At 73.9% G+C, this 56,471-nt stretch carries 54 protein-coding genes and 3 pseudogenes (1 of these 57 running past the window's edge); 43 read left to right on the forward strand and 14 right to left on the reverse strand.

Annotated elements, in window-relative coordinates; translation table 11 throughout:
* Positions 1-1,008: pseudogene (locus EFE23_RS09170) on the reverse strand (hypothetical protein); the annotation flags it as partial.
* Positions 1,009-1,226: 218 nt separating this feature from the next.
* Here EFE23_RS09170 and EFE23_RS09175 point away from each other — a divergent pair.
* The 11 genes from EFE23_RS09175 (at position 1,227) to EFE23_RS09225 (ending at position 14,267) form a co-directional block, all read left to right on the forward strand.
* Positions 1,227-3,266 (forward strand): TIGR03960 family B12-binding radical SAM protein, encoded by a 2,040-nt coding sequence (locus tag EFE23_RS09175; protein WP_123240486.1) that lies wholly within the window; start codon positions 1,227-1,229, stop codon positions 3,264-3,266.
* 181 nt (positions 3,267-3,447) lie between these two features.
* Positions 3,448-3,891, forward strand: a complete 444-nt coding sequence (locus EFE23_RS09180) for a hypothetical protein (protein ID WP_123240487.1) — start codon at positions 3,448-3,450, stop codon at positions 3,889-3,891.
* A gap of 13 nt (positions 3,892-3,904) precedes the next feature.
* Complete coding sequence (locus tag EFE23_RS29270) at positions 3,905-5,230, forward strand: hypothetical protein (RefSeq protein ID WP_123240488.1); 1,326 nt, start codon at positions 3,905-3,907, stop codon at positions 5,228-5,230.
* A gap of 10 nt (positions 5,231-5,240) precedes the next feature.
* On the forward strand, positions 5,241-6,695 hold the full coding sequence (gene mycP, locus EFE23_RS09190; protein WP_123240489.1) for a type VII secretion-associated serine protease mycosin: 1,455 nt from the start codon (positions 5,241-5,243) through the stop codon (positions 6,693-6,695).
* Between the two features lie 244 nt (positions 6,696-6,939).
* On the forward strand, positions 6,940-7,659 hold the full coding sequence (locus EFE23_RS09195) for a TIGR03936 family radical SAM-associated protein (RefSeq protein ID WP_123240549.1): 720 nt from the start codon (positions 6,940-6,942) through the stop codon (positions 7,657-7,659).
* A 131-nt stretch (positions 7,660-7,790) separates the two neighbouring features.
* Positions 7,791-10,847 (forward strand): Rne/Rng family ribonuclease, encoded by a 3,057-nt coding sequence (locus tag EFE23_RS09200; protein ID WP_123240490.1) that lies wholly within the window; start codon positions 7,791-7,793, stop codon positions 10,845-10,847.
* A 119-nt stretch (positions 10,848-10,966) separates the two neighbouring features.
* Positions 10,967-11,431 carry a hypothetical protein gene (locus tag EFE23_RS09205; protein WP_123240491.1) on the forward strand — a complete coding sequence of 155 codons (465 nt, stop codon included), beginning with the start codon at positions 10,967-10,969 and terminating at the stop codon, positions 11,429-11,431.
* 188 nt (positions 11,432-11,619) lie between these two features.
* Entirely contained in the window at positions 11,620-11,934 is a 315-nt protein-coding gene (gene rplU / locus EFE23_RS09210; RefSeq protein ID WP_123240492.1) for a 50S ribosomal protein L21, read from the forward strand.
* Between the two features lie 11 nt (positions 11,935-11,945).
* The gene (gene rpmA, locus EFE23_RS09215) at positions 11,946-12,200 is read left to right on the forward strand and encodes a 50S ribosomal protein L27 (RefSeq protein ID WP_073838295.1); all 255 of its coding nucleotides are present in this window, start codon (positions 11,946-11,948) and stop codon (positions 12,198-12,200) included.
* A gap of 90 nt (positions 12,201-12,290) precedes the next feature.
* Entirely contained in the window at positions 12,291-13,754 is a 1,464-nt protein-coding gene (gene obgE, locus EFE23_RS09220) for a GTPase ObgE (RefSeq protein ID WP_123240493.1), read from the forward strand.
* 63 nt (positions 13,755-13,817) lie between these two features.
* Positions 13,818-14,267, forward strand: a complete 450-nt coding sequence (locus EFE23_RS09225) for a GNAT family N-acetyltransferase (protein WP_123240494.1) — start codon at positions 13,818-13,820, stop codon at positions 14,265-14,267.
* A 27-nt stretch (positions 14,268-14,294) separates the two neighbouring features.
* Here the strand turns inward: EFE23_RS09225 and EFE23_RS09230 are convergent, their stop codons facing one another.
* Positions 14,295-14,954: a DUF6766 family protein gene (locus EFE23_RS09230; protein ID WP_123240495.1), complete on the reverse strand. Its 660-nt coding sequence runs from the start codon at positions 14,952-14,954 to the stop codon at positions 14,295-14,297.
* A 118-nt stretch (positions 14,955-15,072) separates the two neighbouring features.
* Complete coding sequence (locus EFE23_RS09235; protein ID WP_123240496.1) at positions 15,073-15,555, reverse strand: DUF4383 domain-containing protein; 483 nt, start codon at positions 15,553-15,555, stop codon at positions 15,073-15,075.
* A gap of 199 nt (positions 15,556-15,754) precedes the next feature.
* On the opposite strand from EFE23_RS09235, the gene EFE23_RS09240 reads away from it, so the two are divergent.
* Genes EFE23_RS09240 through EFE23_RS09250 form a run of 3 tightly spaced genes read left to right on the forward strand, consistent with a single transcriptional unit; the run spans position 15,755 to position 17,680 of the window.
* On the forward strand, positions 15,755-16,537 hold the full coding sequence (locus EFE23_RS09240; protein WP_123240497.1) for a hypothetical protein: 783 nt from the start codon (positions 15,755-15,757) through the stop codon (positions 16,535-16,537).
* Positions 16,538-16,568: 31 nt separating this feature from the next.
* Positions 16,569-17,033 (forward strand): phage holin family protein, encoded by a 465-nt coding sequence (locus EFE23_RS09245; RefSeq protein WP_123240498.1) that lies wholly within the window; start codon positions 16,569-16,571, stop codon positions 17,031-17,033.
* On the forward strand, positions 17,030-17,680 hold the full coding sequence (locus EFE23_RS09250; RefSeq protein ID WP_123240499.1) for a DUF3618 domain-containing protein: 651 nt from the start codon (positions 17,030-17,032) through the stop codon (positions 17,678-17,680). Before EFE23_RS09245 ends, EFE23_RS09250 begins: the two co-directional genes overlap by 4 nt.
* An 84-nt stretch (positions 17,681-17,764) precedes the next feature.
* Here EFE23_RS09250 and EFE23_RS09255 read toward each other — a convergent pair whose 3' ends face one another.
* Positions 17,765-18,073, reverse strand: a complete 309-nt coding sequence (locus EFE23_RS09255; RefSeq protein WP_123240500.1) for a hypothetical protein — start codon at positions 18,071-18,073, stop codon at positions 17,765-17,767.
* Positions 18,074-18,224: 151 nt separating this feature from the next.
* Here EFE23_RS09255 and EFE23_RS09260 point away from each other — a divergent pair, with 151 nt between their 5' ends.
* Positions 18,225-18,863 (forward strand): SRPBCC family protein, encoded by a 639-nt coding sequence (locus EFE23_RS09260; RefSeq protein WP_123240501.1) that lies wholly within the window; start codon positions 18,225-18,227, stop codon positions 18,861-18,863.
* Positions 18,860-20,038, forward strand: a complete 1,179-nt coding sequence (locus tag EFE23_RS09265; protein WP_123240502.1) for a zinc-dependent alcohol dehydrogenase — start codon at positions 18,860-18,862, stop codon at positions 20,036-20,038. The genes EFE23_RS09260 and EFE23_RS09265 overlap by 4 nt, the downstream gene beginning before the upstream one ends.
* A gap of 38 nt (positions 20,039-20,076) precedes the next feature.
* On the opposite strand, the gene EFE23_RS09270 is transcribed toward EFE23_RS09265, so the two are convergent.
* Positions 20,077-21,324, reverse strand: a complete 1,248-nt coding sequence (locus tag EFE23_RS09270; protein ID WP_123240503.1) for a cytochrome P450 — start codon at positions 21,322-21,324, stop codon at positions 20,077-20,079.
* Positions 21,325-21,582: 258 nt separating this feature from the next.
* Here EFE23_RS09270 and EFE23_RS09275 point away from each other — a divergent pair, with 258 nt between their 5' ends.
* Complete coding sequence (locus tag EFE23_RS09275) at positions 21,583-21,978, forward strand: hypothetical protein (protein WP_123240504.1); 396 nt, start codon at positions 21,583-21,585, stop codon at positions 21,976-21,978.
* Positions 21,979-21,988: 10 nt separating this feature from the next.
* Here the strand turns inward: EFE23_RS09275 and EFE23_RS09280 are convergent, their stop codons facing one another.
* The gene (locus EFE23_RS09280; RefSeq protein WP_091442482.1) at positions 21,989-22,207 is read right to left on the reverse strand and encodes a DUF397 domain-containing protein; all 219 of its coding nucleotides are present in this window, start codon (positions 22,205-22,207) and stop codon (positions 21,989-21,991) included.
* Positions 22,208-22,274: 67 nt separating this feature from the next.
* On the opposite strand from EFE23_RS09280, the gene pepN reads away from it, so the two are divergent.
* On the forward strand, positions 22,275-24,791 hold the full coding sequence (pepN, locus tag EFE23_RS09285; protein WP_123240505.1) for an aminopeptidase N: 2,517 nt from the start codon (positions 22,275-22,277) through the stop codon (positions 24,789-24,791).
* 50 nt (positions 24,792-24,841) lie between these two features.
* On the opposite strand, the gene EFE23_RS09290 is transcribed toward pepN, so the two are convergent.
* On the reverse strand, positions 24,842-26,026 hold the full coding sequence (locus tag EFE23_RS09290; RefSeq protein ID WP_233600931.1) for an FAD-dependent monooxygenase: 1,185 nt from the start codon (positions 26,024-26,026) through the stop codon (positions 24,842-24,844).
* Positions 26,027-26,191: 165 nt separating this feature from the next.
* The gene (locus tag EFE23_RS09295) at positions 26,192-26,830 is read right to left on the reverse strand and encodes a PadR family transcriptional regulator (RefSeq protein ID WP_123240507.1); all 639 of its coding nucleotides are present in this window, start codon (positions 26,828-26,830) and stop codon (positions 26,192-26,194) included.
* 140 nt (positions 26,831-26,970) lie between these two features.
* Between EFE23_RS09295 and nadD the strand changes: the two genes are divergently transcribed.
* The 10 genes and pseudogenes from nadD (at position 26,971) to EFE23_RS28805 (ending at position 36,560) form a co-directional block, all read left to right on the forward strand.
* Positions 26,971-27,567, forward strand: a complete 597-nt coding sequence (nadD, locus tag EFE23_RS09300) for a nicotinate-nucleotide adenylyltransferase (RefSeq protein ID WP_123240550.1) — start codon at positions 26,971-26,973, stop codon at positions 27,565-27,567.
* Between the two features lie 110 nt (positions 27,568-27,677).
* A complete protein-coding gene (rsfS, locus tag EFE23_RS09305) occupies positions 27,678-28,082 on the forward strand; it encodes a ribosome silencing factor (protein WP_123240508.1) in 405 nt (134 codons plus the stop codon).
* Positions 28,079-28,708: a histidine phosphatase family protein gene (locus EFE23_RS09310; protein ID WP_123240509.1), complete on the forward strand. Its 630-nt coding sequence runs from the start codon at positions 28,079-28,081 to the stop codon at positions 28,706-28,708. Before rsfS ends, EFE23_RS09310 begins: the two co-directional genes overlap by 4 nt.
* A gap of 34 nt (positions 28,709-28,742) precedes the next feature.
* Entirely contained in the window at positions 28,743-29,591 is an 849-nt protein-coding gene (locus tag EFE23_RS09315; protein WP_123240510.1) for a DegV family protein, read from the forward strand.
* Between the two features lie 91 nt (positions 29,592-29,682).
* Positions 29,683-30,450: an SDR family NAD(P)-dependent oxidoreductase gene (locus tag EFE23_RS09320; RefSeq protein ID WP_309226200.1), complete on the forward strand. Its 768-nt coding sequence runs from the start codon at positions 29,683-29,685 to the stop codon at positions 30,448-30,450.
* Positions 30,451-30,455: 5 nt separating this feature from the next.
* Entirely contained in the window at positions 30,456-31,178 is a 723-nt protein-coding gene (locus EFE23_RS09325; RefSeq protein WP_199736989.1) for an alpha/beta fold hydrolase, read from the forward strand.
* 304 nt (positions 31,179-31,482) lie between these two features.
* The gene (locus EFE23_RS29735; protein ID WP_373683982.1) at positions 31,483-32,469 is read left to right on the forward strand and encodes a ComEA family DNA-binding protein; all 987 of its coding nucleotides are present in this window, start codon (positions 31,483-31,485) and stop codon (positions 32,467-32,469) included.
* Positions 32,469-34,847, forward strand: a pseudogene (locus EFE23_RS09335) (ComEC/Rec2 family competence protein); the annotation flags it as partial. The gene EFE23_RS29735 and the pseudogene EFE23_RS09335, both read left to right, overlap by 1 nt.
* A 151-nt stretch (positions 34,848-34,998) precedes the next feature.
* Entirely contained in the window at positions 34,999-35,979 is a 981-nt protein-coding gene (holA, locus tag EFE23_RS09340) for a DNA polymerase III subunit delta (RefSeq protein WP_123240512.1), read from the forward strand.
* Complete coding sequence (locus tag EFE23_RS28805) at positions 35,976-36,560, forward strand: hypothetical protein (RefSeq protein ID WP_233600932.1); 585 nt, start codon at positions 35,976-35,978, stop codon at positions 36,558-36,560. The genes holA and EFE23_RS28805 overlap by 4 nt, the downstream gene beginning before the upstream one ends.
* Positions 36,561-36,763: 203 nt before the next feature.
* Here the strand turns inward: EFE23_RS28805 and rpsT are convergent, their stop codons facing one another.
* Both rpsT and EFE23_RS09355 read right to left on the reverse strand, forming a co-directional pair.
* The gene (gene rpsT / locus EFE23_RS09350) at positions 36,764-37,030 is read right to left on the reverse strand and encodes a 30S ribosomal protein S20 (RefSeq protein ID WP_123240513.1); all 267 of its coding nucleotides are present in this window, start codon (positions 37,028-37,030) and stop codon (positions 36,764-36,766) included.
* A gap of 560 nt (positions 37,031-37,590) precedes the next feature.
* Positions 37,591-38,577, reverse strand: a complete 987-nt coding sequence (locus tag EFE23_RS09355; protein ID WP_123240514.1) for a phosphotransferase family protein — start codon at positions 38,575-38,577, stop codon at positions 37,591-37,593.
* A gap of 103 nt (positions 38,578-38,680) precedes the next feature.
* Here EFE23_RS09355 and EFE23_RS09360 point away from each other — a divergent pair, with 103 nt between their 5' ends.
* The 8 genes from EFE23_RS09360 (at position 38,681) to EFE23_RS09395 (ending at position 46,314) form a co-directional block, all read left to right on the forward strand.
* Positions 38,681-39,217, forward strand: coding sequence for a DUF4240 domain-containing protein (locus EFE23_RS09360; RefSeq protein WP_123240515.1), 537 nt, complete (start codon positions 38,681-38,683; stop codon positions 39,215-39,217).
* A 106-nt stretch (positions 39,218-39,323) separates the two neighbouring features.
* Positions 39,324-41,201 carry a translation elongation factor 4 gene (lepA, locus tag EFE23_RS09365; RefSeq protein ID WP_123240516.1) on the forward strand — a complete coding sequence of 626 codons (1,878 nt, stop codon included), beginning with the start codon at positions 39,324-39,326 and terminating at the stop codon, positions 41,199-41,201.
* A gap of 257 nt (positions 41,202-41,458) precedes the next feature.
* Positions 41,459-41,731 (forward strand): GlsB/YeaQ/YmgE family stress response membrane protein, encoded by a 273-nt coding sequence (locus EFE23_RS09370; protein ID WP_123240553.1) that lies wholly within the window; start codon positions 41,459-41,461, stop codon positions 41,729-41,731.
* A gap of 289 nt (positions 41,732-42,020) precedes the next feature.
* Entirely contained in the window at positions 42,021-42,302 is a 282-nt protein-coding gene (locus EFE23_RS09375; protein WP_123240517.1) for a GlsB/YeaQ/YmgE family stress response membrane protein, read from the forward strand.
* A 219-nt stretch (positions 42,303-42,521) separates the two neighbouring features.
* Positions 42,522-43,814, forward strand: coding sequence for a sugar ABC transporter substrate-binding protein (locus EFE23_RS09380; RefSeq protein ID WP_123240518.1), 1,293 nt, complete (start codon positions 42,522-42,524; stop codon positions 43,812-43,814).
* Positions 43,811-44,797 (forward strand): carbohydrate ABC transporter permease, encoded by a 987-nt coding sequence (locus tag EFE23_RS09385; protein ID WP_123240519.1) that lies wholly within the window; start codon positions 43,811-43,813, stop codon positions 44,795-44,797. Before EFE23_RS09380 ends, EFE23_RS09385 begins: the two co-directional genes overlap by 4 nt.
* Positions 44,794-45,624 carry a carbohydrate ABC transporter permease gene (locus tag EFE23_RS09390; protein ID WP_123240520.1) on the forward strand — a complete coding sequence of 277 codons (831 nt, stop codon included), beginning with the start codon at positions 44,794-44,796 and terminating at the stop codon, positions 45,622-45,624. Before EFE23_RS09385 ends, EFE23_RS09390 begins: the two co-directional genes overlap by 4 nt.
* A 45-nt stretch (positions 45,625-45,669) precedes the next feature.
* Positions 45,670-46,314, forward strand: a complete 645-nt coding sequence (locus tag EFE23_RS09395; RefSeq protein WP_123240521.1) for an MOSC domain-containing protein — start codon at positions 45,670-45,672, stop codon at positions 46,312-46,314.
* A 27-nt stretch (positions 46,315-46,341) separates the two neighbouring features.
* Here EFE23_RS09395 and EFE23_RS09400 read toward each other — a convergent pair whose 3' ends face one another.
* Positions 46,342-47,205 (reverse strand): hypothetical protein, encoded by an 864-nt coding sequence (locus EFE23_RS09400; protein ID WP_199736990.1) that lies wholly within the window; start codon positions 47,203-47,205, stop codon positions 46,342-46,344.
* A gap of 110 nt (positions 47,206-47,315) precedes the next feature.
* Positions 47,316-48,101, reverse strand: coding sequence for an enoyl-CoA hydratase-related protein (locus EFE23_RS09405; protein WP_123240554.1), 786 nt, complete (start codon positions 48,099-48,101; stop codon positions 47,316-47,318).
* A 19-nt stretch (positions 48,102-48,120) separates the two neighbouring features.
* Between EFE23_RS09405 and hemW the strand changes: the two genes are divergently transcribed.
* The gene (gene hemW, locus EFE23_RS09410) at positions 48,121-49,344 is read left to right on the forward strand and encodes a radical SAM family heme chaperone HemW (RefSeq protein ID WP_199736991.1); all 1,224 of its coding nucleotides are present in this window, start codon (positions 48,121-48,123) and stop codon (positions 49,342-49,344) included.
* 39 nt (positions 49,345-49,383) lie between these two features.
* Here hemW and EFE23_RS09415 read toward each other — a convergent pair whose 3' ends face one another.
* The gene (locus EFE23_RS09415) at positions 49,384-50,022 is read right to left on the reverse strand and encodes a DUF4870 domain-containing protein (protein WP_123240524.1); all 639 of its coding nucleotides are present in this window, start codon (positions 50,020-50,022) and stop codon (positions 49,384-49,386) included.
* A 194-nt stretch (positions 50,023-50,216) separates the two neighbouring features.
* Here EFE23_RS09415 and hrcA point away from each other — a divergent pair, with 194 nt between their 5' ends.
* The 3 genes from hrcA to EFE23_RS09430 all read left to right on the forward strand — a co-directional run bounded on the left by hrcA (position 50,217) and on the right by EFE23_RS09430 (position 53,188).
* Positions 50,217-51,239, forward strand: a complete 1,023-nt coding sequence (hrcA, locus tag EFE23_RS09420) for a heat-inducible transcriptional repressor HrcA (protein ID WP_123240525.1) — start codon at positions 50,217-50,219, stop codon at positions 51,237-51,239.
* A 73-nt stretch (positions 51,240-51,312) separates the two neighbouring features.
* Complete coding sequence (gene dnaJ, locus EFE23_RS09425; RefSeq protein WP_123240526.1) at positions 51,313-52,452, forward strand: molecular chaperone DnaJ; 1,140 nt, start codon at positions 51,313-51,315, stop codon at positions 52,450-52,452.
* A gap of 1 nt (position 52,453) precedes the next feature.
* A complete protein-coding gene (locus EFE23_RS09430; protein ID WP_123240527.1) occupies positions 52,454-53,188 on the forward strand; it encodes a 16S rRNA (uracil(1498)-N(3))-methyltransferase in 735 nt (244 codons plus the stop codon).
* Positions 53,189-53,643: 455 nt separating this feature from the next.
* Here EFE23_RS09430 and EFE23_RS09435 read toward each other — a convergent pair whose 3' ends face one another.
* Positions 53,644-54,405, reverse strand: coding sequence for an SDR family NAD(P)-dependent oxidoreductase (locus EFE23_RS09435; protein WP_123240528.1), 762 nt, complete (start codon positions 54,403-54,405; stop codon positions 53,644-53,646).
* 46 nt (positions 54,406-54,451) lie between these two features.
* On the opposite strand from EFE23_RS09435, the gene EFE23_RS09440 reads away from it, so the two are divergent.
* From EFE23_RS09440 to EFE23_RS28810, 3 genes and pseudogenes are all read left to right on the forward strand, one after another.
* A complete protein-coding gene (locus tag EFE23_RS09440) occupies positions 54,452-54,802 on the forward strand; it encodes a histidine triad nucleotide-binding protein (RefSeq protein WP_123240529.1) in 351 nt (116 codons plus the stop codon).
* A 21-nt stretch (positions 54,803-54,823) separates the two neighbouring features.
* Positions 54,824-56,200 (forward strand): serine hydrolase domain-containing protein, encoded by a 1,377-nt coding sequence (locus EFE23_RS09445; RefSeq protein ID WP_123240530.1) that lies wholly within the window; start codon positions 54,824-54,826, stop codon positions 56,198-56,200.
* Between the two features lie 130 nt (positions 56,201-56,330).
* A pseudogene (locus EFE23_RS28810) lies at positions 56,331-56,471 on the forward strand (PhoH family protein); its annotated part runs 606 nt beyond the window's last position; the annotation flags it as partial.

Genomic DNA, 56,471 nt, shown 5'->3' on the forward strand with positions numbered 1-56,471 from the left:
GCCGGGTGGCGCGGTGGCCGGCGGCGGGCTCACCGGGGACGGGTTCACCGGCGGCGGGCTCACCGGTGGCGCCGGGAACGGCGGCGGGTGCTGCGGCGTCGGGTAGGGCAGCGTCGGCGGCAGCGCCGGGAGTTCGACCGAGCGCAGGTCCCAGCCGGTGGTGTCGACACCCTCCCAGGGGTCGACCGGTACCGCGTGCTCCGGCGAGAGCGGCGGGACCGGGGTCGGCTCGGCGGACTCGCCCCAGGCCCGCTTGCGCGGCGGCGGGGGCGGGACCGGGGCCGAGCCGCTCCACCGGGGCGCCGCTTCGGCGCGGGTCTCCACCCGGGTCGGGTCCGGTTGGGTCGGGACCCGGGTCGGATCGAACGGACCGGGCGCCGGGGTGGCCTCGGTCGACGTATCCGCCGCCGCTGCTGCCGGCCGGCTCGGGACGGCGGCCGAGCCGGTGGGACGCGCCGGTACGGCGGCGCCGGCCGGGCGTACCGGGAAGGACCCGCGGGCCGGCGTGACCGGGGCGGCGTCGGCCGTCCCCTCTCCGGGCGGCGCGTCGGCGAGGGTCTCGGCCGGTCGCCCGGTGGGGGTCTCGGCCTCGACGCCGTCCCTGGCCTGTTCCGCCTCGTCGTTCGTGCCGGCCGGGGCCTTCGGGTCGTCCCGGTCGTCCGCGTCGGGTCGGTCATCGGTGTCGGGCTGACCGCTCGCGGGCGGCACGTCGGTGGTGCCGCCGTCCGGCGCGGCGGCGTCGGTCGCGGCAACGGGCTCGGACCCGCCGTCGTGCTCGGCGGAGACGTCGGTCGCGGCGACGGGCTCGGTCGCGGCGACGGGCTCGGCGGGGACGTCGGTCGCGGGAGCCGCCTCCGTCGGGTCGGCGGCCGTGCCGTCGAGGTCGCGCGGCTCGCCGGGAGACGGCGGTACGGGGGAGTGGGCCGGCTCGGGGCTGCCCGGATCCCGGCCCGTGACCTGGGTGTCCCCGTCGGCCGGCCGGTCCGCCCCCGGCTGCGGCTGCGGCATCGCGGCAATCTCCTCTCGCGCCCGTAGCGAGGTTAGTACCGCCGTGCCACCCCCGACGAATCCCGGTCGCCGGGCGCGCCCGGCGGTGATCAAGGGGTTTGCGTCTGACTGAGCCCGGATCCTGACGCGAACTCCTTGGTCAAGCGGCTCGGGGTGACCGGGCGGTGTCCTGCGGTGCGGCGTGGTGAGCTGCGGAGCACCGCGTACCCTTGGGCATCATGAGTGCCCCGTCCACGACGCCGCGCCCGACCGCGTCCAACTCTGGCGACGACTCCAGCTCGGCGGGTCTGTCGCCGCGCCGCGATCTGGAGCCGTCGGTTTGGCCCCGGCTGGAGCCGCTGCTGCCCCAGGTGACCAAGCCCATCCAGTACGTCGGTGGTGAGCTGGGTGCCGTGGTCAAGGACTGGGACGCGGCGACCGTCCGGTGGGCGCTGATGTACCCGGACGCGTACGAGGTGGGCCTGCCCAACCAGGGCGTGCAGATCCTCTACGAGGTGCTCAACGAGCTGCCCGACGTCCTCGCCGAGCGGACGTACGCGGTCTGGCCGGACCTGGAGAAGCTGATGCGCGCCCACGGCGTGCCGCAGTTCACCGTCGACGCGCACCGCTCGGTGCGCGACTTCGACGTGTTCGGCGTCTCCTTCTCCACCGAGCTGGGCTACACCAACCTGCTCACCGCGATCGACCTGGCCGGCATCCCGCTGCTCGCCGCCGACCGCACCGACGCCGACCCGGTGATCGTGGCCGGCGGGCACGCCGCCTTCAACCCGGAGCCGATCGCCGACTTCGTCGACGCCGCGGTGCTCGGCGACGGCGAGGAGGCGGTGCTGGAGATCACCGCCATCGTCCGGGACTGGAAGGCGGAGGGCTGCCCCGGCGGTCGCGACGAGCTGCTGCTGCGGCTGGCCCGCACCGAGAGCGTCTACGTGCCGCGCTTCTACGACGTGGACTACCTGCCCGACGGCCGGATCCAGCGGGTCGTGCCGAACCGCCCGGACGTGCCGTTCCGGGTGCACAAGCGCACGACCATGGACCTGGACGCCTGGCCGTACCCGAAGAAGCCCCTCGTGCCGCTCGCCGAGACGGTCCACGAGCGGTACGCGGTGGAGATCTTCCGGGGCTGCACCCGGGGCTGCCGGTTCTGCCAGGCCGGCATGATCACCCGCCCGGTCCGGGAGCGCTCGATCACCACCGTCGGCCAGATGGTCCAGCAGGGGCTGGAGTTCTCCGGCTTCCACGAGGTGGGCCTGCTGTCGCTGTCGTCGGCCGACCACTCCGAGATCGGCGACATGTGCTCCGGCCTGGCCCAGCAGTACGAGGGCACCAACGTCTCGCTCTCGCTGCCCTCGACCCGGGTCGACGCGTTCAACATCGACCTGGCGCAGGAGCTGTCCCGCAACGGCCGGCGGACCGGCCTGACCTTCGCCCCCGAGGGCGGGTCGGAGCGGATCCGCAAGGTGATCAACAAGATGGTGTCGAAGGACGACCTGATCCGCACCGTGGTCACCGCGTACACCAACGGCTGGCGGCAGGTGAAGCTCTACTTCATGTGCGGCCTGCCCACCGAGACCGACGAGGACGTCCTCGAGATCGCCGACATGGCGCACGAGGTGATCCGGGCCGGCCGGGCCGCGACCGGGTCCAAGGACATCCGCTGCACGGTCTCCATCGGCGGGTTCGTGCCGAAGCCGCACACCCCGTTCCAGTGGGCGGCGATGGAGCGGCCGGAGGTCATCGACGGCCGGCTCAAGCTGCTCAAGCAGGCGATCAACGCGGACCGCTCGCTGGGCCGGGCGATCGGCTTCCGCTACCACGACGGCGAGCCGTCGCTGATCGAGGGCCTGCTCTCCCGCGGCGACCGCCGGGTCGGCGCGGTGATCCGCAAGGTCTGGGAGAACGGCGGTCGGTTCGACGGCTGGAGCGAGCACTTCTCGTACCAGCGTTGGGTGGACGCCGCCGCCGAGGTGCTGCCGGCCTTCGGCGTGGACCTGGACTGGTTCACCACCCGGGAGCGCGACGAGCTGGAGGTTCTGCCCTGGGACCACCTCGACTCGGGCCTGGACAAGGACTGGCTCTGGCAGGACTGGCAGGACTCGCTCGCCGAGTACGAGCAGGACGACTGCCGGTGGACGCCGTGCTTCGACTGCGGCGTCTGCCCGGCCATGGACACCGAGATCCAGATCGGCCCGACCGGGCGGAAGCTGCTGCCGCTGACCCCGGTCAACGGGCTGAAGCTGCCGGCCGGCGCCCAGCAGTAGCGACGCACACCGTACGGCCGGAGCGCGGGAACCCGTGGGGTTCCCGCGCTCCGGCGTATCCACGGGCGGTTGTCCCGTCGACGTCCCGTGACGTGGGGTGGGGGTGCCTCGACTGGCCGTCACTCGATACGCTGCGTCCGTATTGGACCGACCGGGGGTCGGCAGCGGGGAGGGCAGCAGCATGGGTGACATCAGGCCGCCGGACACCGGCGATCTGCAGGTCAGCGTCGAGGACCTGGACGCCGCGGCGCAGTACGTCGAGCGGTTGAAGCAGTACGTCGACGACACCATCAGCTACGAGATGGAGCGCATCAAGGAGCGGATGAAGGGCGACAGCACCAACTCGCAGGCCGTCGCGAACGGGACGCCGTTCGGCGCGTACGAGGACGCCCGGATGCAGTGGCAGGCGCTGACCAAGTCGACGGCCAACATGGAGATGCACCTCAAGTCGCTCTCCCAAAAGCTCGCCGGGCTCAAGAAGGGCACCGAGGACATCGCTCAGGCGTTCCGCGACGCCGAGGCCCGCAACGCCGCCAACGGCAAGGAGATCGAGCGGCTGCTCGAGTCCGCCACGCCGCCGCCGACCGCGGGCGGCCAGCCGCCCACCTACCCGTACACGGCCTGAGGGGGAGACGACCATGGCAGGAGGGACCTGGGAGCGGTGCGTCCGCGAGGTGACGCTGTCCGCGGACCCGGAGACGGTGGGCTCGGTCGGCGTGGGGTGGAGCAACCTCGGCACCGGCCTGGGATATCTGCGCGACGCGCTGATCGGCCGGTCGTTCGTCGGCCCGATCGCGCCGGGCACGGAGCGCCCGCACACCGGCGGTCTCACCGGCATGCTGGCGGGCTGGAAGGGCAGCGGCGGTGACGCGTACCGGGAGCACCTGGGCGAGATCGGCAAGGACATCGAGGAGCTGATCACCCACGCGACCAACGTCAGCGGGGCGCTGTCGCGGATCGAGGGGGACATCCGCAAGGCGGTGGCCAGCATCCCGATTCCGCTGATGGACGACTTCGGCTGGAACGAGTGGAGCCTGCCCGGCGGCACCGAGCTGGACGACGCCCGCGACGGCGAAAGCCAGTCCGGCTTCCTCGCCGCGCTGCGCAAGGACTACGGCGCCCACCCGGAGCTGTACGCCGACGGCGCGTTCCGCGACAAGGCCGACGACCTCGAGGCGACGATGAAGGTCGACGGCAACGCCAGCGACCACAAGCGCGGCGGCTGGTGGGACACCAAGTCGCACCTGGACAACTGGTACCGGGACAACCAGCAGGCGGCCAACACCGCCATGTCGCCGCTGCCCACCGCGGTGGAGACCGAGCGGCCCAAGCTGGTCGTACCCTCGCCGACCGGTGACACCGTCGGCGACTACCGGCCGGACGACCGGAAGCCGCCCGCGGGCTACCCCGGCGGCGGTGGCGGGGGTGGCGGCGGCATCGGCGGCGGTGGCGGAATGCCCAACGTCGGCAGCACGGGCATCGGCGGTGGCGGCGGCAGTCCGTACAGTGGCCACTCATCCATCGCGCCGCCCCCCACCGGTGGCAACTTCGACAGCGGCGGCCCCGGCGGCGGTTCCCACACGCCGTCCACGGGCGCCGGGCTGCCGGGCAGCGGCACGCCCGACTACGGCACCGGACTGGCCGGCGCCGGTGCGCCGACCCTGGGTAGCGGCTACGGCGGCGGCCCCGGCCTGGGCGGCATCGGCGTGGGCGGCATCCCCGGCATGGTCGGTGGGGGCAACGGCAAGGTGCCGCCGATGACCAGCGCGGCCAGCGCGCTGCGCAACGCCGCCGGTGCCGGCGCGGGTGCGGGCGGCCTGCGCGGCGCGGGGATGATGGGCGGCATGGGCGGGCACGGCGGCGCCGGGCACGGCGGCAGCGGCACGGAGCACTCGTCGTGGTTGACTGAGGACGACGATCCGTGGGGCACCGGTGACGCCGCGTCCCCGGGCATCCTGCGATGAGGACAGACGGATGAGGTTGAACGTCGGCACGCTCCGGCCGGTCGCGGCCGCCCTGGTGGCCGGTCTCATGGTGCTGGGGGCCGCCCAGCCGGCGGCCGCCGCGCCCCGGCGGACCGAGCAGTGGTACCTGGACGAGCTGCGGATCGACCAGGCGCACAAGCTCGCCACCGGTCGGGGCGTGCTGGTGGCGGTGGTCGACACCGGCGTCGACGCCAGCCACCCGGACCTCGCCGGCCGGCTCGTCCCCGGCGGCCGCACCGACGGCCGGAGCGGGGACGGGCGGACCGACCCGGACGGTCACGGCACCCACATGGCCGGCATCATCGCCGCCACCGACACCGCCCGGGACGGCGTGACGGGCATCGCTCCGGCCGCGAAGATCCTGCCGGTCGGCATCTCCGGCAAGCAGCGGGGCGGGGTCACCGCGGCGGCGTCCGCCGCCGGCATCCGGCTGGCCGCCGACCGCGGAGCCAAGGTGATCAACCTGTCCTACGCGACGATGGGGGTCGCCTCGGCGGACGAGGAGCAGGCGGTCCGGTACGCCCTGGCGCGGGACGCCGTGGTGGTGGCCGGTGCGGGCAACACCGCGCTGGGCCACGACCAGGTCGGCATCCCGGCCAACATCCCCGGCGTCATCGCGGTCACCGGCACGACCCGGGGTGGCGCCTTCTGGTCCGGTTCCGTGCAGGGGCCGCAGGCGGTGGTCTCCGCGCCGGCCGACAGCATCTACAACATCGGCCCGGACCACGGCTACGGGTGGGGTGACGGCACCTCGGACGCCACCGCGATCGTCTCCGGCATCGCGGCGCTGATCCGCTCGAAGTACCCGGACCTCGACGCGCCGAACGTGATCAACCGGATCGTCCGGACCGCCCGGGACGTCGGCCCGCCCGGCCGGGACCCGCAGTACGGCTTCGGCCGGGTCGACCCGATCGCCGCGCTGACCGCGAACGTGCCGAAGGTCTCCGCGAATCCGCTCCTCGACCAGAAGGCGGCCAGCCCGGCGCCGCCGCAGGCGGGCAAGGACGACGACTTCGACGTGACCCAGTACGGCGACCGGGGCGGCCCCACCGACCAGCAGGTCATGGTGATCGGTATCGGCATCGCCGTGGTGCTGGTCATCCTGCTGGCGCTGGTGATCTTCCTGGTCTGGAACCGCCGCCGCTACCGCCGCGAGGCGGCCCGGGCGGCCGACGTCCCGGACGAGGTGCTCGACCGGATGGCCGCCGACGGGCAGCCGCCGGTTCCGGTCGGATACGGCCCGCCCGGCGCGCCTCCCGGTCCGGGCGGATACGGCCCGCCGCCCGGCCACGTCCCGCCGCCGGGCCACGCCCCCGGCCAGGGATACCCGGGTCACGCCTCCGGCCAGGGGTACCCTCCGCCGGGCGGTTACGCCCCGCCCTCCGGCTACGCCCCGCCGCCGGGTGGCCCGCCTACGCCGCCGCCGGGCGGGAACCGGCCCTGACCGCCGTGGCCGGCCGGGTGACCTGTGCGTCACCGGCCGGCCACCGGCGTCTCCGGCTGGGTGCCAAGGGCCCCGCCGACCGGTTTCGACCGGGTTGCCGGGCCGTCGTGGTGGCCCCGGCTGCGTACCCTGCGTGGCGCTGCGTCAGGATGGGGCGGACACGCAGGTAGCACCCGAGGAGCTCACGATCGCCAGAAAGCCTCAACCCGAGGGCGGCCAGGCGCCGGTCGTCCAGCGGGTCCGGATCCGGTACGCCAAGCGTGGACCGCTGCGGTTCACCTCGCACCGGGACTTCGCCCGGGCCTTCGAGCGCGCGCTGCGCCGGGCCGGCGTACCGATCGCCTTCTCCCAGGGCTTCACCCCGCACCCCAAGATCTCGTACGCCTCCGCCGCGCCGACCGGCGTCGCCAGCGAGGCGGAGTACCTGGAGATCGGCCTGCGCGAGCCGGTCGACCCGGGGCAGCTGCGGCAGGCCCTGGACGCCGCCCTGTCGCCCGGGCTCGACGTGCTCGACGCGGTGGAGGCCACCGGCGGCAGCCTCGCCGACCGGATCGAGGCGTCCCGGTGGCGGATCGAGCTGCCCGAGGTCGACCCGGCCCTGGCCGAGCAGGCGGTGGCCGCGTTCCGCGCCGCCGAGGAGATCCAGGTCGAGCGGATGACCAAGCAGGGCCGCCGGACGTTCGACGCCCGGGCTGCCGTGATGAGCATCGATGTGTCGCCGGAGTCGGAGACGCCTTCCGGGGTGGTGGCCGTACCGTGTGCGATACTCGAAGTGGTCGTGCGGCAGGTCACCCCGTCCGTACGGCCCGATGACGTCCTTTCCGGCCTCCGCGTGGTGGCCGCCCTGGAGCCGCCGGTCGCCCCACGGGTGATCCGGCTGGCGCAGGGCACGCTGACCGCGCAGGGCGAGATCGTCGATCCGTTGGATGCGGATCGCGACGGGGCAGCCATCGGAGAGCACTGACCGACGGTCAGTGCTCTGGCAGGCAGACTTCGGCGGTCGCGCGCCTGCGCGCCCGGCGGAAACACCTTTTGCGGCAACCCTGCGTGGCAGCGCTCACCCGCGCCCGGGGCAGCCAGAACTGGAGAACGTCCATGCTCGAGAACGAGCCCGAGGGCGGCGAACGGACCGGCGCAGAACCGGCCGAGGCGACCGCCGCCAGCAGCACCGAGGGCACCGCCGAGGTTGAGAAGCCGGCCCGCAAGCGGACCAGCCGGCGCAAGACGGCCCCGCTCAACCAGCCGGAGCAGACCGAGGCGCCGGTCGAGGCGTCCACCGGCGCCGGCACCGCCAGCGGCGAGTCGCCCCAGGCCGAGGTGTTCGCCCCGGTCGCCGGTGAGTTGGAGGCCGCCCCGAAGACCCGGCGGCGGCGCAAGGCGACCCCTGCGAAGGCGGCCGAGGAGCCGGTGGCCGCCACCGGGGTGGAGCCGACCACCGAGGAGGTCGTCCCGCCGGTCAAGGTGACCCGGACGCGGCGCCGCAAGGCCACCCCGCCGCCCGCCGAGACGCCGTTGGAGGAGTCCGCGACCGAGGCCCCGGCCGAGGCCGCCGTCGAGCCGCGGGGGGACGTCGAGGGGGGCGAGCCGCCGGCCGTCGCCGGGGAGGCCGCCCCGGCTGAGGAGCTCGCGCAGCCCGCCGACGAGGCGGCCGAGGAGGAGCCGACGCCCGCCGAGTCGGGCGAGCGGCTGCCGCTCGACGAGGCCACCCTGGCCCGGGCCGGTGGGCCGGCGGACCGGACCGGCGAGGTTTCGCCGGGGGCAGCCGTGCCGGCGGCCGCCGAGGAGCCGGCGCCGACCCGCCGCCGACGGGCGGCGCTCTCCGCACCGACCGTCCTGTTCATGCCCCCGCAGCCCGAGGAGATGCCGACCGTCCGGGTCACCTACCCGGTCGCCGAGGAGGCCGCCGAGGAGCCGGTGGAGACCGGCCGGCGCCGGCGGCGCGGCCGCCGCGAGGCGGAGCCGGTCGAGGTCGAGACCGAGGTCGACGAGGAGCCGACCCTCGAGGCCGAGGAGGTCGCCGAGGCGGAGGAGGAGGACGAGGAGTCGGCCGCGAGCCGTCGCCGCCGTCGCCGGGGCCGCCGGGGCCGGGGCCGGGGCAAGGGCGGGGCCGAGGAGGCCGAGGACGAGGAGGTCGAGGAGGCCATCGAGGCCGAGGCCGCCGACGCCGAGGCCGAGGAGGCCGCCGAGGAGGAGGAGACCGAGGGCGACGGGATGACCCGCCGCCGCCGTCGCCGCCGCCGCCGGGGCGCCGGGGACGTGGAGGCCGCCGCCGAGGACGGGGTGCCCACCGTCGTCAAGATCCGGGAGCCGCGCAAGGCCGTCGACGAGGTGCAGGGCGTCTCCGGCTCGACCCGGCTGGAGGCCAAGCGGCAGCGCCGCCGGGACGGGCGCGAGCAGCGGCGTACCCGGCCGCCGATCCTGAGCGAGTCGGAGTTCCTGGCCCGCCGGGAGGCGGTCGACCGGGTGATGGCCGTCCGCCAGCGCGGCGACCGGACCCAGATCGCCGTCCTCGAGGACGGCGTGCTGGTCGAGCACTACGTGACCCGCAACTCGTCCGGCACCATGGCCGGCAACGTCTACCTGGGCAAGGTGCAGAACGTGCTGCCCAGCATGGAGGCGGCGTTCGTCGACATCGGGCGCGGGCGCAACGCCGTGCTCTACGCCGGCGAGGTCAACTGGGACACCAGCGGCCTGGAGGGCCGGGCCCGCTCGATCGAGCAGGCGCTGCGCTCCGGCGACTCGGTGCTGGTGCAGGTGACCAAGGACCCGATCGGGCACAAGGGCGCCCGGCTGACCAGCCACGTCGCGCTCTCCGGCCGGCACCTGGTGTACGTGCCGAACGGCAACGCCTCGGGCATCTCCCGGAAGCTGCCGGACACCGAGCGCAAGCGGCTGCGGGACATCCTCAAGAAGCTGGTGCCGGACGGCGCCGGGGTGATCGTGCGTACCGCGGCGGAGGGCGCCAGCGAGGACGAGCTGGCCCGGGACGTCAAGCGGCTCCAGGCGCAGTGGGAGGACATCCAGGCCAAGGCGGCCGAGGGCGGCGCGCCGGTCCTCCTCTACGAGGAGCCGGACCTGGTCATCCGGGTGGTCCGGGACCTGTTCAACGAGGACTTCCGCGAGCTGGTCATCGAGGGCGAGCAGTCGTACGACATGGTCGAGTCGTACCTGTCGCACGTCTCGCCGGACCTGGTGGAGCGGCTGCGCCGGCACGCCGGCACCACCGACGTGTTCGCCGAGTACCGGATCGACGAGCAGATCCTCAAGGGGCTGGACCGCAAGGTCTTCCTCCCGTCGGGCGGGTCGCTGGTGATCGACCGGACCGAGGCGATGACGGTCATCGACGTGAACACCGGCAAGTACACCGGCTCCGGGGGCAACCTGGAGGAGACGGTCACCCGCAACAACCTGGAGGCGGCCGAGGAGATCGTGCGCCAGCTGCGGCTGCGCGACCTCGGCGGCATCGTGGTGATCGACTTCATCGACATGGTGTTGGAGTCGAACCGGGAGCTGGTGCTGCGCCGGCTCACCGAGTGCCTCGGCCGGGACCGGACCAAGCACCAGGTCACCGAGATCACCTCGCTGGGCCTGGTGCAGATGACCCGCAAGCGGGTCGGCGCGGGCCTGCTGGAGTCGTTCAGCGAGACCTGCGAGTGCTGCAAGGGCCGCGGCCTGATCATCCACACCGAGCCGGTGCCGGAGAAGCCGCGCTCCGGCGGGGGCGCGGGGGAGAAGGTCAAGGCGGTCGCCTCGGCCGTCACCACCCCGGCCACCGAGGAGAAGGGCCGGCGCCGGGGCCGCAAGGCCGCCGCGGAGAAGCCCGCCGCCGAGGTCGCGCCGGAGCAGCCGGCCGCCGAGGCCGCCCCGGATCGGACCGTCGCCGAGCCCGCGCCGGAGCGGACCGTCGCCGAGGTCGTGGAGGCGCCGGAGGACTACTACGACACCCAGGGCTACGACCTCTCCCGGTACGAGTCGGAGACGCCGGCCGCCCCGGCGGTCGCCGACAGCCAGGAGGGCGAGTCGGCCCGGCTGGCCGCCGCGGACGACCCGGACGCGATCGGCGACGGCGAGGCCGAGGAGGAGGGCGCGGAGGTCGGCACCGGCCGGCGGCGCTCCCGGCGCGGCGGCGCCCGGCGGCGTACCCGTCCGTGAGGCGCTGACCAGCACGGCGTTTGACAGGGCCCCTTCCTCGGCAACAGAGTCCGCAGGGAGGGGCCCTGCCGTACCCGTCGACCCCCGGTCGGGGCGGCGCGGCCCGGACGGGAGGAAACATGCGTCGGGTGTTCGCGGTGACCGCGCTGACCGGGCTCCTGCTGGCCGGTGCCGGCTGCGCCGACCGGGACAGCGATCCCTTCGCGGTCGGCTTCGCCTCACCGGCCCCACGGGCCACTCCTGCCCCGACCGCCACCGGGGACGCCGGGGTCTGTGCCGGTGCCAAGCAGGCCGGCTCCGCGGCCGTGCAGACGTACGTCCAGAAGTTGGCCGAGATGCTGCGGGCGAACGCGCTCCGGGACCGCCGGACGGAGGAGGCCGCCCGGCGGGAGGCGGAGGCCGCGCTCGCCGGCTGGCGGGACACGCTGCGGGAACAGTCGGCCCGGGCGGCCGACCCCCGGCTGCGTACCCTGTTGGCGGACCTGGCCACCGAGGTGGGCGGCCTCGGCACGGACGTGCGGGCGATCGACGAGACGGAGTTCGACCGGCTCCAGGGGCGCCTCGACGAGCTCTGCCCGGGCTGACCGGGCGGCCCGGTTTGGGTGGCGGGCCTGGTATGGCGTACGCTTGCCTGCGGCGCACTTTGGTGTGCCGAGTTCCCGCGTGCCCGCGCCGCCGGTGTCACGGCTCCCGGCGAGACGCCGTGGGAACGACCGACCGGTAACGGTGGGAAAAGACGCTAGCAGCCTCAACGACAGGGAGTCCGCCTCCGATGTACGCGATCGTCAAGACCGGCGGCAAGCAGTACAAGGTCGCCGAGGGCGACGTGATCGAGGTCGAGAAGCTCACCGGTGCCCCCGGTGACGCGGTGAAGCTCACCGCGGTGCTCCTCGTCGACGGTGACGACCTGGTGACCGACGCGGCGAAGCTTGCGAAGGTTTCGGTGTCCGGCGAGATCGCCGCGCACACCAAGGGCCCGAAGATCCGGATCCACAAGTTCAAGAACAAGACCGGCTACCACAAGCGCCAGGGTCACCGCCAGCCGCTGACCCAGGTCAAGGTGACCGGCATCTCCAGCGGGAAGTAGGTCGTCCTCCAATGGCTCACAAAAAGGGTGCGTCCAGCTCGCGTAACGGTCGCGATTCCGCGGCCCAGCGGCTCGGCGTGAAGCGCTTCGGTGGTCAGGTCGTCAACGCGGGCGAGATCATCATCCGCCAGCGCGGCACCAAGTTCCACCCCGGTGACCTGGTCGGCCGCGGCGGCGACGACACGCTCTTCGCGCTGGCCGCCGGTGCGGTCCAGTTCGGCACCAAGCGCGGTCGCAAGACCGTCAGCATCGTGCCGCAGCAGTAACACCTCCGGCGTAGGCGGGCCGCGGACCTCGTGTCCCGGCCCGCTTCGCTTTTCACGTGCGGGGCGCACCCCGCTGGAAGGATTGACAGCGTGACGACGTTCGTTGACCGGGTCGTCCTGCACCTGCAGGCCGGCGACGGCGGGCACGGCTGTGTCTCGATCCATCGGGAGAAGTTCAAGCCGTTCGGTGGGCCGGACGGCGGCAACGGCGGGCACGGCGGCAGCGTGTCGCTGGTCGTCGACCCGCAGGTCACCACGCTGCTCGACTTCCACTACCGGCCGCACCAGAAGGCCGAGAACGGCAAGGGCGGCGCCGGCTCGAACCGGGACGGCGCCAACGGCCACGACCTGGTGATCAAGGTGCCGAACGGCACCGTCGTGCAGACCCCGGACGGCGAGGTGCTGGCCGACCTGGTCGGCGTGGGCACCACGTTCGAGGCGGCCCGGGGTGGGCGTGGCGGGCGCGGCAACGCCTCGCTGGCCAACGCCCGGCGCAAGGCGCCCGGGTTCGCCGAGCTGGGTGAGCCCGGTGACCGGCTGGACGTCGTGCTGGAGCTGAAGAGCGTCGCCGACGTCGGCCTGGTCGGCTTCCCGTCCGCCGGCAAGTCCTCGCTGATCTCGGTCATCTCCGCGGCCAAGCCGAAGATCGCCGACTACCCGTTCACCACGCTGGTGCCGAACCTGGGCGTGGTGCGGGTGGACAACCACACCTTCACCGTCGCCGACGTGCCGGGGCTGATCCCGGGCGCGGCCACCGGCAAGGGCCTGGGCCTGGAGTTCCTCCGCCACGTCGAGCGTTGCGCCGTGCTGGTGCACGTGGTCGACACGGCGACGCTGGAGCCGGGCCGCGACCCGCTCGCGGACATCGACACCATCGAGGCCGAGCTGACCGAGTACGGCGGCCTCGCCGACCGGCCCCGTCTCGTCGCGCTCAACAAGATCGACGTGCCGGACGGGCGGGACCTGGCCGAGATCGTCCGGCCCGACCTGGAGGCGCGGGGCTTCCGGGTGTTCGAGGTCTCCACGGCCACCCGCGAGGGGCTCAAGGAGCTGACGTACGCGATGGCGGAGCTGGTCGAGCAGGCGCGCAGCGCCGCGCCGCCGGCCGAGCCGACCCGGATCGTGATCCGCCCGAAGGCGGTCGACGACGCCGGCTTCACCATCGAGGCGGAGGCCGACGGCTCGTACACGGTCCGGGGCAACCGGCCGGAGCGCTGGGTCAAGCAGACCAACTTCGACAACGACGAGGCGGTGGGCTACCTGGCCGACCGGCTGGCCCGGCTGGGCGTCGAGGAGAAGCTGGCCAAGGCCGGCGCGCAGGCCGGCGACCTGGTCCGGATCGGCGACCGCGAGTTCGACTGGCAGCCCACCCTCTACGCGGGCGAGGACTTCGTCCCGACCGTCCGGGGCGCGGACGTCCGGCTGGAGGAGAAGTCGACCCGGGCCTCGGCCGCGGAGCGGCTGGCCGCCCGCAAGGCGCGACGGCGCCGCCCGGAGGACGAGATCGAGGCTTCCCCGGCCGTGGAGGCGGACGACGACGAGGATTGGGAGTAGCCGTCAATTCGGGGTCGCACGCCGGAAACCTCCCCGAAACGGGCGCTGCCTAGCGTGGCAACCATGCTGATCGAACCCCGTCCCGCCACCGACCCCGAGGTCGCCGCCCTGGTCATCGCCCAGCAGCGCGAGCTGCGCGAGGCCGACGGGGGGCTGGACGGGCAGGTGACGGTCACCCACGACGACATCCGCTACCTGGTCGTGGTGGCGGCGGGGCGCGCGGTCGCCTGCGGCGGCGTCCAGGCCCTGGACGCCGAGACGGGCGAACTCAAGCGGATGTACGTGCGGCCGGCGTACCGGGGGCGGGGCGTCGCCCGGCAGTTGCTGGCGGCGCTGGAGGAGTTGGCCTTCCGGCAGGGGCACACCACGGTGTGCCTGGAGACGGGGAGCTACCTGCCGGCCGCCATCGGCCTCTACCGGTCCTGCGGCTACCGGCCCATCCCGGTGTACGGCGAGTACGTGGACAACCCGTACAGCGTGTGCTTCGCCAAGCGCCTGCCGGTCGCCGCCTGACGGCGGCGGCCACGCGCGTGCCGGCGGTCAGGCGCCGGTCTCGGCGTGCGCGGCGGTGACCGGCTTCGACTCGGGGCTGGCGTGCTGCCGCAGCACGATGCTCAGCAGGATCAGCACCCCGACGGCGAGGAACTCGCTCTGCCAGTTCTGCATGGACTGGAACCAGAAGTCGCTGGTGCCGAGGAACTGCACGGCGCTGATCGGCGGGGCCCCGCTCTCCAGCGCCTGCTCCTGGTTGTACTCGACCACGCCGCCGAGCAGGTGGCCGAGGAACGAGCCGGCGAAGATCAGCAGCAGCGCGATCGACAGGCTGTTGCGGTAGATGGCCAGCGGCAGCCCACCGACCCGGGCCGGCCAGGGGGAGTCGGGGGTGGCGCGGCGCGCGTCGTCGTCGGGGCGGTCGGTCTGCCCCTCGGGCTTCGACTCGGCCGACCCCTTCTGCACCAGGTACGCGGTGAGCAGGACGTAACCGCCCATCTGGAGGAACTCCGACTCCCAGTTCTCGAAGACCGCCTCGGCGAAGTGCCCGGTGCCGAGGTACGCCCACCAGCTCAGCGGGGCCGCCCCGTACTGGGTCAGCTCCTCGTTGTGCACCTGCCACCCGAACACGCTCTGCAACGTCAAAAAGATCAGGAACGCGCCGAGCATCGCAACCGTGAGCGCGTTGTCCCGCAACCACCGCGACATCGCCGGACCTCCTCGTCAGGGTCACTCCCCGTGGTGGTCCTCCGGTGCCCCGGGCGCGGATCACGCAAACCCGGGCGGCGGCCGGTCACGCCGTTGCCACCCCATCGGGTGACGCAGGTCAGGGTCGGTCGATCGGGGTGTCCGGCCGGCCGCCGGTGCCCACCTCGTTGTTGAGCAGCAGGCCGACGGCGAGCATGCCGAAGCCGAGGAAGAGGTGCAGCCAGTTGTCCGCGTCGTTGAACGGCACGAAGTTCGCCGCGCTCTCCCGGTCCACCGCGAAGCCGTAGAGCCAGATGGCCAGGTAGATGGCGCCACCGCCGGCCAGGAAGAGCCGGGCCCCGGAGACCGTGCGGGCCAGCGCCAGTCCGACCAGGCCGAAGAGCAGGTGCAGCAGGTTGTGCAGCACCGACACCTGGAACAGGCCGATCAGCTTCGCCTCGGAGTGGTGACCGGCGAACGCCAGGTCCCCGTAGTGGGTGGTGAACCCGGGCACGAACCCGAGCACGCCGATGAGCACGAAGACGGCGGCCACCGCGAGGGCGACCTTCTGGATCGCCGGGCGGGACCGGGCCGGAGCGCGTCCGCGCACGTCACGTGCCATCGCTGTCACCTCCGTGGGTCAACCGCCGCCCGGGCCGGGCCGACCCTCCATTGTGTGATCACGGCGGGGCGGTTCCGCAGAGAAATGACGAATCAGGCATGGACCTCACGACGCGGGGTAGGTCAGTTGTCACGCCGAAAGTAATTCGGCGTGATCCCCCGAGCACAACCGCTACGACCATCCGAGCGGAAGGGACACCATGACTTACGATCTGTCACCCACGCCTGCCACGTACGAGTCGACCAACGGCGGCGGGGTTCGCGACCAGGCCCGCCAGGTCGGCTCGGAGACCGCGAACGCCGGCGGCGCGGTCGCTCAGACCGCGAAGGAGCAGGGCAAGGAGGTCGTCGGCGAGGCGAAGCGCCAGGCCCGCAACCTCTACGGCGAAGCCCGCGACCAGCTGACCTCGCAGACCGGCCAGCAGCAGCAGCGCGCCGCGGGCGGCATCCGCTCGCTGGCCGAGGAGATGCGCTCGATGGCGCAGCACGGTGGCGGCTCCGGGCCGGTCACCGAGCTGGCCCACCAGGCGGCCGACCGGATGCACGGCGTGGCCGGCTGGCTGGAGCAGCGCGAGCCGGGCGACCTGCTCAACGAGGTCAAGAACTACGCCCGCCGCAACCCGGGCACCTTCCTCGTCGGTGCCGCGCTGCTCGGCGTGGTCGCCGGCCGGCTGACCCGGAACATCGCCGCCGTCGGCGACGGCGCCGGCCAGCAGGCGTACGACCCGGACCGGACCGCGGTCATCCCGACCTCGCGGGCCGTGCCGGACCAGATCCCGCCAGGCGGCTACCTCGACCCGACCCCCGGCACGTACGCCGAGCCGACTCCGGGCTACTCGGGTCAGGGCGCGACCTACCCCGACCCGGGCGCCACCACCGGCGGCTACGCCGACCCGGTCGGCGGCACCGGACGGCCGCTGCCCCCGCCGGAGCGGACCGACCCGCTGCCGGGCGTCCCGTCCAGCGGCGTGAACCGTCCGTGAGCGGCCGAACCGGCAGAAGGGAGGCGACGGCATGACCGCGCCGACGCAGGGGCCCGGCCTGGACTCCGGTTATCAGCCGGCAGGCGCCCCGCACACCGCGGACGAGGTCCGGGGAAGCTCCATCGGCGAGCTGATGCGCCAGGTCACCACCGACCTGTCCACCCTGATGCGGCAGGAGGTCGAGCTGGCCAAGGCGGAGATCCGCCAGGAGGGAAAGAAGGCGGGCAAGGCCGCCGGCCTCTTCGGTGGCGCCGGCTTCGGCGGCTACATGGTGGCGCTGTTCCTCTCCATCGCGCTGTGGCAGGCCCTGGACAACGTCATGGACTCGGGTCTGGCCGCGCTGATCGTGGCCGTCATCTGGGCCGTGATCGCCGGGGTCCTCTATTCCATGGGCAAGAAGAACGCCGAGCGGATCCGCGGCCTCAAGCAGACCAACGACAGCGTGCAGCGCATTCCCGACGCGCTGAAGCCGCACCCGGAGGGAGTCACCCGATGAGCACCGATCCCGCCCAGATCCGCCGGGACATCGAAGCCACCCGCGACAACCTGAGCTCGGACGTGGACGCCCTGGCGTACAAGGTCAGCCCGAGCCGCATCGTCGACGACCGCAAGCAGCGCGTCCGCAGCGCGCTCTCCAACGTGAAGGACAAGGTGATGGGAACCGCATCCGACCTGGGCCACACCACCGGCCACCACGCCCACTCGGTGGGCGACCACGCCTCGTCGGCGGCGTCGACCGTCGGCGACAAGGCGCACGCCGCCGCGTCCACCGTCGGCGACGCCGCCCACCGGGCCCCCCAGGTGCTGCGGGAGAAGTCCGAGGGCAACCCGATGGCCGCCGGTGTGATCGCCTTCGGCGTCGGGATGCTGGTCTCCTCGCTGATCCCGGCCACCCGTCGCGAGCAGCAGGTCGCCGCCCAGGTCAAGGAGAAGGCCGCCGAGCACGGCGGGGTGGTGAAGGAGAAGCTGAGCGAGGTCGCGGGCGAGGTCCGGGAGGAGCTGCGCGGGCCGGCCCAGCACGCCGCCGAGTCGGTGCGGTCGACCGCCCAGGACGCCGCGCAGACGGTCAAGGAGGACACCCGCTCCGCCGCGCACGACGTCAAGGACAGTGCGCAGCAGTCGCGCGAACAGGTCCGGTACTGACCGTCCCCGTACGCCGCAGCTCGCGGCCACTCCCGGCCGGACGCCGGGGAGTGGCCGCGAGCTGTCGCGTGCGCCGGGCGCGATTCAGCTCGACAGCGGGTCCGCGACCGGGTGCGGGCGCGCCGGGGCCGGGTGGTTCCCGGCGGCCACCCAGAGCCGCAGCTCGTCCGGCCCGTCCCTGATCGGTGGTGGCGGGCGGGTGGCCCCGGTCCCCACGCCGGCGGGAGACGGCGCGCCGGCGAGTCGCCGGGCCACCAGGACACCGACAACCGTCGCCGCGGCCCGCGACCACCGGCCCCGCCGTCCGCCGGTGAGCGCGGCGGTCACCGCCGCGCCCGCCGCCGGCGCGGCCAGCAGCCGCGCCGGCCGGGCCGGCCTGAGGTACGCCCGCACGGGTCGCTCGCCTCCTCCCAGCTCGAATCGGTGGCGCGGCATGCCCGAAATCTCAGCGATCAAACCGTTTTCCCGTTTCACTGGACCAGCGCCGGGTAGCGCACCGGGATGCGGGCGGTCCAACCCCGGACGCCCGAGCGGAGGAGACGCGATGACCAGCAATGGGGCGAGGTGGGCGCTGGCCGGCGCCGCCACGGTGACCGCGGTCGGGGTTGGCCGGGCGGTGGCCCGCCGGCGGCGCCGGCACCAACCCGAGCGGGAGGACGGCTGGTACGTCGTTCACCGGGGCATCACCGTGGACCGGCCGGTGGACGCGGTGATCGGCTTCTGGACCGACCGGGAACGGTTGGACCGGGGCCTGGCCGAGTGGGCGACCCTGGAACAGGTCGACGACAACCGGTGGCGCTGCGTGGCGAGCGACCCGGTCGGCGGCGGCACCGAGTGGCGCGCCGAGATCACCGTCGACGGGCCGCGCCGGTTGAGCTGGCGGGTCACTGCGGGGCCGGTGGCCCAGCGGGGTCGGGTCGAGCTGCTGCCGGCGCCCCAGGACCGGGGCACCGAGATCCGGGCCGAGCTGCGCTGGCGCTCCGGCCCGGTGCGCCGGATGCTCGGCCTCGCCGGCGGGCACGAGCCGGACCTGGCCCTGCGCAGCGCGCTGCGCCGGATCAAGTCGCTGCTCGAGACCGGCCAGGTGCTCGACACCCGGCACGATCCGTCCGGGCGCGACCCGAAGCAGGAGCAGGCCACCGACCGGATCCGCGAGCAGCTGATGGTGGGAGGCCGGCCGTGAGGGCACTCTGCTGGGAGGGCGTCGGCAAGCTGGCCGTACGCGACGTGCCGGAACCGGCCATCCGCGCCGCGGGCGACATCATCGTGAAGGTCAAAGCGAGCAGCGTCTGCGGCTCCGACCTGCACCTGATCAACGGGTACCTGCCCGCCATGCGGGAGGGTGACATCCTCGGCCACGAGTTCATGGGCGAGGTGGTGGAGACCGGCCCGGACGTCCGGCGGATCAAGGTCGGCGACCGGGTGGTGGTCGGCTCGGTGGTGGCCTGCGGCGGCTGCTGGTACTGCCGTACCGAGCAGTACTCCCTCTGCGACAACTCGAATCCGCAGCCGGTCTTCACCGAGAAGCTGTGGGGCCACTCGCCGGCCGGCATCCTCGGCTACTCGCACGCGGCGGGCGGCTACTCGGGCAGCCACGCCGAGTACATCCGGGTGCCGTTCGGCGATGTCGGCGCGTTCACCGTCCCCGACGGGGTGCCGGACGACTCGGTGGTGTTCGCCTCCGACGCGATGCCGACCGGTTGGATGGCCGCCGACTTCTGCGGGCTGAAGGGCGGCGAGGTGGTCGCCGTCTGGGGTGCCGGCGGGGTGGGCCAGATGGCGGCCCGCTCGGCGCAGATCCTCGGCGCCGAACGGGTGATCGTGATCGACCGGCTGCCGGAGCGGCTGGCCACCGCCGCCGGCCGGCTCGGCGTCGAGACCATCAACTACGCGGAGACCGACGTGCTGGAGGCGCTGCGCGAGCTGACCGCCGGGCGCGGCCCGGACGCCTGCATCGAGGCCGTCGGCATGGAGTCGCACGACGTCGGGCCGATCTACGCGTACGACAAGGCGAAGCAGACCGCCCGGTTGCAGAGCGACCGGCCGACCTCGATCCGGCAGGCGATCATGGCGTGCCGCAAGGGCGGCACGGTGAGCATCGTCGGCGTCTACGGCGGGCTGGTCGACAAGTTCCCGCTCGGCGCGGCCATGAACAAGGCGCTGGTGCTGCGGATGGGGCAGATGCACGCCCAGCGCTACATCCCCATGCTGCTGGACCGGATCGCGGTCGGCGAGATCGACCCCGGCTACCTGGCCACCCATCCGATGCCGCTGGAGCAGGGCGCCAAGGGTTACGAGATCTTCGAGAAGAAGGAGGACGGCTGCCTGCGTACCGTCCTGCACCCGCAGGCGGCCTGAGTCGGTTCCGCTGCCCCCGCAGTGCCGCGCGCTGACGCTCAGCCGGTGCGGCGCACCGCGTCGATGAGCAGACCGCTGGGCGGCAGGGCGGGCATCCGGCCGAGGTCCAGCGCCAGGTTCTGCGGCGGGACCTGGTAGCTCATCGCGCCGGTGAGGTTGGCGACGGCGCGTTTCATCAGCTCGATGGTGATCCACTCGCCGGCGCAGCGGTGCCCGGTGAAGTGGTCGCCCCCGCCCTGCGGCACCAGGCTGAACGCGTCGCCGGGCCAGCCGGCGAAGCGTTCCGGCCGGAACCGCTCCGGCTCGGGCCACAGCTCCGGGTGGTGGTTGGTCGCGTACAGGTCGAGCAGGACCCGGCGGCCCTGCGGGAACGGGTATCCCCGCCACTCGAAGGAACGCCGGACCCGGGCCGCGGCCACCGGGAAGAACGGGTAGTAGCGCCGTACCTCCTGGACGAAGTTCCCGGTGGCGGTGTCGTCGCCGCGGACCCGGTCGCGCCAGTCGGGGTGGTCGTGCAGGGCCAGCGCGGCGAAGACCACGAACCGGTCGATGGCGACGGTCGGCCGGAGGATGTTCAGCACCTCCACCGCCGCGATCCGGCCCGGCAGCGGGCGGCCCTGCTCGTCGCGGTGCCCGGCGATCACCCGCAGCGCGCTCCCCTCGGGCGCGGGGAGGGCGCCGGTGCGGACCCGCCCGACCAGGTTCGCGATCCAGCGTTCCGCGCGCCGGCGGGCGAGCACACCCCGCCAGTGCCGCGGGCCGAACGCGGTGGGGGCCTCGATCATGGCGTGCAGCTCGTTGGTGCGCCGGGCCACGTCCGCGTCGGCCAGCGGCACCCCGGCCCAGGCGCAGACCGCCCGGATCAGGATCCGGGCGACCTCGTCGTAGAGCACGACCGGGCCGTGCTCGGCCCAGGCCGGGATCCGGGCCCGCCACTCGTCGTCGAAGAGCTGCCCGAGGTGGCGGATCCCGGCCGGCGTCATGATCGACATCAGCATCGCCTTGCGGGCCCGGTGCGCGTCGCCGTCGAGCCCCTGGACGCCGCCGACCCCGGTGAGCGTGCGCTGCCCCCGCATCGGCATCGCCCCGTGCCGGATGAAGCGGTCGTTGTCGTAAAACAGTTCGGCGGCCGGCCGGCCGCGCAGGCAGATGGTCGGCTCCAGCAGCAACCGGGTCTGGAAGATGTCGGTGCCGTACCGGTCGCACCGGTCGCCGACGAACCGGTAGCCCGCGCGGAGGAACGCCAGGGTGCTCTCCGGGCTCCGGTCGGTGGGGATGGCGCTCATCGGCTGCTCCTGACGGCGACGCGGCACGGTTTACCCGCTTCTACCCAGGTCCGGGCGGGTGAATCCCGGCCGGCGGCCACCCTGCCACCGCCCGCCGCCTGGCGGAGGGGCCAGCCCCGGCGCCGGAGCTGGCCCCTCCCACGACGGCGGAAAGCTGGTTGGCTCGGTTCCGGACCGGCGGTGGGCCGGTCGCGGGGCACCGCCGGCGGCCCGACCACGGAGCCAGCCGGCGGACCGGATCGGGGACGGGGAGGACACGTGCGGGACAACAGGGTGGCGCGCTGGCGGCAGCGCCGGTTGACGGCCGGGCTGGGCGCGGGCCGGGGCGACCGGGCGGAGACGCTGATCGCCCCGCCCCGGCGGGACGGGGCCGGGCCGGCCCGGTTCTTCACCGTGCACCTCGGCTTCGAGGCGGCCGACCCGTCCGTCGCGCGGGAGCTGGCCGTCGCGTACGCGGAGGCGCTGAGCCTGCTCCGCCCGGAGCTGGCGCTCGGCGCCGCGGCGCTCTCCCCGGCCGACGCCTGGCACCGCGCGGAGCGGCTGTTCTGCGGGGCCCTCGGGCCCGACGGCGAACGCTGCGCGGACGTGGTGGGGCACCCCGGCTTCCACCACGCTCCCGGCCTCGGCGGGCTCGGCTGGGGCGACGGTGACTGACCGCCGCCGCTCAGTCCAGGTCGAACTCGCCGTCCTGGGCGCCGGCCACGAAGGCGTCCCACTCGGCCTGGGTGAAGACCAGCACCGGGCCGTCCGGCTCGGCCGAGTTGCGCATTCCGATCAGGTCGTCGACGAAGGCCACCTCGACCGCGCTCTCGGAGGTGTCCCCCTCCGCCCGCTGCCAGACCGCCCGGGAGAGGTCGAAGTCGCCCTTGGGGTGCTGACCCATCGCTGTTCCTCCATCGCCGCACGTCACCGGGGAGTCCGTCCGGATCCCCATCGGGCAGGATAAGCGGATGCCGAGCCTGACCCGTGTAGAGGCGACCGCGCGTGGCGCGTTGCTCACCGTCGAGTCCTACCAGGTGGACCTCGACCTGACCGGTGACGGCGAGCGGTTCCGCTCCGCCGTCACCATCCGGTTCCGGGCGACCCCCGGCGCCGAGACCTTCGCCGAGGTCAAACCCGCGAGACTCCTCGGGGTACGCCTCAACGACCGCGACCTCGACCCGGGGACGCTGACCGACAACCGGCTGCCGCTGACCGGGCTGGCCGCGACCAACACGCTCACGGTCGAGGCCGAGATGGCCTACTCGAACACCGGCGAGGGCATGCACCGCTTCGTCGACCCGGCCGACGACGAGACCTATCTCTACGCCATGTCCTTCCTCGACGACGTGCAGCGGATCTTCGCCGCGTTCGACCAGCCGGACCTGAAGGCCCCGGTGACCCTCTCGGTCACCGCCCCACCGGCGTGGACCGTCGCGGCCAACGGCGCGGTAGCCGCCCGGCCCGCTCCGGGCCGCTGGGAGTTCGCCCCGACCGAGCCCCTGGCCACGTACTTCTTCACGCTGATCGCCGGTCCGTGGCACGTCCGGCAGGACGAGCACGACGGCATCCCGCTCGGCCTCTACTGCCGGCGCTCCCTGGCCGCGCACCTGGACGCCGACGCCGACGAGATCTTCACCGTCACCCGGGAGTGCTTCGACCGTTTCCACCAGCTCTTCGCCGAGCGCTACCCGTTCGGCAAGTACGACCAGGCGTTCGTGCCGGAGTTCAACGCCGGCGCCATGGAGAATCCGGGCCTGGTCACCATCCGGGACGACTACGTCTTCCGCTCGGCGGTCACCGACACCCAGCGGGAGCTGCGCGCCACCACCATCGCCCACGAGATGGCGCACATGTGGTTCGGCGACCTGGTCACCATGCGCTGGTGGGACGACCTGTGGCTGAACGAGTCCTTCGCGGAGTACCTGGGCACCCGGGTCACCGCCGAGGCGACCCGCTTCGACCAGGCGTGGACCACCTTCGCGATGCGCCGCAAGGCCTGGGGATACGCGGCCGACCAGCGTCCCTCCACCCACCCGGTCGCCCCGGAGGAGGTCGCCGACGCCGCCCAGGGCCTGCTCAACTTCGACGGCATCTCGTACGCCAAGGGCGCCAGCGTGCTGCGCCAGCTCGTCGCCTGGCTCGGCGACGACGCCTTCCTCGCCGGCCTGAACGCGCACTTCGCCAAGCACCGGTTCGGCAACGCCACCCTCGCCGACCTGCTCGACAGCCTGGGCGCCGCGAGCGGCCGCGACCTCACCGACTGGGCCGAGCGCTGGCTGCGCCGCCCCCAGGTCAACACGCTGCGGATGGTCACCGCGGTGGACGCCGACGGCCGGTGGACCGAGGCGGCCGTGGTGCAGACCGCACCGGAGGCGTACCCGGTGCTGCGCCCGCACCGCATCGGCGTCGCCCGCTACGCTCCGGACGCCCCGACGCACCGCTTCGAGGTGGACCTGGACCCGGACGCCGACCACGGCCGCACCGAGCTGACCGAGCTGGTCGGCCGACCGGCCACCGGCCTGCTGCTGCCCAACGCCGGCGACCTCACCTTCGCCAAGATCCGGCTCGACCCGGCCTCGGCGGACGCGGTGCCGCTGGTGCTTCCCGCGCTGGACGATCCGCTGGCCCGGGCGTTGCTCTGGGGTGAGGCGCTGGACGCCGCCACCGACGGCGAGCGGCCGGTCGCCGCCGTGGTCGCGCTCATCGCGGCGGCGCTGCCCGCCGAGACCGAGGTGATCATCGCGGAGGACGTGCTCACCCTGAGCCGCAACCTGGTCGACCGCTACCTGGAGCCGCTGGCCCGGGACGCCGCCCTGCTCCGGATCGCCGGGGCCTGCGGCACGCTGCTCGCCGCCGCCCCGGCCGGCGGGTCGCTGCAACTCGCCGCGGCCCGGGGGCTGATCGGCGCCACCGCCGACGCCGGGCTGCTCACCGGCTGGCTGGCCGGCAAGGGCGTGCCGGAGGGGCTGGCGGTCGATACCGACCTGCGCTGGGCGCTGTTGCAGCGGCTGGTGGTGCTGGGCGCGGCCGGCGAGCCGGAGATCGCCACCGAGGCGGCGGCCGACCGCAGCGCGACCGGCGCCGAGCGGGCCGCCGGCTGCCGGGCGGCCCGGCCCGACGCCGACGCCAAGCGGGCCGCCTGGGACATCATCACCAGCAACGCCGAGCTTTCCAACCGCCTCGTCGAGGCCACCGCGGAGGGCTTCTGGCAGCCGGAGCAGGCCGAGCTGACCGCCGGATACGTCAAGCGGTACTTCGCCGACATGCCGGCGGCGGCGCGGCTGCGTACCCCGTGGACGGCCGACCGGGTGGCCACCCTGGCCTTCCCCCGCTACGCCGTGGCACAGCCCACCCGGGACCTGGCCGCGGCGCTGCTGGCCCGCGACGACCTCACGCCGGGGCTGCGCCGGCGGGTCGTCGACCTCGACGACGACCTGCGTCGCGCGCTGGTGGCCCGGACGGCGGTGGCCGCCGCGGGCGCCTGACCGGCGGCCCCGGGGTGGCGCACCGGACCGGTGTGCCACCCCGGGACGGCTCAGCCCACCGCCACCGGCGCGTCCCAGTCGATGACGTACCGCTGCTCGGGGCCGACCGTCTTCTCCGGGTCCATGGCGGCCTTGATGAACAGCGGCATGAGCACCGGCATGATCGCCCGGGCCACCGGGCCGGGAGCCTTCGTACGGTTGATCCGGGCCGCCCGGGCCGCCACCTTCTCCACCCGGTCGCGCCGCAGCCGCTCGTACGCGGCGAAGGCGGCCGGGACGTCGGGCAGGTCCCGCAGGCAGCGGGCCAGCTGCACGGCGCTCTCGATGGCCAGGGAGGCGCCCTGCCCGGAGCTGTTCGAGGGGGCGTGCGCCGCGTCGCCGACCAGCACCATCCGCCCCCGGTGCCAGTGCGGGACCGGCGGCATGATGTGCAGCGAGCCCACCACCTGCAACTCCTCGGCGCTGCTGGTCCGCATCAGCTCCCGGCCCGGGTCGTCGTCGCCGTACGCCGCGCGCAGCCTCGCCAGCCACTCGCCGGACGGGACCGCGCGGGCCTCGGTGAGGCTGAGCGGCCGTTCCTGCGGCAGGTTGACCCCCCACCGGGTGCCGCCCCCCGGCTCCGGCCAGTAGAGGTAGTAGCCGCGCCGGCCGAAGGCGAAGGTCATGGTGCCGGGCTCCGCCGCCACCTCGTGCCGGGCCACCGCCTCGAAGCCGAGCAGCCCGGTGAACCGCGGTCCCGGCGCGTGCGGGTCGATCAGGGTGCGCACCGTCGAGTGGATGCCGTCCGCGCCGATCAGCACGTCCGCGGTGGCGGTGCTGCCGTCGGCGAAGGTGGCGGTCACCCCGCCGGCCGTCTCCCGGACGCCGACCAGGCGCTTGCCGTGCTCGATGCGGACCCCCTCGGCCACGGCCCGGTCGTGCAGCACCCGGTGCAGCGCGGCGCGCGGCACCACCCGCAGCGGCGGCACCCCGGCCAGGGCGGGCAGGGCGACGTGCCGGCGGCCCATGGCCAGCGCCTGCCGGTCGATCGGGGTGGCGATGGCGGTGACCGCCTCGTCGGCGCCGACGAGGCGCAGCGCCGCGACGCCGTTGGGGGCGAGCGCGAGCGTGCCGCCGATGCCGTCGGCGGTGCTCGGGTACGCCTCATGGACGGTGGCGGCGATGCCGGCGCGGTGCAGGGCCATCGCGGTCACCGGACCGGCGATGCCGCCGCCGATGACGATCGCTGTGCTCACTCTGGACACGGTCCCTCCCAGGGTTGTCGGTGGTCGTGCGTGCCGAACCCACCTGGCGGGAGCGCCGGTATCCTCGTGGTTGCCGCTCCGGGCCGGGCGCCGTCAGGTGTCGGTTCGGGGTAAGGGCCCCGGCGCGGTGTTGGCGCACCGGGCCGGGGCCGTCCGTCAGGTGGTGGTGCCGCCCCCTCCCGCCGGGCCCGGCGCGGGTGGGCCGGCCGTGTGGTAGGCCCGCCACTCGTCCAGCCCGGGGTAGCTGCCCGAGGTGATCTCGGCCAGCAGGGCGCGGATCCAGGCGGCCTCCGCCTCCTGGATCGTGAGGTCGTACTCGTTCTCCACGAGGAACAGTCGGGGCACCTGCCGCGCGTGCTCCGCGTACGCCGCCCGCTCGCGGCGGACGGCCTCCTCGAGTTGTGCCAGCCGGTCGCGCAGCAGCGCGGTGGCCTCGTCGGGGTGCAGCACGGCGAGCACCGACAGGCCGGCCCGGAACGAGGACCGTTCCACGGTCGGCGTGGCGACCAGTTCGCGCGCCCAGTCGACCAGTTCGGCCCGCCCGTCGTCGGTGATCCGGTAGACGGTGCGCTCCGGGCGCCGGCCCTCGCGGACGCTCTGCACGGCCGCGATGAGTCCGTGCCGTTCCATGTTGCGCACGACCGTGTAGAAGGACCCCCACTTGATCCCCATGTCCTGGTCCTTGCCGCGGCCGCGGAGGGTGGTGGCCAGCTCGTACGGGTGCATCGGGCGCTCGACCAGGACGGCGAGCACGGCCAGCGCCGTGAGGTTGCCGACCTTCCGTCGCCCTGGCATGTCGTTCCTCCGTTGATACTCGCTGACGATTACTCGTCGACGAGTATATGGGTCGCGGCCGGCTCGGGGAAGCCCCTTCCGCGCTCCGGCCCCCGTCGGGCCCGTTCGGCGACCCCGCGCGGGCCGCCTACGATCGCGGGGTGGAGGAAGACATCCGGCGGATCGGCATCATGGGCGGCACCTTCGACCCGATCCACCACGGGCACCTGGTCGCCGCCAGCGAGGTGGCCGACCGGTTCGGCCTGGACGAGGTGGTCTTCGTCCCGACCGGACAGCCCTGGCAGAAGGCGGACGAACCGGTCAGCCCGGCTGAGGACCGCTACCTGATGACGGTGATCGCCACCGCCTCCAACCCGCGCTTCCAGGTGAGCCGGGTCGACATCGACCGGGGCGGCCCGACCTACACCGTCGACACCCTGCGCGACCTGCACGCCGAGTACGGCCCCAAGGCCCAGCTGTTCTTCATCACCGGGGCGGACGCGCTGGAACGCATCCTGTCCTGGAAGGACCTCGACGAGGCCCTCGCGCTGGCGCACTTCATCGGCGTCACCCGGCCCGGCTTCGAACTCTCCGACCAGCACCTGCCCGCCGACACGGTCAGCCTGATCCAGGTCCCCGCGATGGCCATCTCCTCGACAAACTGCCGGGCGCGGGTGGCCCGGGGCGAGCCGGTCTGGTACCTGGTGCCCGACGGTGTGGTGCAGTACATCGCCAAACGGCGGCTCTACCAGCGGTGATTCCTCCCGGAAGAGCGGCGTTTGTCCCCGTAATCGACCAGAACTGACAAGTCGTCGCCCGGCCGGGTGTGAGAGGCTTGGAGGGTCGCACGGTTGATCGAAGGAGAACGGTGACAGTTTCCGAACGCGCGCACGAGCTGGCGATGGCCGCGGCCCAGGCGGCGGCCGACAAGAAGGCGCAGGACATCGTCATCATCGACGTCGGCGACCAGCTCGCCATCACCGACGCGTTCGTCCTGGCCGCCGCTCCGAACGAGCGTCAGGTGCTCGCCATCGTCGACGCCATCGAGGAGCGACTGCTGGAGCTGCCGGAGAAGGCCAAGCCGGTCCGGCGCGAGGGCGAGCGGGGTGGTCGCTGGGTGCTGCTCGACTACGTCGACATCGTGGTGCACGTGCAGCACACCGAGGAGCGGGAGTTCTACGCCCTCGACCGGCTTTGGAAGGACTGCCCGCAGATCCCGTTCGTGGATCGCGACCTGGCCGACTCCACCGCCGGCACCGCCAGCGCCGAATGACCCGCCTGATCGTCTGGCGGCACGGCAACACCGACTGGAACGCCACCAGCCGGGTCCAGGGGCAGACCGACATACCGCTCAACGACCTCGGCCGGGAGCAGGCCCGCCTGGCCGCGCCGGTGCTGGCCGCGCTGCGCCCGGACGCCATCGTCGCCAGCGACCTGTGCCGGGCCGCCGACACCGCCGCCGCCCTCGCCGCCCTCACCGGGCTGCCGGTGCGCCCCGACCCCCGGCTGCGCGAGCGGCACTTCGGCCAGTGGCAGGGCCTGGCCCTCACCGAGGTGGCCGAGCGCTTCCCCACCGAGTACGCCCGCTGGCGGGCCGGCGACCCGGACCCGGGCGCCGGCATCGAGACGCTCGACGACCTGGGCAAGCGGCTCGGCGCCGCGTTCCAGGACGCGGCCGACCTGGCCGTCGGCGGGACGGTCGTGGTGACCACCCACGGCGGCGGCGCCCGGCAGGGCATCGGTCACCTGCTCGGCTGGGACCACACGGTGCTGCGCGCCGTCGGGTCGCTGGCCAACTGCCACTGGACCGAGCTGCGCCACGACGACGTCCGGGGCTGGCACCTGCGGGCGCACAATGTCGGCCTCGTCACGCAGCCCGCGCCGGCCGACGCGGTCTGAGGCGCGCCGCCGCCGCATCGGCTAGCGTGCGGGCATGCCCGTCGCGGTCGTCACCGACTCCACCGCCTACCTCCCGCCCGACCTGGTCCGCGCCCACCGGCTCACGGTCGTCCCGCTGACCGTCGTGCTCAACGGCGCCGAGGGGCTGGAGGGCGTCGAGACGTTCCCCGACGACGCCACCCGGGCGCTCAGCGGTCGGCGGGTCTCGGTGAGCACCTCCCGCCCGGCCCCCGAACAGTTCGCCGAGGTCTACCGCGCGCTCCTCGCGGCGGGCGCCGACGCGGTGGTCTCGGTGCACCTGTCGGCCGAGCTCTCCGGCACGGTCGAGGCGGCCCGACTGGCCGCCGCCGAGTTCGGCGACCGGATCGCCGTGGTCGACAGCCGCTCCACCGGCATGGGCCTCGGCTTCCCGGTGCTCGCCGCCGCCGCGGCCGCCGCCGGGGGCGTGGACCTCGACGGGGTACGCCGGGCGGCGGTCGACGCGATCGACCGGACCACCATCTTCTTCTACGTGGACACCCTGGAGTTCCTGCGCCGGGGCGGCCGGATCAACGCGGCCGAGGCGCTGCTCGGCACCGCCCTCTCGGTGAAGCCCATCATGCACATGCCGGACGGCACGATCGTGGTCCGGGACAAGGTCCGTACCGCCGGCCGGGGCGTGGCCCGCCTGGTCGACCTCGCCGTCGAGGCGGCCGGCGACGCCGAGGTGGACCTGGCGGTGCACCACCTGGCCGCGCCGCAACGCGCCGAACAGTTGCTGGCGGCGCTCACCGAGCGGCTCGGCGACCGCCTGCACGACACGTACGTCACCGAGGCCGGGGCGGTGGTCGCCGCGCACGCCGGACCGGGCCTCGCCTGCGTGGTCATCCACCGCCGGCCATGATCAACACCACCTCGCCGAGGCGGCGGTCGCCAGCGCACCCGGACACCGCCATTTCGCCGATCCCGACCGACCGCGCCTGGCGGTGACGCCGGTGTCCTACGTGGTGACCGGCGGCGGCGGGGGCGTCGGGCGGGCCGTCGTCGAACGCCTCGCCGCCGACGGCGGCACCGTCGTCGTTCTCGAACATGACCCGGCGGCGCTGGCCTGGCTGGCCGACCACCCGGCCGCCGGCCGACTGCTCCCGCTCGTCGGGGACGCGTCCGACGAGGAGGTCACCGGCCGGGCCGCCGACCTGGCCGAGGCCGCCGCGCCGCTGGCCGGCTGGGTCAACAACGCCGCCATCTTCCGGGACGCCGCCCTGCACACCGCCCCCGCCGCCGAGGTGTGCGCCCTGATCGACCGGAACCTGCGCCCCGCCGTGGTCGGCGCCGCCACGGCGGTACGCCGCTTCCTCACCGCCGGCACCGGCGGCGCGATCGTCAACGTCTCCTCGCACCAGGCCCGCCGGGCGGTGCCGGGCGCTCTGCCGTACGCCACCGCGAAGGCGGCCGTGGAAGGGCTGACCCGGGCGCTCGCCGTGGAGTACGGCCGGCACGGCATCCGGACCAACGCCGTCGCGCTCGGCTCGATCCACACCGAGCGGCACGCGGCTTTCCTGTCCGGACTGGCACCGGCCGAGGCGGACCGGGTGGGGGCGGAACTCGCCCGGCTGCACCCGCTGGGGCGGATCGGGCGTACCGCGGAGGTGGCCGACGTGGTGGCCTTCCTGCTCTCCGGGCAGGCCGCCTTCGTCAACGGGGCGGTCCTGCCGGTGGACGGGGGTCGGTCCGCGCTCGGTCTCGACCCGGAGGAACACTGAACACTGTGGATCGTCCGCCGATCGTGCTGGTGCACGGCACCCGGTTCGCCCGCGGCCAGTGGCAGCCGCAACTGGTCGCCCTCGCCGCCGAGTTCCCGGTGGCGGCCGTCGACCTGCCCGGGCACGGCCGCCGCTCGGCCGAACCCTGGGACCTGGACCGGGCCGCCGACCTGATCGCCGAGGCGGTCCGCGACCTCGACGCCGGCCCGGCGGTGGTGGTCGGACACTCGCTCGGCGGGTACGTCGCGCTGCACTTCGCGCGCCGGCACCCGGACCTGCTGGCCGGGCTGGTGCTGATGGGCGCCAGCGCCGCCACCACCGGGCCGCTGACCGTCCCGTACCGCCTGGTGGCGGCCCTGGTCGCGCGGCTGCCGGCCGACCGGCTCACCCGCTGGAACGACCGGCTGCTGCGCCGGCTGTACCCGCCGGAGGTCGTGGACGCCACCATCGCCGACGGCTACGCCTTCCACACTCTGCCGGTCGCCTGGCGGGACCTGTTCGGCCGGTTCGACGCGTCCAGCCTCGCGGCGGTCCGCGCCCCGGTGCTCATCCTCAACGGGCAGCGGGACCTGCTGTTCCGCACCGGGGAGCGGGCGTTCGCGCGGGCCCGTCCCGGCACCCGGATCGAACTGGTCCCGGGCGCGGCACACCTGGTCAACTTCGACGCCCCGGCCGCCGTCACCGACGCCGTACGCCGCTTCGCCCGGGAGCTGTCACCGGGCCGCTAGCACACCGTGTGCATGATCAGGGCACCGTCCACAGCCCGGTTCCCCATCCACAGCGGAGCTTTGTCGTCAGGCGCCGGCACCACCCGCCGCCGTAGCGTCCCGAGCCGTGCCAGACGACGAGGAGACGAGGGTACGGCAGCGCCTCGCCCGGCTGTTCGACCCGGTGGGGCCGCATTCCGTCCCGCCCGCCGCCCGGTCGGGTGCCGGCGACGAGCGGGCGCGGTCCGCGGCGGCCCCGTCACCCACCGGTGAGCCCACGCCGTTCGGGTCGGCGCTCTGGCCCGTTGACCCGACGCGGCGCGCGGTGGCCGGACCTTCCGGTTCCGGCCGGCGGGTCTCCGGGTCGGATCGGCTCTCCCGCCCGGACGGGCCGGTGTCCGGCCCGGCCGCATCCTCCCTCCCAGAGCGGCCGGCCGCCGGCTCGTCCTTCCTTGCCGAGCGGCTGGACTCCGGTCCCGTTTCGCCGCCCGTGCCGGATCGGCCGCCCCCCGGTTCGGACCCGTCCTCCGGCGGACCCGGCCGGCATTCGCCGGCGTCGCCGTTCGACCTCGACCTCGACCGTGCCGACGACGCCCGCGAGCTCCGGTCGGGGCCGACGCCGACCGACCAGGAACGGACCGAGGGGGCCGGCGTCGCCGGTCCTGGCCGCTCGGCGTCCCGGCTGCTCCCCGGCCCGGGCGCCTTCGATCCCGGCCGTCGAGGGGTCCGCGCCCTCGCCGTGGCGGCCGCCGTGGTGGTGCTGATCGCCGGGGGTTGGGCGTGGCGGTCCCGGCCACACGCCGAGCCAGTCCGCCCGGTGGTGGCCGCCGCATCGGACGAACCCCCGCCGTCTCCGCCCGGGCCGTCCGCGTCCGCGCAGCTCGTCGTCGCGGTCGCCGGCAAGGTACGCCGTCCCGGCCTGGTCCGGTTGCCGGCCGGTGCCCGGGTCGCCGACGCCGTCGAGGCGGCCGGCGGGGCGTTGCCGGGCGTCGACACCGCCCTGCTCAACCCGGCCCGCAAGGTCGCCGACGGCGAGCTGATCCTGGTCGGTGTCGCCGCCCCGCCCGGGCAGGCGGCCCAGCCCGGCCAGCCGGCGGCGGGTGGCGGGGCGGCCCCGGGCAGCCCGGTCAACCTGAACACCGCGACCCTGGCCCAGCTCGACGCGCTTCCGGGTGTCGGACCGGTGCTCGCCCAGCGGATCCTCGACCACCGGGAGCAGCATGGCGGCTTCCGGTCCGTCTCCGACCTGCGCCAGGTCGAGGGCATCGGCGACGCCCGGTACGAGCAGCTCAAGGACCTGGTGACGGTGTGATGTCGACGCCCACGTCCAGGCCCGACGCGGAGACACCGGCGGGGGACGGCCCCGACCTGCGGTTGGCCGGGCTCGCGGTGGCCGCCTGGCTCGCCGCCCTCGCCGGTCTGCGGCTCACCGCCGGTGCGGGTGCCGCGCTGGCCGGAGTCGCCGCCGGCCTGGCCGTCGTCCTCGGCCTTCACCTGTGCGGCATTCTCGGGCGACCGCCCACCCCGGTCCGCCGGTACGGCTGGATCGCGGTCGCCGTGCTGCTCGGCGTGCTCTGCGGCGCGGCCGCCACCGCCGCCCGCGTCGCGGTCCGGGACGTCGCCCCGGTGCGGGCGCTGGTGGACGCACGCTCCCTGGTCACCGCCGACCTGGTGGTCCGGGACGACCCGCGCCCGGTCCGGGGCGCTCCCGGCCGTCCGGCCACCCTGCTGCTCCACGCCGACCTGATCCGCCTCACCGACCCCGAGGGCCGCCGGTTGACCGGGCCGGTGCGGGGACTGGTGCTGGCGACCGACCCGGCCTGGCGGACCCTGCTGCCGGGACAGCGGGCGAGCGCCCGGGGCCGGCTGGCCGCTCCGCGCGGCGGGGACCTCACGGCGGCCGTGCTCACCGCCACCGGACCGCCCACCCGGCACGGCCGGCCGCCCTGGGCGCAACGGGCGGCGGGCGTGCTGCGGGCCGGCCTGCAGCGGGCCTGCGAGCCGCTGCCCGACGAGCCCGGTGGGCTGCTGCCCGGCCTGGTCGTCGGGGACACCAGCCGGCTGCCGCCAACCGTCGAGGAGGACTTCCGGACCACCGGCATGACACACCTGAACGCCGTTTCCGGCTCGAACGTCGCCATCGTCGTCGGGGCGGTGCTGCTGCTCGCCCGGTGGGCCCGGGCCGGTCCCCGGACGGCCGCGGGGCTGTGCGTGCTGGCCCTGGTCGGGTTCGTCATCCTGGTCCGCCCGTCGCCGAGCGTGGTGCGCGCGGCGGCGATGGGCGCGATCGGGCTGGCCGCGCTCGCCACTGGGCGGCCCCGGGCCGCCCTGCCCGCCCTCGCCGCCGCGGTCACCGTCCTGGTGCTGGTCGACCCGGAGCTGGCCGGCGATCCCGGGTTCACGCTGTCGGTGTGCGCCACCGGCGGGCTGCTGTTGCTCGCCCCCGGCTGGCGGGACGCGTTACGCCGCCGGGGCGTACCGGCGGGGCTGGCCGAAGCGCTCGCCGTGCCGGCGGCCGCGCAGCTCGCCTGCGGCCCGGTGATCGCCGGCATCTCGGGGACGGTGAGCCTGGTGGCGGTGCCGGCGAACCTGCTGGCGGTGCCGGCCGTCGCCCCTGCCACCGTGCTCGGGGTGGCCGCCGCCGTGGTGTCGCCGGTCTGGCCGGCGGGTGCCGGGTTCGCCGCCTGGCTGGCGAGCTGGCCGGCCCGGTGGCTGGTGCTGGTGGCCGGCCAGGGTGCCCGGCTGCCCGCCGGGACACTGCCCTGGCCGGGCGGCGTGACCGGAGCCGTGCTGCTGGCCGCGCTGTCCGTGGCGTTGCTGTTCGCCGCCCGACGGCCGGTGCTGCGCCGGCTCGCCGCGGTCGGCACGGTCGCGGTGGTGCTCGGCACGCTGCCGGTCCGGCTGCTCGCCCCCGGCTGGCCGCCGCCCGGCTGGGTGGTGGTGGCCTGCGCCGTCGGGCAGGGCGACGCCGTCGTGCTGCCGGTCGCCGCCGGCCGGGCGGTGGTGGTCGACGCCGGCCCGGACCCGTCCGGCGTGGACGGGTGCCTGCGCCGGCTCGGCGTACGCGAGGTGCCGTTGCTGGTGGTCAGCCACTTCCACGCCGACCACGTGGGCGGGATCGCCGGGGTGTTCCGGGGCCGGCGGGTGGTGGACGTGGCGACCCCGGCGTGGGCCGAGCCGCCCTACGGCGTCGCCCAGGTACGCGAAGCGGCACGCCGTGGTGCCGCCGTCCTGCGTACCGTGCCGGTCGGCTGGCGCTGGCGGGCCGGGGGAGTCGAACTGGCCGCCCTGGGGCCGCCCTACCCGTTGCGCGGCAGCCGGTCGGACCCGAACAACAACTCCCTGGTGCTGGCGGCGACCGTTGCCGGGGTGCGGATCCTGCTGGCCGGGGACGCCGAGACGGAGGAGCAACGGGCGCTGCTGGAGGCCGGTGCGTCCGCTGCGCTCCGGGCCGACGTGCTCAAGGTCGCCCACCACGGCTCGGCGTACCAGGACCCGGAGTTCCTGGCCGCCATCCGGCCGGCGGTGGCGCTGGTGTCGGTGGGTGCGGGCAACGACTACGGGCACCCGAACGTGGCCCTGCTGGACCGGTTGCGCCGCGGCGGCGCCCGGGTCCTGCGGACCGACACCTCGGGCGACATCGCCGCCGTACGCGACGGGTCGGGGCTGGCGGTGGTGGCCCGGGGCCTCGGAGCGGGACGCCGGGCGGCTGCGCCGAGGGTCGACAGGCTTGCGCGGATAACAGGTGGATCGAATCAAATGTCTGGATTCGCGCTGAGTGCGGGCTGCGCCGTCACAGTCCTCGATGACCAGGCACGATCCGGTCGGAGCGCGTGCGAATATGGGCGACGTGACCCCCGCCAGCCTGCCTCCCATTCTGCTCGTTCTCGGCGACGAGGAGCTGCTCGCCACGCGAGCGGTCACCGAAGCCGTCGCCCGAGCCCGCAGCGTCGACCCCGACGTCGACGTCCGGGAGTACCAGGCCGGTTCCCTGACGGTCGGCGAGATCGCCGAGATGCTCAGCCCCTCGCTCTTCGGCGGCCGGCGGGTGCTGGTGCTCCGGTCCGGCCAGGACGCCCGCAAGGACCTGGTCGCCGCCCTGCTGGACTACGCGAAGAACCCGGATCCCGAGGTGCAGCTCGTGGTGCTGCACCTCGGCGCGGCGAAGGGAAAGGCGTTCGCCGACGGGCTGCGCGCCGCGGGTGCGACCGTCGTGCCGGCGGCGAAGCTCAAGGGGCACCGGGACCGGGTGGCCTTCGTGCGGGACGAGATCCGCCGCAGCGGGGGCAGATGCACCGAGGACGCGGCCGAGGCGCTGATCGCCGCCGTCGGCACCGACCTGCGGGAGCTGGCCGCCGCCTGCTCGCAGCTCGTCGCGGACACCGACGGCCGGATCGGGGCGGACACGGTGGCCCGCTACTACAAGGGCCGGGTCGAGGTGACCGGCTTCACCGTCGCCGACGCGACGATGGTCGGTGACGTCCCCGCCGCCCTGGAGGCGTTGCGCTGGGCGCTGCACGTCGGCGTCGACCCGGTGCCGATCGCCGACGCGCTCGCCGACGGCGTCCGTACGGTGGCCCGGGTCGCCTCGGCCGGACGGGGCAGCCCGTACCAGCTCGCCAGCAGTCTGGGGATGCCGGCCTGGAAGATCGAGCGGGCGCAGCGGCAGGGGCGTGGCTGGACGCCGGAGGGCCTGGTCGAGGCGATGCGGGCGGCCGCCGAGTGCAACGCGGCCGTCAAGGGAGGCGCCGACGACCGGGCGTACGCGCTGGAGCGGGCGGTGTTCTCCGTGGCTGCGGCCCGGCAGGGCGGCGCCCGGTGACCCGGTCCCAGTCCTGGGCGACCGTGCCGACGGATGACGAGCGGTACCGCCCGCTCTACGCCCGGGTACTGGGGCTGCGCTTCGTCAACCCGGGCGGGGTGCTCTGCTTCCTCTTCTTCGAAGGGGCGGTGGCGCTCGCCGTGCTGCTCGCCCTGGCCGAGCTGGTGAGCTGGTGGGCGGTGCTGGTGCTGCCGGCGGTGGTGGCGGCGATGGTCAAGCTCAACGATGTGGTCGCCGAGCTGGTGATCCGCACCGCGGCGCAGGTGCCCGAGCAGGAACGGGACCGCTTCCGCCAGCAGATGGAGCCGGTCGTCGGACGGGCCAGGGTGCCGTCGGCGGTCCGGGCGCTACCCGGCGGCGCGTCCGCTCCGGTGACGGCGTCCTGGCCAGCCGGCCCCGGCGACCGCGCAGCCGGCCCCGGCCACTCGGTAACCGGCTTCAGCGACCGGGCAATCGGCTCCGGCGCTCCGGATCGTCGGACGGCCGGCCCCGGCAGCCCGATGCTGCGGGCGACCACGCTCGGCGACCCGGCGTCCGACCCGCGCCGGACGAACTGGACCGATCCCGACCCGTCCCGCTGACCCACGGTCAGGCTTCCCCGGCCCGGTCACCGCGCAATGTCCGCGAAATTGCTGCTCCCCGGGATGGTGAAGCGGCATCTTCGGCGAGCTTGCGCAGACCCGAGAGCCGGCGGCTCAGGCACGGTGGCGCGGAGACATGTGCAGACAGCCGGAAGCCCCGGGGTGGTGACCCCGGGGCTTCCGGCCAGGTCTGAGGGCGCTCGTCAGGCCGAGAACGAGGCGACGCGCTTGGCGATCGCCGACTTCCGGTTGGCCGCCTGGTTGGCGTGGATGACGCCCTTGCTGGCAGCCTTGTCCAGCTTCCGGGTGGCGTCCCGCATGAGGGCGGTGGCCTTCTCGGTGTCGCCGGCCTCGGCAGCCTCGTTGAACTTCCGGATGGCGGTCTTCAGCGACGACTTGACCGACTTGTTACGCAGCCGGCGCTTCTCGTTCTGCCGGTTGCGCTTGATCTGGGACTTGATGTTCGCCACGCGACAGCCTCGTCTTGATAGCTCGGGTTGGTCTGCTTCCGCGCACGACGAGCATGCGTCATCGCCGCGCGAAGAGCCAGGTTACCAGGTCGGCCCCGGACGAGCCAAAACGGCTCGGGTGACCCGGCCCGGCCTGCCCCCGGATTGGCGCCGGCTGCCCCGCGCCGGCCTGCACCGATCCGCACCCCTTCGCGCCGGACGGTCATGATCCACTCCGGTTGCGGCGGATCGCGGTATCCCTCGCGGCAGACACCCCGGTGTGCGGTAGCCGGAGTGGATCAAGCGCGGTGACTTGCGCACCAGCGACCTGGAGGATCAACCAGGGCAGGCTACGAACCTGATGTCGTGAACGGATCACGCTCGCCGGTTGCGGCGCACCGTGGTGAATCGCCTACGACATCAAGTTTGTAGCGGGAATGAAGGCCACCGCGAGCCGCGACGGAGCGCCGCCTACCCAGCACGACCCCGGCTCAACGGCCACCGAGAATCTTTGGCCGCCGCCCGGACGGCGGCAAAAGCTCGCGGGCGGCGGGTGGATCAGAAGGGGCGGGGAGTGGGGGTCAGGTCCAGTGCTGCCGGGCGGCCAGCCAGGCGAGCGCCTGCTCGCCGCTCCACCGCTGGTGGGCCCGGAGGTGTGGGGAGGCGGTCGACGGTCCGGCCGCCGCGCCGGTGAGGAAGTACCCGGCGAGTGCGGCGAGCGTCACGTCCAGCGCGTCGGCCGGGGCGCCGGTGGCGGCCGGGTGGCCGGCGAAGGCGGCGTCCGCGTCCAGGCCGCTGGCGTAGCCGGTGATCAGCAGGCTGACCAGGTCGAACCAGGCCGGCCCGTGGCACAGCCAGGTCCAGTCGCAGAACCAGGCCCGGCCGTCGGCGTCGAGCAGCACGTTGTCCACCCGCAGGTCGCCGTGGGCCAGCCCGGCGGTGTCGGCGTACCCGGGGAGGCGGGACTCCAGCCGGACCAGCTCGGGCAGCGGGGCCCAGGGGGGCAGCTCGGGTGCCGGCTCCCGGCCGGCGGCCACCTCGCCCCACCACAGGATGTCGTCGCGGGCCAGCCGGTCGAGGCGGGGCAGCCCGAGCGCGACCAGCTCCGCGGGCGGGTCGGCGAGCGCGGCGGCCACCTCGGCGTACCCGGTGAGGGCGGCGTCCAGTGCCTCCGGGTGCCAGGGCAGCTCGGGGGTCCGACCGGCGACGGCGGTCAGCCCGACCGCGTACCAGCCGGCGTCGGTGAGCGCCCAGCGTGGCCGAGGGACCGGCAGGCCGGCGGGGAGCCGGGCCAGGATCCGGGCCTCGTGGAAGTACCAGTCGACCAGGTGCCGCTGCCCGTCCAGCGCCGCCGCCTTGACGAAGACCCGGTCGCCGTCGGGGCCGGTGAGCACCGCGGCGAAGCCCCGGGTGAAGCCGCCGCCGGCCAGCCGGACCGCCGCCGGGGGGCCGCCGAGCCGCGCGGCGATCCCGTCCCGCAGCCCGGCCGGGAGCGCCGCCCAGTCGGGGCGTACGGCCGTCGCGTCGTACGGCACCGGGGGCAGGGAGATCCGGGGCACAGCCGCCATTGTCGTACGGCGCTGGCAGCATCCGTGCCGTGGACATGGACGAGTCGCGACCCGCCCCGCTGCGGCGGGAGGACGGCGGGCCGGTCTGGGAGACTGCCAGGCCATGAGGACCGACGACTTCTGGCAGCTGATCGACCAGGCCCGCGCCGGCGCCGGGGGAGAACCCGACGCGGTCGCCGCCCGGGCGGTGGCCCTGCTCGCCGAGCGGGCTCCGGAGGAGATCGTCGGGTACGCCCGGCACCAGGAGCGGGTGCTCGCCGCCTCCTACCGGGTCGACCTGTGGGGCGCGGCGTATCTGATCAACGGCGGCGCCTCGGACGACGGTTTCGAGCACTTCCGCGGCTGGTTGATGACCCAGGGCCGGGCGGTCTTCGCCAAGGTGGTGGCCGACCCGGACTCCCTCGCCGAGCTGCCCCGGGTCCGGGCGGCCGCGCTCACCGGCGAGGAGTTCCACTGCGACGACATGCTGGCGGTGCCGTGGCAGGCGTACCGGAAGGCCACCGCGACCGAGCTGCCGGCGGACCGGGAGCCGGTTCCCGTGCCCGACCTGAACGACTTCTGGGACTTCGACGACGAGGACGAGGCGCGGCGGCGGCTGCCGAGGCTCGCCGCGCTCTTCGTCGAGCCTCCGGAGGAGTGACGGGGGAGTGACGGGGGAGCCCGGGCACGCCCCGGGCGACGTGGGAGCATAGAGGGGGCCGGCGTCGCGCCGGCCCGCTCACGTCAGCCGACCAGAACGGACCGCTGTGCCACCGACGCTCGATCCCGGCGCGAACGCTCCTGGTGCCACCGACCCGGCGCGCATCCGGAACTTCTGCATCATCGCCCACATCGACCACGGGAAGTCGACCCTGGCCGACCGGATGCTGCAGCTCACCGGCGTGGTCGACCCCCGGCAGATGCGCGCCCAGTACCTCGACCGGATGGACATCGAGCGCGAGCGCGGCATCACCATCAAGAGCCAGGCCGTCCGCATGCCGTGGACCGTCCGGGAGGGCGACCGGGCCGGCGAGAGCGCCGTGCTGAACATGATCGACACCCCGGGTCACGTCGACTTCACCTATGAGGTGTCCCGGTCCCTGGCCGCCTGCGAGGGCGCGATCCTGCTGGTCGACGCGGCGCAGGGCATCGAGGCGCAGACCCTGGCCAACCTCTACCTGGCCCTCGAGAACGACCTGCACATCATCCCGGTGCTCAACAAGATCGACCTGCCGGCCGCGCAGCCGGAGAAGTACGCCGAGGAGCTCGCCCACCTGATCGGCGGGGACCCGGCGGACTGCATCAAGGTCTCCGGCAAGACCGGTGAGGGCGTGCCCTACCTGCTCGACGAGATCGTCCGGCAGTTCGTGCCCCCGGTCGGTGAGGCGGACGCCCCGGCCCGGGCGATGATCTTCGACTCGGTGTACGACGTCTACCGCGGCGTGGTCACCTACGTCCGGGTGGTCGACGGCCGGATCTCCGCCCGGGACCGGATCAAGATGATGTCCACCGGCGCGGTCCACGAGCTGTTGGAGATCGGCGTCATTTCGCCGGAGATGGTGAAGGCCGACGCGCTGGGCGTCGGCGAGGTGGGCTACCTGATCACCGGGGTGAAGGACGTCCGGCAGTCCCGGGTCGGTGACACCGTCACCATCAACGGCAACCCGGCCAAGGAGGCGCTCGGCGGCTACAAGGACCCGAAGCCGATGGTCTACTCGGGTCTCTATCCGATCGACGGGTCGGACTACCCGAACCTGCGGGAGGCGCTCGACAAGCTCAAGCTGAACGACGCCGCGCTGGTCTACGAGCCGGAGACCTCCGGCGCGCTGGGCTTCGGCTTCCGCTGCGGCTTCCTCGGCCTGCTGCACCTGGAGATCATCCGGGAGCGGCTGGAGCGGGAGTTCAACCTCGACCTGATCTCCACCGCGCCGAACGTGGTCTACCGGGCGATCACGGAGGACGGCCAGGAAATCGTGGTGACCAACCCGAGCGAGTACCCGACCGGCAAGATCGCCGAGGTGTACGAGCCGACGGTGCGGGCCACCGTGCTCACCCCGAACGACTACGTCGGCGCGGTGATGGAGCTGTGCCAGGGCCGCCGGGGCAGCCTGCTGGGCATGGACTACCTCTCCGCCGACCGGGTGGAGCTGCGCTACACCCTGCCGCTCGCCGAGATCATCTTCGACTTCTTCGACCAGTTGAAGAGCCGCACCAAGGGTTACGCCTCGCTGGACTACGAGCCCTCCGGCGAGCAGGCGTCCGACCTGGTCAAGGTGGACATCCTGCTGCACGGTGAGCCGGTCGACGCGTTCAGCGCGATCGTGCACAAGGACAAGGCGTACAACTACGGCACCACCATCGCGGCGAAGCTGCGCACCCTGATCCCGCGCCAGCAGTTCGAGGTGCCGATCCAGGCCGCCATCGGCAGCCGGGTGATCGCGCGGGAGACCATCCGCGCCATCCGCAAGGACGTGCTCGCCAAGTGCTACGGCGGTGACATCAGCCGGAAGCGCAAGCTGCTGGAGAAGCAGAAGGAAGGCAAGAAGCGGATGAAGATGGTGGGCCGGGTGGAGGTCCCGCAGGAGGCCTTCATCGCGGCGCTCTCCTCCGACTCCGGGGACGGCAAGGCCCCCGGCAAGAAGTAGGCCACCGGCCGTCTCCGCGTACCCGGGGAATTTTCTCCCGGGGCGGCCCGCCGCCGGATCCGCCCGCATTCCCCCCCCCCGCGGCCTGCGCGATCGTCCGTTCGGGGCGGCGTTGCGCGGTGCCGGCGGCGGCGGTCGGCAGGGGCGTTTCTCGATGAGTCGGTTTGGTTTCTCGGCGGGTCGGGCACTTACCGGTCACGACAGGAACCACACACAAGGTGTGAAACCGACTTCGAAGGAGAGCGACCGTGACCGTCATGGGGATCATCACCGCGCTCATTGTTGGTCTGATCGTCGGCGCTCTGGGTCGCCTGGTCGTTCCGGGCCGCCAGAACATGCCGATCTGGCTGCACATGCTGATCGGCGTGGGCGCCGCGCTGCTCGGTACCGTGCTGGCCCGGGCCCTGGGCATCGCGACCGAGACGGCCGGCATCGACTGGATGGAACTGCTGGTGCAGGTCGTGCTGGCCGCCATCGCCGTGGCCCTGGTGGCCGGCGTGGGCCGTCGGCGCAGCGTCTCGCGCTACTGACCCGCACCCTCTGAACGCTGCGCGGGCGTCCGACCTACCGGTCGGGCGCCCGCTCGCGTCTGCGCCGACGGGGCAAGCCGCCAGTGTCTGGCCGAAATTGGCCGGGATGGCCGCGATCGATGTCCGAACCGGCGGCCCGGAGGAGATTTCCGGCGCGAAAGCGCAGGCCGCAACGGTTCGGTCCAGTTCATCACCGAAGTCGGTTTGGGGTTTCCGCCGGTCGGGAAATTAGCGGTCGGACAGCGAACACGACCCCCGTGTGAGACACCTTTCGAGGAGGAGAACGACCATGACCGTAACGGGCATCATCACCGCGCTCATTGTTGGTCTGATCGTCGGCGCTCTGGGTCGCCTGGTCGTTCCGGGCCGCCAGAACATGCCGATCTGGCTGCACATGCTGATCGGCGTGGGCGCCGCGCTGCTCGGTACCGTGCTGGCCCGGGCCCTGGGCATCGCGACCGAGACGGCCGGCATCGACTGGATGGAACTGCTGGTGCAGGTCGTGCTGGCCGCCATCGCCGTGGCCCTGGTGGCCGGCGTGGGCCGTCGGCGCAGCGTCTCGCGCTACTGACCCGCACCCCCTGAACGCTGCGCGGGCGTCCGACCTACCGGTCGGGCGCCCGCTGGCGTATGCCCTGACCTGCCCGGACCGCACCCCTGCCGCCGGGGCGGCCGGCTGCGATACGGTCGCCTCGCCCCACCGTCGCGAATGCCCCCTGTTGTAAAGGAAATTTTCCTACTAAGGTGCGGCGTGGAAGGTTAGTGCCAAACGGCGCGAGGGAGATATGGCGTGAACAGGTGGAAGCGGCTGGCTCCGGTCACCGCCATCGTGGCCTCTGCCGCGATGGTGCTGGCCGGGTGCGGTGGCTCCGGGGACGATGACAAGGCCGCGGACAACAGCAAGCTGACGGTCTGGATGATGGGCGACGGTGGCGACGCCCAGACCAAGTTCCTCGACACCGTCGAGGCGGAGTTCAAGAAGAAGCACCCCGAGACCGACGTGGTGGTGCAGTACATCCCCTGGCTCGAGGCGCCGAAGAAGTTCCAGGCCGCGCTCGCCGGCGGGGAGGGCCCCGACGTCACCGAGCTGGGCAACACCGAGACCCAGGGCTGGGCGGCCCAGGAGGCCCTCGCCGACGTCTCGAACCGGTTCAACGGCTGGTCCGAGGGGAAGGACATCCTCCCCGACCTGGTCAAGAACGCCCAGCTCGACGGCAAGCAGTACGGCGTCCCGTGGTACGCCGGCGTGCGGGCCATCTTCTACCGCACCGACTGGTTCGCCGAGGCCGGCGTGAAGCCGCCGACCAACTGGGACGAGCTGGTCGCCGCCGCGAAGGCCGTGCAGGCCAAGAAGCCCGGCACCTACGGCATCGCCCTGCCCGGCAACTCGGAGCTGCCGTTCTACTCCTTCCTCTGGGCCGCCGGGGCCGAGATCGCCACCAAGCAGGGCGACACCTGGAAGTCCGGCTACAACACCCCGGAGGCGCAGAAGGCGGTCAAGTACTGGACCGACCTGGTGACCGTGCAGAAGGTCGCCCCGCCGGCCGCCGCGGGGTGGAACGAGATCGACGCCCGGACGCAGTTCGCCACCGGTAAGGCCGCCATGGCCTTCGCCGGCTGCTGGCAGGGCGGCGCGATGAAGAAGGACAACCCGGACATCGAGAAGGTCTGGGGTACGTTCCCGATCCCCGGCCCGGACGGCAAGCCGGCCCCGGCCTTCGCCGGCGGTTCCGACATCGCCCTCTGGAAGGACAGCAAGAAGCAGGACCTGGCCTGGGACTACCTGACCGTGCTGCTGAGCAAGCAGAAGGACCAGGAGTTCGCCAGCAGCCTCGGCTTCTTCCCGGTCTACAAGGACCTGGTGGGCGGCGCCAACTACGCCAACGACAAGGTGATGGCCGCCTGCGCCACCGCCATGCAGAACACCAAGCTGACCCCGCTCACCCCGAAGTGGGTCGAGGTCAGCCGGACCAAGACGGTGACCCAGGCGATGAACAGCTCGGTCATCAAGGGCCAGAAGACGGTCGAGAAGGCCACCGCCGACGCGGCCACCGAGATGGAAGGCATCTTGAACAGCAAGTGAGCTTACTGACCAAGAGCCCCGGCGAAGCCGCCGCGCGGGAGACCCCCGCGCGGCGGCGTCGCCGGGTGGACCGTCTCCCGTACCTGTTGCTTCTGCCCTGCCTGGCGATCATCGCGGTGCTGCTGCTCTGGCCCCTCGGCCAGGTCGTGATGATGTCCTTCTACAAGCTGGACAGCGTCCGGCAGCTACGGGGGGACCGCGAGTGGCCGTGGATCGGCCTGGGCAACTACGCCCAGATCCTCGGCGACCCGTTCTTCCGTACGGTGCTGCGCAACACCGTGCTCTTCGCCGCTGCCAACGTGGCGCTCACCATGATCCTCGGCACCCTGGTGGGGCTGCTGCTCAACCGGCTCGGTCGGAAGATGGCCACCTTCGTGGCCAGTTGCGTGATGCTGGCCTGGGCCACCCCGGCGCTGACCGGCACCATCGTCTGGAAGTGGATCTTCGACGACACCAGCGGCCTGGTCACCTGGCTGTTCAACAAGCTCCCGGACGGGTTGTCCAGCACGCTCTTCGGGCGCAGTGACTGGACCGGCTACGGCTGGTTCAACGACCCGCTGCTCTTCTTCGCGATCCTCACCCTGGTGGTGGTCTGGCACTCGTTCCCGTTCATCGCGGTGAGCGTGCTGGCCGGGCTGAAGAGCGTGCCGAGCGAGCTCCAGGAGGCCGCCCGCGTCGACGGCGCCGGACCGTGGCGGGTGTTCTGGTCGGTCACCTTCCCGATGCTGCGCCCGGTCTTCGGCATCCTGGTGGTGCTCTCCACCATCTGGGACTTCAAGGTCTTCACCCAGCAGTTCGTGCTGGCCGGCGGCACCCAGGACCGCTCGACCTTCATGCTCTCGATCTACTCGTACGCGGAGGCGTTCTCGCCCCCGCCCAAGTACGGTCTCGGGTCGGCGATCGCGGTCATCCTCACCCTGATCCTGCTCGTCGTCACCGCCCTGTACGTCCGCATGGTGCTCCGGCAGGAGGACGAGTCGTGAAGAAGGTCGCCCTCAACGCCGCCGGCCTGCTAGTCGCGCTCTTCGCGGCCTTCCCGGTCTACTGGATGGTCGCCACCTCGCTGAAGCCGAACCGGGAGATCTTCTCGGCCACGCCGCGCCCGGTGCCGGCGAAGCCGACCCTGGAGCACTACCGGGAGATCCTCACCGGGAACCTCATCCCGGGCGTGACCTTCGCCGACTTCTTCCTCAACAGCGCGCTGGTCGCGGTGGCGACCGTGCTGCTCAGCGGGCTGGTCGCGCTGCTCGCCGCGACCGCGGTGGCGCGGTTCCGGTTCCGGCTGCGCACCACGTTCCTGATCCTGCTGCTCGTGGTGCAGATGATCCCGCTGGAGGCGTTGGTCATCCCGCTGTTCCTGATGATCCAGCGGCTCGGGCTCTACAACACCCTGCCCAGCCTCATCCTGACCTACCTGGGCTTCTCCCTGCCGTTCGCGGTCTGGATGCTGCGCGGCTTCGTGGCCGCGGTGCCGAAGGAGCTGGAGGAGGCGGCGGCGATCGACGGGGCGAGCCGGGCCCAGACCTTCCGCAAGGTCCTCTTCCCGCTGGTCGCCCCCGGCCTGGTCGCCACCAGCATCTTCTCCTTCATCACCGCGTGGAACGAGCTGATCTTCGCGTTGACCTTCATCAGCGACCAGCACAAGTACACCCTGCCGGTCGCCATGACCTTCTTCTTCGGCCGCGACGACACCGCCTGGGGCTCGGTGATGGCCGCCTCCACGCTGTTCACCCTGCCGGTGATCGTGTTCTTCCTGCTGGTCCAGCGTCGGATGGTCTCCGGCCTGGTGGCCGGCGCGGTCAAGGGTTGATCGCCGGATGCCTCGGCCGCCGGGCCCGGCACTAGGCTGACCGCCATGACGGGCAGGTTGGCGGCGGTGAACCTCGGTGTGGTGACCGAGGCGGAGTGGGCGGGCGACCCGAGCGGCCGCAGCGGGATCGACAAGCGGCCGGCCGACGGCCCGGTGGCGGTCCGGTTCGCCGGCCTGGCCGGCGACTTCATCGGCGAACTGGCCCACCACGGCGGGCCCGACCAGGCCGTGTACGCGTACGCCGAGGAGGACGCCGGCTGGTGGGCCGCCGAGCTGGGCCGGTCGCTGCGGCCGGGCGCCTTCGGCGAGAACCTGACCACGTACGCGGTGGACGTCACCGGAGCGGTGATCGGTGAGCGCTGGGCGGTCGGCACCGCCCTGCTGGAGGTGACCAAGCCGCGTACCCCGTGCACCACGTTCGCCGGCTACTGGGGGAGGCCCGACCTGATCAAGCGGTTCACCGTGCGGGCCGCGCCCGGGGCGTACCTGCGGGTGCTGCGGGAGGGCGAGGTCGGCGCCGGCGACCCGGTCGAGGTGGTGGACCGCCCGGCGCACGGGGTCACCATCGGCCAGGTGTTCCGGGCCACCACCCGGGAGCCCGAGCTGCTGCCCGGCCTGCTCGACGTGCCGGAGCTGCCCGAGGCGATCCGGGAGAAGGTCCGCCGGCGGCTCGGCGTCACCCCCGCCTGAGCCGCCGCCCCGCGCCGTGGGCCCGGGTCAGGTCGCGGCGAAGACCTCCGCGCGCACCTGGGTCGCCGCGTCGCCGCCGCGCACCTTGTCCCAGGTGCCGTGCTCGGCGGTCCACTCCAGGCCGCCGAAGCGGACCCGCTTGACCCCGTGGTCGTCGGCGTGCGACACCAGCCAGTGGGCGTACCGCCAGCCGATCCGGCTGTCGGTGGCGGGGAGCGTGAAGTCGGTCAGGTCGGTCGGCGCGGCGAGCCCGGGCACCCCCCAGTCCAGGGCCAGGTTCTGCACCAGCGCGGTCACGGCGGCCGGGCCGCGCATCGTCGGCGTCGGCCCGACCGTGCAGGCCACCGCGCCGGTCGCGTCGCCGAGCAGCGCCCGGGTGAGGACCTCGGCCTCGTCCGCCCACTTCTGGTACGCCTCCGGGTAGGCCGACCGCTGCACCCGCTGGGCGGCCTCGGTCACCCGCATCTTCTGCCAGCCCTTGACCTTCTTCAGCGCCGCGTAGAACTTGTTCGCCGCGTAGCGCGGGTCGCGGATCTGCTGCGGGGTGCCCCACCCCTGGCTCGGGCGCTGCTGGAACAGCCCGAGCGAGTCCCGGTCGCCGTGCGCGATGTTGCGCAGGTGCGACTCCTGGTACGCGGTCGCCAGCGCCACCACCACGGCCCGCTCGGGCATCTGCCGCTGCACCCCGATGGCCGCGATGGTGGCCGCGCTGGCCATCTGGTCGGCGCCGAGCACGACCCGCCCGTCGGCCTGGACGGTGCAGGTGCGGCTGGCCATCGGCAGGCGGAGCGGCTGCCCGAACTGCTTGGCCACGAACCAGACGCCGAGCAGGGCCAGCACGCAGACCGCCACCCCGGCCGCCACGATCCCCACCCGAGTTCGCACCCGCACCTCCTGTCCCGACCGTCCGCAAGACTACGTGTCCGGATGGGCGGACCGGGTCGGCCGACCGGCTGTCTCCCGCAGAGTCACCGGCCGACCACGCCGCGCGCCCGACGGGGTCAGTCTCCGGTGGGCACCCAGGCGGCGGGTCGCTTTTCCCGAAACGCGAGGACGCCCTCCCGGCCCTCGTCGGAGAGGAAGTACCCGGTGGAGAGGGTGGCCAGCTCGGCGATCTCCGCGCGCAGGTCGGTGGCGGCCGGGCGGCACAGCAGCTCCTTGGTGCCGGCGAGCGCCTTCGGCGCGCCCTTCACCAGTGAGGCGCAGTAACCCGCCACCGCCGCGTCCAGGCCGTCGGCCGGCACCGCCGCGGTGACCAGGCCGATCTCGGCGGCCCGCCGACCGTCGAAGGTGTCGCCGGTCAGGTACAGCTCGGCGGCCGCCCGCGGGTGCAGCCGGGGCAGCACGGTCGCCGAGATCACCGCCGGGATCACCCCGATCCGTACCTCGGTGAAGGCGAACGTCGCCTCCTCCGCACAGATCGCCAGGTCGGCCGCCGCGATCAGGCCCAGGCCGCCGGCCCGCGCCGGCCCGGCCACCTTCGCCAGCACCGGCTTCGGGCACTCCCGGACCGCGACCAGCACGTCGCCCAGCATCCCGGCGGGCACCGTCCCGCTGGCGTACGCGGCGGCGGTCTCCTTCAGGTCCGCCCCGGAGCAGAAGACCGGCCCGGTGTGGTCCAGCACGATCACCCGGACCGCGTCGTCGGCGACCGCCGCGGCCAGCCCGGCCAGCAGTTCGGTCATCAGCGGGGTGGAGAGCGCGTTGCGGTTGTGCGGGCTGTCCAGGGTGAGGGTGGTCACCCCACGGGCCGTGGCGACCCGCACGAGAGCGTCCGGAGAGGTCATGCCGGGCACACTAGTGGCCATGCCCGGCGCTCTTCCAGAAGGCGAGGCCGTCCCGCGGGACGGCTCGCTGCCCGCTGCCGCCCGCCGTGCCGTCGGCGCGCGCGGCTTCGGCGTGTACGTGCACGTGCCGTTCTGCGCGAGCCGCTGCGGCTACTGCGACTTCAACACGTACACCGCCGCCGAGCTGGGCGGCGGGGCCAGCCGGGAGGCGTACGCCGACACGGTGCTGGCCGAGCTGGCGCTGGCCGGGCGGGTGCTCGGCGACACCCCGCCGCCCCGGGTGGACACCGTCTTCGTCGGCGGCGGCACGCCCACCCTGCTGCCGGCCGACGACCTGGCCCGGATCCTGGACGGCATCGACCGCACCTGGGGGCTGGCCGCCGACGTCGAGGTGACCACCGAGGCCAATCCGGAGTCGGTCACCCCGGAGTCGCTGAAGGCGCTGCGGGCGGCCGGCTACACCCGGATCTCGCTGGGCATGCAGTCCGCCGCGCCCGGGGTGCTGGCGATCCTCGACCGGCAGCACAGCGCCGGGCGGGCCACCGCCGCCGCGCTGGAGGCGCGGGACGCCGGGTTCGACCACGTGAACCTGGACCTGATCTACGGCACGCCGGGGGAGAGCGCGGAGGACTTCGCCGCCTCGCTGGACCGGGTGGTCGCGGCGGGCGTCGACCACGTCAGCGCGTACGCCCTGATCGTGGAGGACGGCACCCGGCTGGCCGCGCGGATGCGCCGGGGCGAGCTGCCGTACCCCTCCGACGACGTGGCGGCGGACCGTTACCTGGCCGCGGAGGCCGCCCTCGACGCGGCCGGCTTCGCCTGGTACGAGGTCTCCAACTGGGCCCGCTCCGAGGCGGCCCGGTGCCGGCACAACCTGCTCTACTGGACCGGTGCCGACTGGTGGGGCCTCGGCCCCGGGGCGCACAGCCACGTCGGCGGGGTGCGCTGGTGGAACGTCAAGCACCCCAGCACGTACGCGGAGCGCCTGGCGGCGGGGGAGTCCCCGGGCCTGGCCCGGGAGCTGCTCACCCCGGCGGAGGCGCACATGGAGGACGTGATGCTGCGGCTGCGGCTCGCCACCGGCCTGCCCTTGGACGTGTTGGACGCGGCGGGGCGGGCGGCGGCCGACCGCGCCCTCGCCGAGGGTCTGCTGGCGGCCGACCGGTACGCCGCGGGCCGGGCGGTGCTCACCCTGCGCGGCCGGCTGCTGGCCGACGCGGTGGTCCGCGATCTGCTGCCCTGACCGTGACCCGGCCGGCCCGGAGGCCGGCCGGGGCCGGGGTCACTTGATGAAGCTGGCCGACATCGGGTAGCGGTATGGCTGCCCCTCGTTGGCCCGCATGCCGGCGATGATCCCGAACAGGATCTGGATCACCACCACCGCGATGCTGGGCAGGAAGAGCAGGCACCAGCTCACGAAGAGCAGCACGAACGCGATGATCGACCAGAGGATCTGGAAGTTCAGCGCGGCCAGTGCGTGCGCCCGGACGGTCGGCGACTGCTGACCCCGGGCCAGGTAGGCGACGAGCGGGGCGACGAAACCCAGCGGGCCGAAGCTGATCAGCGCGCCGGCCGCGCCGCCGAAGTGGGCGACCAGGGCCCAGGTCTTGTCCTCGTTGTTGGCGTAGCCGGCGGGCGGACCGTACGAGCCGCCGGTCGGGTACCCGACACCCGGCGGGGGCTGGCCGCCCGGCGGGGGGTAGCCACCAGGGGGTGGGTAGCCGCCTGACGGCGGCTGGCCGCCGGAGGGCGGCGGATAGTCACCGGGCGGGGGATAGCCGCCCCCGCCCGGGGCCCCGGACAGTGGTGCGGTGGGAGGCTCGGCCGCCGGCGACGAGCCGTAGGGGGCCGACGGCGGGGTTGCCTCCGGCGGCTGGGCGCCGGGGTCCCCCGCTCCGGGAGGGCGAGGAGGTTCAGTCATGGACGACACGGTAGGTCCGGCGCGCAAGGGCGCACCAGAGCGACTCCGCCCGGGATGTCCGGCTGAACGGCTCTGGCGGGGTGTGCGGCGGGCCGCACCGGGGGGCCGTCGCTGATCATCGCGTCGGGGGGCACGCCGACGTAGACTGGCACTCGCTACAGTCGAGTGCCAGTCGGCATCAGGAGGTGGGGGAGATGGGTCTCGACGACCGCAAGCTCGCCGTGCTGCGCGCGATCGTCGAGGACTACGTCGCCACGCAGGAGCCGGTCGGCAGCAAGTCCCTGGTCGAGCGCCATCATCTGGGCGTCTCCCCGGCGACCGTGCGCAACGACATGGCCGTGCTGGAGGAGGAGGGCTACATCCGGCAGCCGCACACCAGTGCCGGCCGGGTGCCCACCGACCGTGGCTACCGGCTCTTCGTCGACCGGCTCTCCCGGGTCAAGCCGCTCAGCCCCGCCGAGCGCCGCGCCATCGAGCGCTTCCTGGTCGGCGCGGTCGACCTGGACGACGTGGTGCACCGCACGGTCCGGCTGCTGGCCCAGCTCACCCGCCAGGTCGCCGTCGTGCAGTACCCGAGCCTGGCCCGGTCCAAGGTGCGCCACCTGGAGCTGGTGCCGATCTCCACCACCCGGCTGATGGTGGTCATGATCGCCGACACCGGCCGGGTCGAGCAGCGGCTGGTGGAGCTGCCCGGTCCGGTGCCCGCCGACGACGTCATTGACCTGCGTCGCCTGGTCAACGAGAAGTTGGTCGGCAGCCGGCTGTCGGAGACGCCGCCGCTGGTCCAGGCGCTGGTCGACGAGGCCTCGCCGCGGCTGCGCCCGGCCATGGCGACGCTCTCCACCGTGCTGCTGGAGACGCTGGTCGAGCGGCACGAGGAGCGGATCGCGCTGGCCGGCACGGCCAACCTCACCCGGGGCGGCCTGCTCGACTTCCAGGGCTCGCTGCGGCCGATCCTCGAGGCGCTCGAGGAGGAGGTCGTGCTGCTCAAGCTGATCGGCGAGGCGGAGCCGAGCACCACCCGGGTGCTGATCGGCGACGAGAACGAGATCGACAACCTGCGCGCCGCCTCGGTGGTGAGCACCGGGTACGGCCCGGGCAGCACCATCGTGGGTGGGCTCGGGGTGCTCGGGCCGACCCGGATGGACTACCCCGGCACCATCGCCACGGTGCGCGCCGTGGCACGCTACGTGGGCGAACTGCTGGCCCAGAACTGACCAGTCAGGGCCGACGGCCGACCTGCGGCCGGCGCGGCGCAACGCGAGACGAAACACGAGGACACCGAACGCAGTGGCCAGGGACTACTACGGCATTCTCGGCGTCAGCCGGGACGCCTCCGACGACGAGATCAAGCGCGCCTACCGCAAGCTGGCGCGGCAGTTCCACCCGGACGTGAATCCGGACCCGGAGGCACAGGAGAAGTTCAAGGACATCAACGCCGCGTACGAGGTCCTCTCGGACGACCGGAAACGGCAGATCGTCGACCTGGGCGGCGACCCGCTCGCCCCGGGCGGCGGCGCCGGCCCGGGGGGTCCGGGGGGCGCCGGGCCGTTCGTCGGCTTCCAGGACATCATGGACGCGTTCTTCGGCGGCGCGGCCGGCGGCTCGCGCGGGCCGCGGCCGCGTACCCGGCCGGGCGCCGACGCGATCCTGCGGCTGGAGCTGGACCTCAACGAGACCGCGTTCGGCGTCGAGGCGCCGATCACCGTGGACACGGCCGTGCTCTGCACCACCTGTTCCGGCGCCGGCACCGCGGCCGGCACCCACCTCGCCACCTGTGAGGCGTGCGGTGGCCGGGGCGAGGTGCAGTCGGTGCAGCGGACCTTCCTCGGCCAGGTGGTCTCCGCCCGGCCGTGCACGGTGTGCCAGGGCTACGGCACCACCATCCCGCACCCCTGCCCGACCTGCGCCGGCGACGGCCGGGTACGCACCCGCCGCTCGCTCACCGTCAAGATCCCGGCGGGCGTCGAGGACGGCATGCGGATCCGGCTGGCCCAGCAGGGCGAGGTGGGCCCGGGCGGCGGCACGGCCGGCGACCTCTACGTGGAGATCCACGAGCGCCCCCACGACGTCTACTCCCGCAAGGGCGACGACCTGCACTGCCGGGTCACCGTGCCGATGACCGCCGCGGCGCTGGGCACCCGGTTGACCATCAAGACGCTGGACAGCGAGGAGACGGTCGACGTCAAGGCCGGCACCCAGCCGGGCAGCACCCTGCGGCTGCGCGCCCGGGGCGTACCGCACCTGCGCGGCACCGGCCGGGGCGACCTCTACGTCCACCTGGACGTGCGTACCCCGACCAAGCTCGACGCCGACCAGGAGCGGATGCTGCGCGAGTTCGCCAAGACCCGGGGCGAGGAGGTCGCCGAGCTGACCAAGCAGGGCGGCTTCTTCTCCCGGATGCGCGACGCCTTCAACGGGCACGCCTGAGGTGTCGGCGCCGCTGTTCCTGGTCGAGGCGCTGCCCACCGGCGATCGGCTGACGCTGGACGGCCCGGAGGGGCACCACGCGGCCACGGTGCAGCGGCTGCGCGTCGGCGAGGAGCTGCTGCTCGCTGACGGCCGGGGCGGCACCGCCGCCGCCGTGGTCGACGCCGTCGGCAAGGGCACCCTCGACCTGCGGGTCACCTCCCGGGGGTACGTCGACGCGTCCGTCCCCCGGCTCGTGGTGGTGCAGGGCGTCGCCAAGGGCGACCGGGGTGAGCTGGCCGTGCAGGCGATGACCGAGGTCGGGGTGGACGAGATCGTCCCCTGGTCGGCGTCCCGCTCCGTTGTGCAGTGGCGCGGTGACCGGGGCGTACGGGCCCGGGAGAAGTGGGCGGCCACCGCCCGGGAGGCGGCCAAGCAGGCCCGCCGGGCGTGGCTGCCGGTGGTGGCCGGTACGCCCGACGAGTCCACGACCACCGTCGCGCGCCGGATCGCCGGGGCGGCCGCCGCCTTCGTGCTGCACGAGGAGGCCCAGGAGCGCCTGACCACCGCCGAGCTGCCGGAGACCGGCGAGATCGTGCTGGTGATCGGCCCCGAGGGCGGCATCGCCGACCGGGAGTTGAGCGCGTTCGCCGAGGCCGGAGCCCGCCCCGTCCGCCTCGGCCCCTCGGTCCTGCGCACCTCGACGGCCGGCGTGGCCGCCCTCAGCGTCCTCGCCACCCGCCTGTCCCGCTGGTGACCGGCCCGCGCCTCGCCCGGCCCTGAGCCCACCGCTCCCGCGCCGGGCAACCTCGCGGCTGGGCAGCAACTGCGCGCGGCCGGCCCCGTCCGGTGTGTGCGCCGTCAGCGTCCTGGTCCCCGCCGTGCCCGGCCTACTCCGGGGCTCGGCCCCGTCCGGTGTGCGCCGCCGGCGTCCTGGTCCCCGCCGCGCCCGGCCTACCCCGGCCCCGGCCCCGCACCGATGCCGTCGCCCCCGCTGGGCCCGCGTTCCGGGAGATGGAAGACCGAAGAGCGACATGTCTCGGAGACATAAACATGTCTCCGAGACATGTCGGTCTCAAGGAATGGTGGGGGTGACCGCGCCACGCCGAGCCGGGCCGCGCCGGGGACGAGCCGGGCCGCGCCGCCGGATGGCGCGGTGCCGTGCCGGATGGGACGTCGAGCGCCGGTTGGCGGTGCCGCCGGTAGGAAGGGTCAGCTGCGCAGGTAGGAGGCGCCGTTGAGGTCGACGATGGTGCCGGAGGCCCACTCGGCTTCGGGGCTGGCGAGCCAGTGGACGGCGGCGGCGATCTCCTCGGGGCGGGCCACCCGGTTGAACGGGGACTGGGCCCGGATCGCGTCGCCCCGCTCGCCGCTGAGGTGCGTGGTGGTCATGTCTGTCTCGACGAAGCCGGGCGCGACGGTCGCCACCGCGATGCCGTAGGGCGCCAGGGCGAGCGCAAGGGACTGCCCGAGCGCGTTCAGCCCTGCCTTGCTCGCCCCGTACGCGGGCTGCTCCGGCTCCCCCCGGAAGGCGCCCCGGGACGACACGTTGACGATCCGCCCGCCGCGTCCACGCATGTGCTGGGCGGCGCACCAGGTGACGTTGGCGGCCCCGGTCAGGTTGGTCTCCAGCACCAGCCGCCACTGCTCGCGCCACTGCTCGTAGGTGTTGCCGAAGACCGGGTGCGGGAGGTCCCGGGGTCCGTACACCCCGGCGTTGTTGACCAGGACGTCCAGGCCGCCGAGCCGGTCGGCGGCCTCGTCGACCATGGCGCGGACCCCCTCCGGATCGGCGAGGTCGGCGCGGACCACCACGTGCCCCTCGCCGGGCAGTTCCGCCCGCAGCGCCTCGGCCAGCCCAGCCGAGTCCCGGTGGTGGATCGCCACCCGGTCCCCGCCCGCCGCGAACGCCCGCGCCACCGCGCGCCCGATGCCGCGCGAGGCCCCCGTCACCAGTACCGCCCGAGAAGTCACGCGGCACATCATGCCGGACGGCGACCGGGGCACTTACCATGCCCCGATGGGAACCGACTGCCTGTTCTGCCGGATCGTCGCGGGCGAGATCCCGGCGACCATCGTGCGCGAGACCGCCACCACCCTCGCCTTCCGGGACATCGACCCCAAGGCGCCCGTCCACGTCCTGGTGATCCCCAAGGAGCACTACGCGGACGTCGCCACCCTCGCCGAGGCCGACCCGGGGCTGGCCGGCGAGGTGCTGGCCACGGCCGCCGTGGTGGCCGAGGAGGAGGGCCTGACCGGCGACGGATTCCGGCTGATGTTCAACACCGGACCGCACGCCGGCCAGGAGGTCTTCCACGCGCACGCGCATCTGCTCGGCGGCGCTCCGCTCGGTCCGATGCTGTGCCGCTGACGCCGTCCCTAGACTGCCCTCATGATCACGGTGCATGACCGGCTCGGCCGGATGGTGCGGCAGGCCCAGGCCGAGGGCCGGATCCCGGCGGTCTCGGTGGCCCTGCACCGGGCCGACCGGCCGCTCTGGACCTGCGCGGTCGGCGGGACCGGCAACGACACCCCGCTCGACGTCGAGACGGTGTTCCGGATCGGCTCGGTCACCAAGACCTTCACCTCCGTGCTGGTCATGCAGTGCCGGGACGACGGGCTGCTCGACCTGGACGACCCGATCGGCCGGCACCTCGACCTGCCGGCGCACGGCGAGCTGACCGTACGCCGGCTGCTGTCGCACACCGCGGGCCTGCAGCGCGAACCGCACGGCGACGTCTGGGACACCCTGCGCGCGCCCGACGTGACGGGGCTGCTCGCCGACCTGGCCCGGGTGGAGCGGGTGCTGCCGACCGGCCGGCGCTTCCACTACTCCAACCTCGGGCTGGCGCTCCTCGGCGAGCTGGCCGCCCGGCTGCGCGGCGGTACCTGGGCCGAGGTGCTGGCCGACCGGGTGCTCGCCCCCCTCGGGCTGACTGCCACCGGCCCGACGCCGGGCGAGCGGGCCGCGACCGGGTTCCTGGTCGACGCGTACTCCGACGAGGCGCGTCCGGAGCCGCCGGCCGACTTCGGCGCGGTGGCCCCGGCCGCGCAGCTCTGGAGCACCGCGACGGACATGGCCCGCTGGGCGGCCTTCCTGGCCGACCCGGCCGCGCTCGACCCGGCCGGCGCGGTGCTCGCCCCGGGCACCCTGGACGAGATGCGCTGGCCGCTCACCACCACCGACGAGACGCTCTGGGCGGCCGGCTTCGGGCTCGGGCTGATCCTGGTGCCGCAGCCGGGACGGGTGGTGCACGTGGGGCACGACGGGGCGATGCCCGGCTTCCTGGCCGCCGTCTACGGCCGCCGGGGCGGGGACGGCACGGCCGGCGCGATGGGTTGCGCGGTGCTCGGCTCCTCCGGCACCGGCACGGAGGTGTTCGAGCTCACGCACCGGCTGCTCGCCGCCGCCGCCGAGCACGACCCGGCCGAGATCGAGCCGTGGCGTCCCGGACCGCCCGCCCCCGAGCACCTGCGCGGCGTGCTGGGCCGCTGGTGGGGCGAGGGCTTCGAGTACGTCTTCTCCTGGCACGACGGGGCGCTGCGGGCCCGGGGCGCCGACGACCCGGCCGGCAAGCCGCCGGCGGTGTTCGCGCCGCTGCCGGACCGCCCGGACGTGTTCCGCACGGTGTCCGGCCGGGAGGCGGGCGAGCTGCTCCGGCTGACCCGGGACGAGCGCGGCGCGGTGGTCCGGATGCACTGGGCCACCTACCGGTTCAGCCGGCACCAGGAGACCTTCGACCGGTACGACTTCCGGACCGGCAGTTGATCTCCTACCGGCGGAAATGGGCGAGTTGCGGGCGGTGTTGGAACGATACGATGGATGTCACGACCGCCGCGCCAGCAGGGCCCGGCGCCGAGATCGAGAGCAGGTGGCGTAGGGCCCGACGGCCCGATCTATGACCGGCACCCCACCTCCCGGCCCGCCCCGGGTGCAGACCAGGATCACGGTCCCCGACCAGAAGATCATGGTGAACCTGCTCGGCGCGGGCGACGAGATCCTCCGCCTCGTCGAACGCTCGGTCAACAGTGACGTCCAC

Origin of the sequence: Micromonospora solifontis (genome assembly GCF_003725545.1) — a bacterium.
Taxonomy (GTDB): Bacteria; Actinomycetota; Actinomycetes; order Mycobacteriales; family Micromonosporaceae; genus Micromonospora; species Micromonospora solifontis.

Bases quoted from the DNA above. Each gene is read 5' to 3' on its own strand.
- EFE23_RS09175 (WP_123240486.1), top strand. From the start codon at position 1,227: ATGAGTGCCCCGTCCACGACGCCGCGCCCGACCGCGTCCAACTCTGGC.
- EFE23_RS09180 (WP_123240487.1), top strand. From the start codon at position 3,448: ATGGGTGACATCAGGCCGCCGGACACCGGCGATCTGCAGGTCAGCGTC.
- EFE23_RS29270 (WP_123240488.1), top strand. From the start codon at position 3,905: ATGGCAGGAGGGACCTGGGAGCGGTGCGTCCGCGAGGTGACGCTGTCC.
- mycP (WP_123240489.1), top strand. From the start codon at position 5,241: ATGAGGTTGAACGTCGGCACGCTCCGGCCGGTCGCGGCCGCCCTGGTG.
- EFE23_RS09200 (WP_123240490.1), top strand. From the start codon at position 7,791: ATGCTCGAGAACGAGCCCGAGGGCGGCGAACGGACCGGCGCAGAACCG.
- EFE23_RS09205 (WP_123240491.1), top strand. From the start codon at position 10,967: ATGCGTCGGGTGTTCGCGGTGACCGCGCTGACCGGGCTCCTGCTGGCC.
- rplU (WP_123240492.1), top strand. From the start codon at position 11,620: ATGTACGCGATCGTCAAGACCGGCGGCAAGCAGTACAAGGTCGCCGAG.
- rpmA (WP_073838295.1), top strand. From the start codon at position 11,946: ATGGCTCACAAAAAGGGTGCGTCCAGCTCGCGTAACGGTCGCGATTCC.
- EFE23_RS09225 (WP_123240494.1), top strand. From the start codon at position 13,818: ATGCTGATCGAACCCCGTCCCGCCACCGACCCCGAGGTCGCCGCCCTG.
- EFE23_RS09230 (WP_123240495.1), bottom strand. From the start codon at position 14,954: ATGTCGCGGTGGTTGCGGGACAACGCGCTCACGGTTGCGATGCTCGGC.
- EFE23_RS09235 (WP_123240496.1), bottom strand. From the start codon at position 15,555: ATGGCACGTGACGTGCGCGGACGCGCTCCGGCCCGGTCCCGCCCGGCG.
- EFE23_RS09240 (WP_123240497.1), top strand. From the start codon at position 15,755: ATGACTTACGATCTGTCACCCACGCCTGCCACGTACGAGTCGACCAAC.
- EFE23_RS09245 (WP_123240498.1), top strand. From the start codon at position 16,569: ATGACCGCGCCGACGCAGGGGCCCGGCCTGGACTCCGGTTATCAGCCG.
- EFE23_RS09250 (WP_123240499.1), top strand. From the start codon at position 17,030: ATGAGCACCGATCCCGCCCAGATCCGCCGGGACATCGAAGCCACCCGC.
- EFE23_RS09260 (WP_123240501.1), top strand. From the start codon at position 18,225: ATGACCAGCAATGGGGCGAGGTGGGCGCTGGCCGGCGCCGCCACGGTG.
- EFE23_RS09270 (WP_123240503.1), bottom strand. From the start codon at position 21,324: ATGAGCGCCATCCCCACCGACCGGAGCCCGGAGAGCACCCTGGCGTTC.
- EFE23_RS09280 (WP_091442482.1), bottom strand. From the start codon at position 22,207: ATGGGTCAGCACCCCAAGGGCGACTTCGACCTCTCCCGGGCGGTCTGG.
- pepN (WP_123240505.1), top strand. From the start codon at position 22,275: ATGCCGAGCCTGACCCGTGTAGAGGCGACCGCGCGTGGCGCGTTGCTC.
- EFE23_RS09295 (WP_123240507.1), bottom strand. From the start codon at position 26,830: ATGCCAGGGCGACGGAAGGTCGGCAACCTCACGGCGCTGGCCGTGCTC.
- EFE23_RS09310 (WP_123240509.1), top strand. From the start codon at position 28,079: ATGACCCGCCTGATCGTCTGGCGGCACGGCAACACCGACTGGAACGCC.
- EFE23_RS09315 (WP_123240510.1), top strand. From the start codon at position 28,743: ATGCCCGTCGCGGTCGTCACCGACTCCACCGCCTACCTCCCGCCCGAC.
- holA (WP_123240512.1), top strand. From the start codon at position 34,999: ATGGGCGACGTGACCCCCGCCAGCCTGCCTCCCATTCTGCTCGTTCTC.
- EFE23_RS09355 (WP_123240514.1), bottom strand. From the start codon at position 38,577: ATGGCGGCTGTGCCCCGGATCTCCCTGCCCCCGGTGCCGTACGACGCG.
- EFE23_RS09360 (WP_123240515.1), top strand. From the start codon at position 38,681: ATGAGGACCGACGACTTCTGGCAGCTGATCGACCAGGCCCGCGCCGGC.
- EFE23_RS09370 (WP_123240553.1), top strand. From the start codon at position 41,459: ATGGGGATCATCACCGCGCTCATTGTTGGTCTGATCGTCGGCGCTCTG.
- EFE23_RS09375 (WP_123240517.1), top strand. From the start codon at position 42,021: ATGACCGTAACGGGCATCATCACCGCGCTCATTGTTGGTCTGATCGTC.
- EFE23_RS09395 (WP_123240521.1), top strand. From the start codon at position 45,670: ATGACGGGCAGGTTGGCGGCGGTGAACCTCGGTGTGGTGACCGAGGCG.
- EFE23_RS09405 (WP_123240554.1), bottom strand. From the start codon at position 48,101: ATGACCTCTCCGGACGCTCTCGTGCGGGTCGCCACGGCCCGTGGGGTG.
- hemW (WP_199736991.1), top strand. From the start codon at position 48,121: ATGCCCGGCGCTCTTCCAGAAGGCGAGGCCGTCCCGCGGGACGGCTCG.
- EFE23_RS09415 (WP_123240524.1), bottom strand. From the start codon at position 50,022: ATGACTGAACCTCCTCGCCCTCCCGGAGCGGGGGACCCCGGCGCCCAG.
- hrcA (WP_123240525.1), top strand. From the start codon at position 50,217: ATGGGTCTCGACGACCGCAAGCTCGCCGTGCTGCGCGCGATCGTCGAG.
- EFE23_RS09440 (WP_123240529.1), top strand. From the start codon at position 54,452: ATGGGAACCGACTGCCTGTTCTGCCGGATCGTCGCGGGCGAGATCCCG.
- EFE23_RS09445 (WP_123240530.1), top strand. From the start codon at position 54,824: ATGATCACGGTGCATGACCGGCTCGGCCGGATGGTGCGGCAGGCCCAG.